Below are 57,671 nucleotides of genomic sequence, written 5' to 3'. Positions count from 1 at the left end.
GTCAGCTCTTCCATCGATGCAGCAGCTTCTTCCAGATTGGCGGCCTGCTGCTCGGTGCGGCGCGACAGGTCATTGTTGCCGGCGGCCAGCTCCTGTGCCGCGTTGTTGATGCTGTCGGCAGCCACCTGGATGCCACGCACGATACCGGTCAGCTGTGCGGTGGTGGTGTTGGCATCATCGCGCATGCGCGCAAACACGCCCTCGTAGTCGCCGTCCATGCGTGCGGTCAGGTCGCCATGCGAAATCGCGCGCAGCACGTCGGAGACATCGGCGATGCTGGCCTGCGAACTGGCCATCATGCCGTTGAGGTGCTCGACCATCGCCTTGAACTGGAACTGGAACGCAGCGGCATCGCCACGCATGCTGAAGTCGCCGGCACGTGCGGCGCGGGCCAGTTCATCGATCTGCGCGTTGATCGCCATCAGGCTCTGCTTCACCGCGGCCAGGGTGCGGGTCAGCGCGCCCTTCTCACCCGGGTACTCGGGCAGGTCACGACTGAGATCACCGATGGCGTAGCGCTGCATCACCTCGGCCATCAGCAGCTCCACCTGCACGTGCGATTCGACCAGGCTGTTGGTGGCCTGCACCATGCGCCCGAAGTCACCGGGGAAGGCGCTGGCATCCATGCGGTAGCGGATCGCGCCGGCCTCGTGCTGTTCGGCCATCTGCAGCTGCGCGCCGATTGCCGCCTGCACACTCTGCCGCACGCTGGCCATCGCCTCACCCAGCTGGGTCAGTTCGTCACGCCCACCCAGACGGAATTCCTGGTCCAGCTGGCCCTTGGACAGGCGTTCGGCCAGGTTCACCGCGCGTGCCAGCGGGCCGGTCAGGCTGCGCCCGATCATCACCGACGCCGCGATGCCGACCAGCAGTGCAACACCGCCCAGCACCAGCAGCTGCAGCAGGCTGCGCTCGCCCAGGCGGATCGCCTCGGCGGCGGCAGTACGGCTTTCCTTCTCTTCGAAGTCCACGCCATCGGACAGCGCCTTGTTCCAGCCGTTGGCCGCTTCCTGCACCGGGCCCAGGGTCAGCGCCACTGCGCCCGGATAGTCGCCATGCTCCATCAGGTCGCTGGTCTGCTTGTTCAGCGGGCGTGCGATGGCACGCTTGGCGGCAATGGTTTCAGCGAACGCCTTGCCTTCGGCATCGCTGGGCAACGCCTGGTAGGCACTCCAGCTGGCTTCGTAGCGCTTGACCAGGTCGGCGATGCGCTGCTCGTCGTGGCCACGGTCTTCGCCCTGGCGGATCAGCATCTCGCGGCGCACCACCATCATCTGGTTGTTGGCATCGAGCATCTGCGACAGCAGCCGCACTTTGGCCACACTGACATCGACCACCTGCTGCATCGCGCGCTTCTGCACCACGCTGGCGGTGGCCCCGGTGGCCACCACGGCGGCAACCAGCAGCAGCAACAGGCCAAAGCCCAGCCCAAGACGCCAGGCAACCCTGACATTCCTCAAGAAATTCATCGGTACATCCAAAACGGGGGGATGCGCCCGTATCGGCCGGCCCACCGGCATTCTTGATCGGCCACACGCACACCTGTCGGCAGCCGTTCACCTTGGTGAGGCCGCGCGACGCGCTTCTGCGACAAGGGCCTGCACCGCGCAGAGACGGACCCGCTCATGCCGGCATCAGGTTGCTTTCACGGGGGCTGCGCAGCCTCTGCGGGCAGGGTGGAGCGGCCATCTGCCGGAGACGCCCATGCCCGTACACCGCCCCGCCCTGCTCGCCCTTTCCCTGCTGGTGTCGCCCGCCTTCGCGCAGGTGCCGCCGCCGGCCCCGTTGCCGGAGCGCATTGCCGAGAAGGCCGGACCCGATATCGCGGCGCGCTCACCGCTGCACGCCCAGGTGCTGCTGGATCGCGCCAATTTCTCCCCAGGCGAGATCGACGGTGAAGTCGGCAGCAACCAGCGTCGCGCCGTGGCCGGCTTCCAGGCCGCCCACGGCCTGGCAGTGAGCGGAGAGCTGGACGACAGCACCTGGAAGGCCCTGCAGGCCGATACGGTCGTGCCACTGGCCAGCTACACGCTGACCGCCGAGGACGTGGCCGGGCCATTCGTCGCCGTTCCGAAGACGCCCGCTGCGCAGGCAAAGCTGAAGGCGCTGGGCTACAGCAGCGTGGAGGAATCACTGGGCGAGCGATTCCATGCCTCGCCCGAGCTGCTGAAGGCACTCAATCCTGGCGTCGATCTGGCCAGGGCCGGTAACCGCATCCAGGTGCCCAACATCGCAGCGGGGGCGTTGCCGAAGGCGGCGAAGATCGTGGTCGACAAATCCGATTCCACCCTGCAGTTGCTGGATGCGCAGGGCAAGGTGATCGCGCAGGTGCCGGTCTCGTCAGGCAGCCAGCACGATCCGCTGCCGATCGGCGAATGGAAGATTCTCGGCGTGTATCGTGACCCACCCTTCCACTACAACCCCAAGCTGTTCTGGGATGCGCGCAAGGGCGACAGGAAGGCCACGCTGCCGCCCGGCCCGAACAATCCGGTCGGCCGGGTCTGGATCGATCTGTCCAAGCCCCACTATGGCCTGCACGGAACGCCGGTGCCGGGCCATGTCGGCAAGACCGAATCGCATGGCTGCGTGCGCATGACCAACTGGGATGCGCTGCGAGTGGCCGATGCGGTGGACACCTCCGTACCCGTGCTGATGCAGGAGTGAGCCGATGCGTCTTTCGCAGCTGATCGTGCTGGGCGTGCTGCTGGGTGTGGGACTGGGCTGGTGGCTGCGCCGCGATGCCGCTGGACTCACGGCGGCGTCCTCGCCGGCAATGCCCCTCACCGTGGCGGCAACGCCGACGGCGGAAGCGACCACAGCGAGCGCGCCGCTGCCGGCCAGCCTGGATGCAGCACCGGGCGGCCTGCTGTTGCCGGTGCAGGGCGTACTGCCCTCGCAGCTGCGCGATACCTTCACCGATGCCCGCAGCGAAGGACGCGTGCATGATGCGATCGACATCATGGCCGATGCCGGAACGCCCGTGCTGGCCGCGGCCGACGGCACGGTGGAGAAACTGTTCGATAGCAAGCGCGGCGGGCTGACGATCTACCAGTTCGAGCCCAGCGGACGCTGGTGCTACTACTACGCGCATCTGCAGGGCTATGCCGATGGCCTTGCTGAAAAGCAGGTGATCAGGCGCGGCGAGGTGATCGGTTACGTGGGCAGCACCGGCAACGCCAGCGCCGAGGCCCCGCACCTGCATTTCGAAGTGCACGTACTGGGCCCTGAAAAACAGTGGTGGAAGGGCGAATCGATCAATCCGTATCCGCTGCTGAAGCCGGCAGCTTCGACGGCAGGCGCCGCCAGCGCCACAAGGTAAAAGTGAACACTGCCAACGCAGCCCCTGGAATCAGCAGGAACAGCGCCGCTACTTTCCAGAAGAAGAACGGCCACAACCAGATGTAATCCAGGTTGGTCAGCTTCAGCAGATCCAACGGTGGCTGCAGCTCGATGTCTGCCGCGCGCCCCGCGAGCGCAGGGTCCACCTCCAGCACGGTTGCCCGCAGCCATGAACGGCCGCGCGGCAATGCATCGCCGCGGCCATAGCCGAAGTAGGACGCCGTGAGGCCGCTGGATTCAACCGATGCCAGCCTGCGGTCGATGCCCTGCCCGGCCACACCCGAACGCTCTCCCGCGCGGAAGTCTCCATGATCGGTGGGAGTATCGATGCGCAGCAGCACCTCGGGGTCAGTCTCTGTACCGTCCGCGGCATAGCGCAGGCGCAGCCGCAGTTGGTCATCGATGAGGCGGTAGACGGTGATCTGGGCGGTTGCGCCAGGACTCAGCACCAGCGGCACCGTCTGCGTACGCGAGGCCAGGGCATTGGCAGCGGCGCCCAGCGCCAACACCATGCAGGCAATGCCCCACAGGCTCCACAACACCCACAGGGCGATGCGCACCACGGTCTCGCCTTTCACGCTGACATCCGGGTCATCACGGCGCTTCCCTGCTGGTCTTGTCGACACAGTAACGAAAAAGCCCCGCTTTCGCGGGGCTTCTTCTTTCAGCGACGCCGGGCAGCGCCCGGCACTACCGGATGGTCGCTTCGCCGGGCATGGCCCGGCGCTACCTCAGGCGAACGGGTCCTGCAGGACCATGGTGTGATCGCGGTCCGGGCCGGTGGAGACGATGCTGATCGGGCAGCCGGCCAGCTCTTCCAGCGAACGCAGGTAGGCGCGTGCGGCCGGCGGCAGCTCGTCCCACTGGGTGATGCCGTGGGTGTTCTCGCTCCAGCCCGGGAACTCCAGGTACACCGGGGTGCAGTCTTCCCAGCCCTGCGCGTCCAGCGGCGCGTACTCGGTGCGCTTGCCGTTGTATTCGTAGGCGATGCAGACCTTCAGCTTTTCCATGCCATCGAGCACGTCCAGCTTGGTGATGCACAGGCCGCTGATGCCGTTGATGGCCACGGCGCGCTTCAGCGCAACGATGTCCATCCAGCCGCAACGACGCGGGCGACCGGTCGAGGCACCGTACTCGGCGCCGCGGTCACGAATGCCTTGGCCGATTTCATCATCCAGCTCGGTCGGGAACGGGCCACCGCCAACGCGGGTGGCGTAGGCCTTGGCGATGCCCAGCACGTAGTCGATCGAATCGGCGCCGACGCCAGAACCGGCCAGCGCGCCACCGACGGTGGTGTTGGAGCTGGTGACGTACGGGTAGGTGCCGTGGTCGATGTCCAGCAGCGCACCCTGCGCGCCTTCGAACAGCACGCGCTTGCCCTGCTTGCGCAGGTCGTGCAGGATGCCGGCCACGTCGGACTTCATCGGCTGCACGTACTCACCGAAGGCCAGTGCTTCGTCGAAGGTCTTCTGGAAGTCGACCGCATCGGTGTTGAGGTACTTGGTCAGCACGAAGTTGTGGTAATCCAGCGCGGTGCGCAGGAGTTCTTCCAGCTGCTTGGGGTAGTGCAGGTCGGCGATGCGGATGCCGCGGCGCGCCACCTTGTCTTCGTAGGCCGGGCCGATGCCACGGCCGGTGGTGCCGATCGCCTTGCCGCCGGCAGCGCGCTCGCGCGCCTGGTCCAGGGCGATGTGGTACGGCATGATCAGCGGCGCGGCCGGGGAGATCTTCAGGCGCGAACGCACTTCCACGCCGGAGGCTTCCAGCTCGGCGATTTCCTTCTGCAGCGCGGCCGGCGAGATCACCACGCCGTTGCCGATCAGGCACAGCGCATCATCACGCAGGATGCCCGACGGGATCAGGTGCAGAACGGTCTTCTTGCCGTTGATGACCAGCGTGTGGCCGGCATTGTGGCCGCCCTGGAAGCGCACGACGGCGCCGATTTCCTCAGTGAGCAGATCGACGATCTTGCCCTTGCCCTCATCGCCCCACTGGGCACCCAACACTACGACAGACTGACCCATGACGGGCTCCTCGATTTGTTGCGGCCATCGGGGCCGCGGACGGGTAAACCGTGGCGGGGCTGGCCAGCACCTGCAAGGCGGCTCCAAACGGGGAGCGGCCGGCGATGGATGGCCCAGACACGGAAAAAGCCGAACGGGGGAGGCCCGTCCGGCTTTTGTGCATTATCCGGGTTTCCGGGGTCGGGTGCCACCTTTCCGACGGGCGGCTTCACCGGCCGGTCAGGCGCCCCGCCTGGTAGTGCCGGCCGCTGGCCGGCAACGCCAACCAAGGTTGGCATCTACCAGAGCCGGGCCACACATGTGAACGCAGGCCGCCGCCCCGGGGCGTCTAGTGGCGGGCCCACCACAGCAGGCTAAGGCCGGCCAGCAGCACCAGCCCACCGAAGCTGCGCAGGGCCGGGCTGGGCAGATCCAGCAGGCGCTCTGCCATGCGTTTCCAGGCGATCGGCGCAACGAACAGGAACAGGCCTTCCAGCACCGCCACCAGGCAGACGGCAGCGAACAGATCTTTCATGGGGGACTCCGGAAAAAGCACGGGGCCCGGCATCTGGCCGGGCCCCGTGGGGTAATGCCCTGCGACCTCAGCGGTCGTTCTTCAGGTACTGCAGGAACGGGTCGTTCTTGTCCAGCACGATCACCCCGTTGCCGTCGGTCATGGAGCCACGGTAGGCCTCCAGGCTGCGGTAGAACGCGTAGAACGACGGGTCGGCCGAGCCGGCCTTGCCGTAGATGCGGGCGGCATCGGCATCGCCTTCACCGCGCAGGCGCTGCGCATCACGCTCGGCTTCGGCGATCAGCACGGTGCTGTCACGGTCGGCCTGGGCGCGGATGGTCAGCGACTGCTCCTCGCCCTCCGCACGCAGCTTGGCGGCTTCCTGCTTGCGCTGGGCGCGCATGCGCTCGTACACGTCGTTGATCACCTGGCTGTCGGTCGGCAGGTCCACCTGCTTGATGCGCAGGTCGATCATCTGCATGCCCAGCCCGGCCACAGCTTCGTTGATTCCCTTCAGCTGCTCGGCGATCAGCTCGCTGCGGTCGCCGGAGACCAGCTGCTGCAGGGTGCGCGAGTTGATCTGGTTGCGCAGCGAGTCGGTGATGATCGGTGCCAGGCGGGCATTGGCGATGCGCGGATCGCCGCCGGTGGCACGGAAGTAGTCACCCACGTTGGAGATGTAACCGATCGCGAAGAAGTCGACGCTGACGTCCTTCTGCTCGGCGGTGAAGTAGCGCGCCGGGGCAGTATCGAGCACCTGGAAGCGGCGGTCGAAGACCTTCACCGTTTCCACCACCGGCACCTTGAAGTGCAGGCCTGGCTTGATGTCCGAACGCACCACCTTGCCCAGGTTCAGCACCATGGCGGTCTGGTCCTCACGGACCACGTACACCGAGCCGAGCAGGCCCAGCACCACCGCCACGATCACGGCGATCCAGATTGGACTCTTCATCGGCTGCCCTCCTCACGGCCGCTCGGTCGCCCGGTCGGGCGGCCCACCGGCCGACCCGGATCACGGGACTGTTCCACCGCCGTACCCGGCAGCGACGGCATCACCACCTCCGGGTTGGTGACCCCCGGCGGGGCCGAGGTGGTGGGACGGGTATCGCCGGTCATCGGCACGTAGATCAGCTGGCGGCCATCGCCACCGATCACCTTGCGGTTCTCGCTCAGCACCTGCTGCACCGTCTCCAGCCACAGGCGCTTGCGGGTCACTTCCGGGGCGTCCTTGTACTGGGCCTGCAACAGGCTGAAGCGCTGCGCGTCACCCTCGGCCTTGGACACCACGGCCTGCTTGTAGCCTTCGGCGGTGGTACGGGCACGCGAGGCCTGGCCACGGGCTTCCGGCACGACCTTGGCGGCGTAGGCCTGGGCTTCGTTGATCAGGCGTTCCTTGACCTGCTGGGCGCCGTTGACCTCGTCAAAGGCCGGCTTCACTTCTTCCGGCGGACGGGCGTCCTGCAGGGTCAGGCCGGTCACGGTCAGGCCGGTCTTGAACGCCTTCAGCAGCGCCTGCAGGCGCTCTTCGGCGGCCACGGCCAGCGGGCCACGGTTGTTCAGCACGGCGTTGAGGTCGGCGCGGCCGACTTCCTCACGCACCGCGCTCTGCGCCGACTGTTCCAGCACCTGGTTGGCATCCACGGTGCCGAACAGGTACTGCTGCGGGTCGTCGATGCGGTACTGGACGTTCAGCGAGACGTTGACGATGTTCTCGTCACGGGTCAGCACCGGCACCTGGATCGAGAAGGTCTTGATCTCGGTGGCGTTGACCTTGGTAACCGATTCGATCGGCCACGGCAGCTTGAAGTTCGGTCCGGGCTGCAGGATGCGCGAGAACTGGCCAAAGCGCAGCACCACGCCACGCTGCTGTTCGCCGATCAGCTGGAAGCTGGAGAACAGCACCAGCAGCACCACGGCCGCCACCACCCAACGCACGATGCCGCCGTCGAACAGGTCTTTCAGCGGCCCGGGCAGTCCGCCCCAGCCACCACCATTGCCACCGCCGCGGGAGCCGAACGGCCCGCGTCGATTGTCCTCGGGGCCTTGTCCGCCCTTGTTGCCGCCGGGTGTATTCCAGGCCATGCACGCTCCGTCAAGATTTGGGCTGCGGCGCGGGCCCTTCCCGCACCACCAGCCGTGAAACCATTACCGATCATACAAGATGGGGCGGATCGGCAGGATCGAAAGGGGCCCGGCGGGGTAAGGTGGCGTTTTCCTCGAAGTCAGGCAGCGCCGATGGCCCCCACCACCCCGTTCACCGCCTTCCGTATTGAAAACGACGACGCCGGCTACCGCAGCGGCCTGGCCCAGCTCAATGTCGACGATCTCAACCCGGGGCAGGTGCTGATCCGCGCGCAGTGGTCTTCGGTCAATTACAAGGACGCGCTGGCCGGTACCGGCAAGGGCCGGATCCTGCGCCGCTTTCCGCTGGTGGGGGGCATCGACGTGGCCGGTACCGTGGTTGCCAGCACCGACCCGGCCTGGCGTGAAGGCGACGCGGTGCTGGCCACCGGCTGCGGCCTCAGCGAGACCCGTGATGGCGGCTACAGCCAGTACGTGCGGCTGGAATCGAGCGCGGTGATCGCGCAGCCGGCCGGGCTGAGCCCGCGCGAAGCGATGGTGCTGGGTACCGCCGGCTTCACTGCGGCGCTGGCCCTGCTGCGCATGCAGGACAACCGGCAGACCCCGGAACTGGGCCCGCTGGCGGTCACCGGCGCCAGCGGCGGCGTCGGTGCGCTGGCACTGTCGATCTTCAGCCGTGCCGGCTACACGGTGCATGCAGTCAGCGGCAAGCCCGACCAGGCCGACTTCCTGCGCGCCATCGGTGCCACCGAGGTGCTGCCGCGCGAAGCGCTGGCCGATACCGGTCCGCTGCAGTCGGCGCGTTTCGGCGGTGGCCTGGACAATGCCGGCGGCGACATGCTGGCCAGCCTGCTGGCGCAGACCGTGCCCTACGGCAGCGTGGTCAGTGCGGGCCTGGCCGCCAGCCCGACGCTGGACATGACGGTGATGCCGTTCATCCTGCGCGGCGTGTCGCTGCTGGGTGTGTCCTCGGCCAATGCGCCGCGCGGACTGCGCGAAGAAGTCTGGGCGCGGTTGGGCAACCAATGGAAGCCGCAGCACCTGGACCGCATCTGCACCGCCGAAGTCGGCCTGGATGGCCTGCCGGCCGTCTTCGAGCGGATGCTGGCCGGCGGTTCGCTGGGCCGTACCGTGGTGCGGATCGACTGAACGTCGCAGGCAGGCGACGGACGGCACGCGTGCCCCTCCCGCCGGTAATGTGCCCGCACTACACTGCGGGCATTACCTGGGGAACAACATGGCACGCATTCTGATCGTCGACGACTCACCGTCGCAGCTGTTGGGGATACAGCGCATCGTCGAGAAGCTCGGGCACCAGATCCTGACCGCCACCGATGGCGCCGCCGGGGTCGAGACCGCCAAGGCCGAGCTGCCCGACCTGGTCCTGATGGACGTGGTGATGCCGAATCTCAACGGCTTCCAGGCCACCCGCACGCTGGCCCGCGATGAGGCGACCCGGCATATCCCGGTGATCCTGGTGACCACCAAGGACCAGGACACCGACCGCATGTGGGGCATGCGCCAGGGCGCCAAGGCCTACATCACCAAGCCGTTCTCGGAAGACGAGCTGTCCGAGGTGCTGGAGCGGGTGTTCGCCGGCCAGGGCTGAGGCTGCTCCGGTAGGTGCCAACCTTGGTTGGCACGCTTTTGTTCTGCCGGCCAGCGGCCGGCACTACCGGAAGGCGTGCGGACCCAGGTCTCAGATCGTCTCGCCGAACGCCTTGGCCAGATTGCGGTAGGCCTTCTTCTGCGCCTCGTCGGTCGCTGCCGGAGCCACGATCTCGAGTTCAACGATCTGATCGCCGTCCGGGCTGCCCGGCAGGCCGCGCCCGCGCAGGCGCAGCTTGCGGCCGGCATCGGAGTCGGCCGGGATCTTCAGCTCCACCGCCCCGCCCAGGGTCGGCACGCTGATGCTGGTGCCCAGCGCCGCCTGCCATGGAGTGACCGGCAGCGTGTAGAGGATGTTGCGGCCATCGACCTCGAACTGGGGGTGTGCGGCGTACTCCACTTCCAGCAGCAGGTTGCCGCCATGGTTGCCCTGCCCGGCCAGCCGGATCACCTGGCCCGGACGGATGCCCTTGGGCACGCGCACGTCCAGCTGCTTGCCGTTGACGGTGATGCGCAGGCTGTCGCCGCTGTAGGCCGCCTCCAGCGGTACCGACAGCTTGGCGCGGGTATCGCGATTGGGCGCATGGCCCTGGCTGCTGAAGCCCGGACCCGGGCCGGCACCGCCGCGCTGGCGGGCGAACAGGCTCTCGAAGAAGTCGCTGAAGCCGCCATTGGCGCCACCGCCGCCGAACACTTCCTCGAAGTTGAAGCCGCCGGCACCGCCGTAGTTCGGCGGCACGTTGAACTCCTCGCCCGGGCGGTAGCCCTGTGCGCGCAACTGGTCGTAGGCCGCGCGCTTCTCCGGGTCACGCAGTGCCTCGTAGGCCTCATTGACCGCCTTGAACTTGTCCTCGGCCCCGGCCTCCTTGCTGACGTCCGGGTGGTACTTGCGTGCCAGCCGGCGGTAGGCGGTCTTGATCTCCGCCTCGCCCGCGCTCGGTTCCACCCCCAGGGTGGCGTAGTAATCCTTGAATTCCATCCAGCTACCTCGATTCGCTTCGGCCGCGCCGGTGGCGCCGCCCCGGGTTCATTCTACGCGCCGGCGATGCTACGCCGCCCCTCGTGCGGCCCCGGTGAGGCCGACTGATCCTGCGCAATGCGGCGGCCATCGCCCTGCCCCAGACTGTGGCTGGATGCCTGCGCCGCGAAGCCTGAAGATGGGGCCTGCACACCGGGTTTCCAATGTCTTGACGCCCCTGTCCCATCCGGTCCCCTAGCCTGCCCCTGCAAGGAGTTCCCCATGACCATCCACGTCGGCGACCGCATTCCTGAAGTGACCCTCAAGCGCATCCGCGAGGGCATCGAAACGCTCGATACGCATTCGCTGTTCGATGCGCGCAAGGTGGTGCTGTTCGCCGTGCCCGGTGCGTTCACCCCCACCTGCTCGGCGCGCCATCTGCCCGGCTTCGTCGAAAAATTCCATGACTTCCGCGAGCGCGGCATCGACGTCTATTGCATGGCCGTCAACGATCCGTTCGTGATGAAGGCCTGGGCCGCCGAACAGAACGTGCCCGACGGCCTGCTGATGCTGTCCGACGGCAACGCCGAACTGACCCGCGCGCTCGGCCTGGAACTCGACGCCAGCGCCTCGGGCATGGGCATCCGCTCGCGCCGCTTCGCCCTGTACGTGGTCGATGGCGTGGTGCGCGCGGCGTGGGTCGAACAGCCCGGCCAGTTCGAAGTGTCTTCGGCCGAGTACGTGCTGGAGCACCTGCCCACCTGATTGTCCACCGCAAGAGGAAACGGCCCGCCATGTCCAGCAAGCCAGCCAAAGCCCCCAAACCCGTAGCGAAGATTCCCGGCATCAGCGACCGCAAGACCCTGCGCGAGCGTGCCCGGCGCAACATCGAGGACGGTGCGATCACCGACAGCTACAGCGCCGACCGCAAGGTGGTGATCAAGCTGCTCAACGACGCCCTGGCCACCGAGTACGTCTGCGTGCTGCGCTACTACCGGCACTACTTCATGGCCAAGGGCATGCTGGCCGACGCGGTGAAAGCCGAGTTCCTGGAGCATGCACAGCAGGAACAGGCGCACGCCGGCAAGCTGGCCGAGCGCATCGTGCAACTCGGTGGCGAACCCGACTTCAACCCCGATACGCTGACCGCGCGCTCGCATGCCGAATACAAGGAAGGCAGCGACCTGCGCGACATGGTCCGCGAGAACCTGGTGGCCGAGCGCATCGCCATCGACAGCTATCGCGAGATGATCAACGTCATCGGCGACCGCGATACCACCACCAAGCGCATCCTTGAGGAAATCCTGGCGCAGGAAGAGGAACACGCCGACGAGTTCGCCGACCTGCTGGATGGCTGGATCGGGGAGTGACGGTCTGACGCTCCCTGTAGAGCCGAGCCCATGCTCGGCTGAGCGCTGCACACGCGTCGCAAGAGCAGCCGAGCATGGGCTCGGCTCTACAACAGCGTGGCAAACATACGGGACGTGCCAACCAAGGTTGGCACCTACCGGAGGACGGTGAAGCGCACCTGCGTCCACGCGCCATCAGCGGCCAGCGCGGTCAGGGTGTGCGTGCCGGGATCGGCAAACTCGCGCTGCATCAGCTGCGCGCCATGGGTCTGCGCGATCCAGCGACCATCCAGCAACCAGTCCACGCGTTGCTCACTGCCCAGCGCGCGCAACTGCAGGCGTACGCCATGTTCGGCGTTGGGTGCACGCGCCAGTGCGGCGCCATCGTTGAGCCCATCGATGTGCAGTGCGACGCTGGCCTCGCGGCCATCGTCACGGCAGTCCGGCGACAGTGGCGGCAGCTGCGAGGCCTCGCGCGTGGCCTTGGGCAGCCACGGCGACAGCAACGCCGGCCAGCGCGCGATCTCGCGCGCCACTTCCTCATGCGGCGAGCGGCAATCGGCAGACACCCGCAATCCGCTGCTGGCATCGGCCAGATAGCGTTGCCGGCCCGGCTGCCAGCGCCGCGCTTCGCGCTCGGGGAAGGTCGGCGGTGCCGCGCCATCAAGCAGGTAGGCCGGCATCCTGCGCTGGCAGAGCGCAGCCGGCAGGCCCTCGGCACGCTCGCCGGTTGGCCAGCAGATGTCTTCCTGGCTGACGCTGGCCGGCATCGGCGCAGCCGCCGAGTCACCACGCTGGCGCGGCAGGCTGTCCACCACCTCGAACATCAGCGGCAGCGCGGTGACCGCGCCGTACTGCCCCGGTAACGGCGTGCCATCCGGGCGCCCCACCCACACCCCCACCGTGTAGTGGCGGGTGCTGCCGATCGCCCAGGCGTCGCGGTAGCCATAGCTGGTGCCGGTCTTCCAGGCCACGCGCGGTCGCCCGCCGACGTCGAAGGTGCCGATGCCGTAGCCCGGCCGCGGATTCGACTCCAGCATCTCGCGCACGATCCAGCTGGCACCGGGCGAGGCCAATCGCCGTTCGATCATCGGTTCGTCGCCGGTGTAACGCACGCGGCCGGCGATGCCGTTGCGGTTGAGCGCGGCGAACGCGCCGACCAGATCTTCCAGCCGCGCGCCGGTACCGCCCAGTATCAACGACAGGTTGGGCGTGCTGCCCGGCGGAAAGCGCAGCTGGATGCCGGCATGCGACAGGCGCGCGGCAAAGCGCGCCGCACCGACCCGCTGCAACAGGTCCACCGACGGCACGTTGAGTGACAGCCGCAGCGCACTGGAGGCGCCCACCGGTCCGTTGAACGCCATGTCGAAATTGCCGGGCCGGTAGCTGCCGAAACTCTGCGGCGCATCCACCAGCAGGCTTTCGGAATGGATCAGCCCATCATCGAGGGCCATGGCATACAGGAACGGCTTGAGCGTGGAGCCGGGTGAACGCCAGGCCTGCACCATGTCGACATGACCCAGCCGCTGGCGGTCGCCGAACGCCAGCGTGCCGACGTAGGCACGTGCCTGCAGGGTCTGGTTGTCGACCACCAGCAGCGCTGCCGAGGTACGCTCGGGCAGTGTGGAGAAGTAACTGGCCACGCGCTCTTCCAGCGTACGCTGCAGGCCGATGTCGATGCTGCTCTGGATGCGCACCTGGCCCGGATGCGCCGAATGCAGGCGCTGCGCCAGCAGCGCGGCATGCAGCGGCGGCCGCAGCGAGCGCGCCACTACGTTCTCGATGCGCGCGTCTTCCACTTCTTCTGGCGTCCACGCACCCAGTTCGGCCATGCGGGTCAGCACCTTGTCGCGCGCCTTCTGCGCCGCTTCCGGATGACGATCCGGGCGCAGCCGGCTCGGTGCCTGCGGCAGCACCGCCAGCAACGCGGCCTCGGCATGCGACAGCTGCGCCGCCGGCTTGCCCAGATAGGCCCAGCTGGCCGCTTCCACGCCTTCGATGGTGCCACCGTAGGGCGCGCGCTCCAGATACAGGGCCAGGATCTGCGGCTTGCTCAGGTGTACTTCCAGCTGCACCGCGCGCAGCATCTGTTTGAGCTTGCCCCACGGTGTGCGCGAGTGCGGATCGAGGATGCGCGCGACCTGCATGGTCAGGGTCGAGCCACCGGACACGATACGGCCGCCGCGCAGCAGCTGGCCGCTGGCCCGCAGGATCGCCAGCGGATTGATGCCTGGGTGGTTCCAGAACCAGCGGTCTTCGTAGGTCAGAAGCGCCTGCAGGTACAGCGGCGAGACGCTGTCGATCGAGGCCGGATAGCGCCACACGCCCTCGGCATCGGCAAACGCGCGCAGCGGCGTGCCGTCTGCAGCCACGACCAAGGTGCTGGTGTCACGCTGCTTCGGCAGCGGTGGCGGGAAGGCGAAATCCAGCACCAGCAGCAGCGCCAGCAGCGCTGCGGTGCCCCAGCGCAGCCACGGCCACAGCGGCCGCAGCCGGCGGCGCAGGGCCGCCAGCCGGTTTTTCATTACGTCATTCATTGCACATTGCCCGCAGGACGGGCCGCGCCGTCGCGGCCCATCCGTGCTATCACGGCTGCACCACCGTGATCGTGGTCGGGTTGCTGCGGCCGACGCCCCGCAGCTGCGGGCGGTACATGTCCTCCACCAGCGGCGGCGGTACCGAGTAGGTGCCCGGGGTCACCGCACGCACCAGGTAGAACACGTTGGCTTTGCTGCCGCGCGAGAGTTTGAGCGCGGCCACATAGCGGTCGTCGCGGAACTCCTCGTGCTTGGTGTCGGCCGCTTCACCCCGGTCGCTGATGGTGATGCCATCGACCACCACGTCGGCCCACTGCTTGGCATCGCCCAGGTTGAAGTTCTCAATCTCCAGGCCGGCCGGCAGCAGGTCGGTCAGCAGTGCATCGGGCATCGGGGTGTCGGCGGTGACGGTGACGCGCACGATCAGCGCCTCGCCTTCCTTCAGCGGACGCGGCGTCCACGGCTTGCCGTCGGTGCCGTAGTAGCTGCGTTCGACCCCGAGCACGCTGTTGTCCGGTGCCGGTGCGCTGCGCGGGATGCCGGCCACATCGATGCTGGCGAACATCGGCGGCTGGCCCTGCGGGGTGAAGCGCACGCCGCTGGCCAGTTCGCTGGCGCTGAAGTTGCGGCCGAACAGCTTGCGCTCGCCGATCGCTTCAGTGCTGCCACCGATCACCAGTTCACCGGACACCAGCGCCTTCTGGTTGGCGGCCAGTGCCTTGCCAAGGCGGGCGATGGCCACCTGCTCCTGCGTGCTCAGCCACATCCAGCCGGCATTGCGGCGCGCATCCAGGCCACGGCCGAGATCGACCGCGCGCGCGTCCCAGGCCGGCTTGGCCAGCTTGTTCTCATGGGTCAGCGCGATCATCAGCGCGTCATCGCGGATCGCGCTGCCGTAATCGCCAAAGTACGACGGGCGTTCACTGCTGGACTTGGCGAAGGCCGCTGCCAGCGCCGCCTGGCCACGCTTGGCATCGCCCTGCAGCGACAACGCCACACCCAGGTGGACCAGCGACAGGCCACCGACCGCCTTGCTGCGCTCGTTGTCGTACAGCGTGCGCAGGGTGCCCAGCGGTGCTCGGTTGACCCGCGCCAGCACGTAGCCGGAGTAGGCCTGGTTGGCGAACTTCAGCTTCTCGCGGTCATCCTGGCCGTAGAACTGATTGCCACCGGACAGCAAGTCCTCGCTGAGGCGGTTGAGCGCCTTCTGCAGCACATTGTCGGGCACTGCAAAACCAGCGTCCTTGGCATCAAGCAGGAACTCGGTGATGTACGGGGTCAGCCACGGGTTCACGTAGCCGTCGTCACCCCACATCGAGAAGTTGCCGTTGGCCACCTGCATCGACGCCAGGCGGCCGAACGCGCCTTCCATGCGTTCACGGCGGGTCTTGGCATCCAGGCCGTCGGCGCCGAGCATCGACGACGTCGCCTGGTCCAGGATCAGCGCGGCGTAGCCCTTGCTGGTGGTCTGCTCGGCACAGCCATACGGATAGTTCAACGCGCCCTGCAGTGCACTGGCGAACGGGATCGGCGGCAGCGGGCTGACCAGCAGCCGGGCATTCACCGACTCGGCCATCAGGCCCTCGGTGAGGCTGTTGTCGAGGCTGACCGCAGCCAGCGGGTCAAGCGTGCGCACCTGCGAACGCAGCACCTGCGGCCACGCCGCGCGCACCGGCAGATCATAGCGACGGTCGGCCTTGAAGCCGTTGCCGTCCACCCGCACCCGTACCTTGGCCACGCTGTGGCCCTCGCGCGCCGACAGCGGGAAGCTGAGCGTGCTCTTGGCATCGGCATTCAACTGCACGCTGCGCGTGCCTTCGGCCAGTGCCAGCGGGCCCTCGGTTTCCACCCGCACGTTGAACGCACCCGGCTTGCCGGTGAAGTTCTGCACGTCCAGGGTGACGGTGCTGCGGTCGCCAGGGGCGAGCACGCGCGGCATGCTGGCTTCGGCCAGGATCGGGGCGCGCACCACGGTTTCCACATCGCGCTTGCCGTACTGGTCATCGCTGTAGACCAGCGCCGACACGCGCAGGGTGCCGTTGAAGTCCGGCACCTTCAGGCGGATCCGGGCGATGCCCTTGGCATCGAGCTGCACCGGGCCGGAGAACAGGTCCACGGTCTGCACGCGCGCGGTCGGGCGCTTGGCCTGCGGCAGCGCCTGCAGGGCCATGTCGCCACCGAACTTGAGCTTGCCGGCGCCGCCGTCGAAGCTCTCGATCACCCGGCTGTAGATGTCGTAGGCATCGATGCCGAGACGACGCTGGGCGAAGAAGTGCGCGCCGGCATCGGGCACCGGGAAGCGGGTGATGTTGAGGATGCCCACGTCCACCGCCGAGACGGTGACGTGTGCCATCTTGCCGGCCAGCTGCGGCGCGCTGACCGTCACCGGCAGGTCCTGCTCGGGGCGCATCTGCTTGGGCGCCGCCAGGCCGACCGCCACGGTGCGGCCCTTGCGGTCCATCGGCACATGCACCACACCCACGGCACGGGCCGGGGTGATCTTGCTCGGCGCACTGCCGCCACGGAACACCAGCGCGGTGATGTAGACGTCGTGGCGTTCCCAGTCGGCGGTGACCGGGATCTTGAAGGTCGAACCCGGCTTGGCGTCGATGTCCTGCACGTACAGCATGCGGTCGGTCTCGACCATCAGGATGCCCTTGCCGGCGTGCGGCGGGGTCACCGTCACCTCAAGCGTGTCACCGGCCCTGTAGCCGGTCTTGTCCAGGCCCAGCTTGACCTTGTCCGGGCGTGCGTCCAGGCCGCGGTTGTCATCGCCCCAGCTCCAGCCGGCGCGGAACGGATAGCGGCTGGTCAGGCCGGTGGACGGATCGAACACGTCCACCCGGTACTCGCCCCACTCCACCGGCACATCGAAGGCCACCGCACTGCTGCCAGCATCGACCGTGCGGGTTTCCTTGTTCTCGAAGCGGCGGGTGAAATCGTAGTCCCAACGGTTGTCGTTGAAGGTCCAGTGGTAATCGCGCAGTTCGCGCACCAGGGTGATCTTCAGGCCCTTGGCCGGCTGCGGCTTGCCCGCCGCATCCACGCGCATCAGCTCGAAGCGCGCATTGCCGTTGGCATCGGCACCGTCTTCAGGGTTGAACAGCGGACGCACGCCCACCAATGCATTGGCCGGCCACATCACCCGCTTCAGGGTGCGGGTGACGGTGCGGCCACCGGTTTCGTACAGGCTGCCGGACAGCACCACGGCAATCGGTGCCTTGGCCTTGGCCGCCTCTTCCGGCAATGCCACGTCCTCGCGCAGCTGGCCGTTGGCCGGCAGCGTGGTATCGATCACGTCCTTGGCTTCGCGCGGCAGCTGCAGGGTCGGGTCACCGAAGAAGTAGCCCGGCAGGCCTTCCACCGGCTGCTGCTCGGCCGCCACTGCCATGCGCGCGGTAAAGCGGTTGCCATCGGCCGGCGCACCATACAGATAGGCGCCATTGGCCTGCAGGCGCAGTTCCTCGCCCGGCTTCAGCGTCTTCTGCGCACTGTCCAGGTCCAGCTTCATGCGCTCGGGCAGGAACTCTTCGATACGCAGGGTCATGCCCTGGATCGCTTCCTTGCTGGCCGGGTCGGTACGGAATTCCACCTGCCAGCGCCCGGTCGGCGCCTCGGCGGGGATGACCTGCTCGAAGTTGATGTAGCCCTGCTCGCCCGGTTGCAGGCGAGTCTCGCGGAAGGTCTTGCCGTCGGGCTGCTTCAGGCGCAGGAACACCGGCTGCGCCTTGACCGGCTTGCCATCGTTGTCGCGCAGCAGCGCGGACAGGCGCACGGTCTCGCCGGGGCGGTACAGGTCGCGGCCGGACCAGGCATAGACATCGAACCAGGCGTTGTCACGGCCGGCAACGGCGAATTCGCTCAGGTCCAGCGCCGGCTGGTTGAACGGCAGGAAGCTGGTGTCCTTGCCACTGCTGGCGACCAGCACGTGGGTGGCATCCAGGGTGTAGTTCAGCAGCGCATTGCCGTTGCCGTCGGTGCTGCCCTTCAGTACCACCTCGCCCTTGGCATCGAGCACGCGCAGGTCGATACCCTTCAGCGGCGCACCGTCCTTCAGGCCGGCGGTGTGCACGAACAGCTTGTCCTTGTACGCCCGGGTGTGCAGGCCGATGTCGCTGACCGAGAAGAACGCGGTATCGAACTCGCCCTCGTAGTCGCCGGTGCGCTTGAGCAGGGCGAAGTACAGGCCCGGCTCCTGCAGTTCCTTGATGTCCTGGGTCGGCAGGTAGGTCAGCACCCGCTCGTTCTGCTTGCCGCCGAGGATGAAGCGGTTGACGTAGACCGGCTCGGCCAGCTTGTTGATCGGGCTGCGCTCGTAATCGCTGCTCAGTTCCCAGCTGCCGCGGCGGCCGCCGCGCTGGTACTGGCTGAAGAAGGTCGGCAGGTCCTTCTCGCGCACGCGCAGGAACTCGACGTCGACCTCCGGCACGTTCACCGAGACCACCGGCAGGCCGCGGCTGTCCTTGGCCGGCAGCACACTGCCCTGCGAGGCGAAACCGACCACCGGCTTCAGCTCGCCGCTGAACACCTTCTGCTTCAGCTCCTTGCCCAGGCGGCTGCCATCGGCGGCCAGCAGGTCGGCCGAGACCACCAGGCTGAACTCCTTGCCGGCCTCGACGAACGGGTAGCGCAGGGTCAGGCCGTCATCGGACAGGGTCCAGCTGCTGTCGTCGGTACCGACCTTCTCTTCGAAGCGCACCAGTTTGTCGAAGTCCTGGGTGCCGACCAGCGGGCGCGAGAACTCCAGCGCCAGCGACAGGCCGTCATTCTTCTGGTCCGGGTAGGCGCGCAGCAGGGTGAACTCCTTCACCTGCTCGGCCTGGGTGGTGATGGCTTCACCGCTGGCCTTGGGCAGCTGCCCGCTGTCATTGCGGCAGCCGGCCAGGCCCAGCAACAGGCCTCCTGCCAGTACAGCCGCCGCCCATCCCCACCGCTTCCGCCGTGCCGGACCGCTCATGTCGTCACTCCTTGATCGAGGCGGCCATTATAGGCGCGCCGCGTCAAGGTGTTGACGCCCCGGCGGTCGGAAACCCGGTTCCGCCCGGGACCCGGTAGTGGCCAACCTTGGTTGGCGTCGGCCGTGCCAACCAAGGTTGGCACCCACCCAGGCGCGCCCTACCCCGGCAGGTACAGGTCCACGTAGTCGGTTACCGGCATTGCCGCCAGCGCCACCGGGTCCAGCGATGCGGCCAGGATGCGCTGCTGCTGCACGGTCGGGAAGCGATGGGCCAGGTGCCGGCGGAACTTGTCCATCAGCAGCGGAATGCCTTCGGCGCGGCGACGGGCGTGGCCGAGCGGATACTCCACCCGCACCTCGGGCAGTTCAGTGCCATCGGTGAAGCGCACGCTCAGGCCGTTGCCGATGCTGCGCTTGTCCGGGTCCAGGTAGTCGGCGCTGAGCTGCGGGTCTTCGTGGCAGGCCATCTTCGCGCGCAGTGCGTCGATGCGTGGATCGGCGGCCACGTCATCCTCGTAGTCCTCGGCCACCAGCCGCCCGTGCAGCAACGCGATGGCGACCATGTACTGCACGCAGTGGTCGCGGTCGGCCGGGTTATGCAGCGGCCCCTGCTTGTCGATGATGCGGATGCAGGCTTCCTGGGTGCGGATGGTGATATGCGCGATGTCCTCGACCCGCCGCCCCATCGCGCGCAGCTGCTGGTGCAGCGTGATCGCCGCCTCCACCGCGGTCTGGCCATGGAATTCGGCCGGATAGCTGATCTTGAACAGCACGTTCTCCATGACGTAGCTGCCCAGCGGACGCCCCAACGTCACACGCTCACCATGCATGGATACGGCTTCAAAACCCCAGGTGGGCGCACTCAACACGCTGGGGTAGCCCATTTCGCCGCTGGCCGCCATCAGCGCCAGGCGCACGCCCCGACTGGTCGCATCGCCCGCCGCCCAGCTCTTGCGCGAGCCGGTGTTGGGCGCGTGCCGGTAGGTGCGCAACGCCTGGCCATCGACCCAGGCCAGCGACAGTGCATTGAGCATGCGTTCGCGATCCAGCCCGAGCAGCTGCGCCACCACCGCCGTGGTGGCCACCTTGACCAGCAGCACATGGTCCAGCCCGACCCGGTTGAAGGCATTGCGCAGCGCCAGCACGCCCTGGATCTCGTGAGCCTTGATCATCGCCAGCAGCACCTCGTGCACGGTCGGGGGCGGGCGGCGCAGCGCCTGCGCGTTGCGCCCCAGCCAATCGCAGACGGCCAGGATGCCGCCGAGATTATCGGAAGGATGGCCCCACTCGGCGGCCAGCCAGGTGTCGTTGAAATCCAGCCAGCGCACCATCGCGCCCAGGTTGAAGGCAGCCTGCACCGGATCCAGCACGTAGTGCGTGCCCGGCACCCGCGCGCCGTTCACCACGCTGATGCCAGGGACCAGCGGCCCGAGCAGCTTGCTGCAGGCCGGGAAGGACAGTGCCTCCAGCCCGCACCCGAGCGTGTCGAGCAGGCAGTGGTGTGCGGTCTGGAACGCCAGCGGCGAGTCGATGCGGGCATCACGCACGTAATCGACGATGTCCACCAGCAGCGCATCCCACGCTGCACGCTCGTTGGATGGGGTGTGGCTGTCGGACATCATCGATCTCCTCGTTGCGGTGCACGGTTGCCCGTGCGCCCTGCCAACCAAGGTTGGCATCTACCAAAGCAATCGGTCTCTGCGGCCAGGTAGTCGCCAACCTTGGTTGGCGTTTACCAATGCATCATTCGGCCGGCACCCGCACCTTGCCTTCCATCAGCACACGGGCGCTGCGGCTCATGATCGCCTTGGTCACCGTCCACTGGCCGTCAACGAGCCCGGCCTGCGCACCTACGCGCAGCGTGCCGGAGGGATGGCCGAAGGTGACTGCTTCGCGTTCGCCGCCACCGGCCGCGCGATTGACCAGCGTGCCCGGAATCGCTGCTGCGGTGCCGATCGCCACGGCGGCGGTACCCATCATCGCGTGGTGCAGCTTGCCCATCGACAGCGCACGCGCATGCAGGTCGATGGCCGAGGCCGGGATGGCCTTGCCGCTGGACGATACGTAGTCCTGTGCCGGTGCCACGAAGGCCACTTTCGGCGTGTGCTGGCGGGTCGCCGCGTCTTCCAGGTTCTTGATCAGGCCCATGCGCAAGGCGCCGTAGGCGCGGATCGTCTCGAAGCGCTCCAGCGCTGCCTTGTCCTCGTTGATCGCCGGCTGCAGCTCGGTACCGGTGTAGCCCAGGTCGGCGGCATTGAGGAAGATGGTCGGGATGCCGGCGGTGATCATGGTCACTTCGAAGTTGCCGACGCCGGGCACCTCCAGGGTGTCCACCAGATTGCCCGTCGGGAACATCGCGCCAGCGTCGCCATCATCGGACGGATCGATGAACTCGAGCTGGATCTCGGCGGCCGGGAAGGTCACGCCGTCCAGCTCGAAATCGCCGATCTCCTGCACTTCGCCATCGCGCATCGGCACGTGGGCGATGATGGTCTTGCCGATGTTGGCCTGCCAGATGCGTACGGTGCACAGGCCATCGCGCGGCACGCGCGCGGGATCGATCAGACCATTGGCGATGGCGAACGGGCCGACCGCAGTGCTGAGGTTGCCACAGTTGCCGCTCCAGTCGACGAAGGCGGTATCGATCGAGACCTGGCCGTACAGGTAGTCCACATCGTGGTCCGGCACAGAAGCGGTGGAGATGATCACGCACTTGCTGGTGCTGGACGTTGCACCACCCATGCCGTCGGTGTGCTTGCCATACGGATCGGGCGAACCGATCACGCGCATCAGCAGCGCATCGCGAGCAGCGCCCGGCACCTGCGCGGCTTCGGGCAGGTCCTGCAGGCGGAAGAACACGCCCTTGCTGGTGCCACCACGCATGTAGGTTGCGGGAATACGGAGTTGCGGGAGGAAGGTCATGGATCGGGTTCCTGTGTACAGTGAAACAATTCCTGGGGAGCCGTGCACCGACTTGCGGTGGGCCGGATGTACTGGCTTCATTCTCGATTCGATGCGCGTTCAAGCAGATTCTGGAAGTGCCCCGGGGGCAGAGGGGCAGGAAGCCCCGAAGCGACGCCTTCCGCGATCAACTGGCGCAGCAGGTCTTCAGCCTTGCTTCGCCGCCGCTGATGGACAAGGTCACGAACGTACTCGGAAGCGCTGGCATAGTCGCCTTCACGAACTTCCTGGTCCACGAATTGTCTGAGCTCATCTGTCAGTACCACTTTGATATTGACCATGCAAACATCCACTGCGGAACTGTCACGCGACAGTCTGCGAGGCACCAAAGGCAACGACAAGTACAGAAAGCGCGAGCCTTTGCATGAAGAAGTCTTTGCCATCAGGCAGGCGCCTCAGCATGACTTCGCCGCGCCCGCGCTGACGTCCCTTGCTGCCAACGGAACAGATACAGGATGGCCAGTTTGGTACTTCCGCTCACCACGGCCAGCAGCAGCAAAGGCCATCCCATCCGCAGGCCCATGGCGAAGGCAAATACGATCGTGGACAGGTCCATCAGCAGAATCAACTGACTCATCCGCAGCGACACGGCACCGGTGTGGCCATTGCGCAGGATCAGCAGAATCTGGTGCACGTAGCCCTGCGCCAGCAAGGCGGTGATCACCACAATCATCGCGCCGGCCACTACCCTGCCCTCATCCACGTGACGGTTGCCCCAAGCCAGACCGGCCAGCGCGCAGATCAACAGCAGCACGGCTGCCAGCAGGCTGATCGTGGCGGAGCCACTTCGGCGGTCACGCCAGATCTCCACCAGGATGCTCATGACCAGTATCGATGCGAGCAAGCGCGGCCAGACAATGAAGTGATTGAATGGTGTGACGCTGTAGCCGTAGATGAAGAACGAAAGGTACGCCAGGAAGCTGACCGTGAACTGGTTCAGCGACAGCACTGAAGTGGCGCTGTCATTCGCGCCCGCACGTTCCCGGCGGCTGCGCACCAGTCGCAACTGCGCGCCCACACCCAACAGGCTCAGAAAAATGAAGGCCGTGTTGACCGTGCCTGCGATGTTGTAGAACGCCGTTCCCATGCAGATGGGGCAACGCCCCTCTCCTCTGTGACCACCGCCATGCGGGCCGAAGCCAGCATGGCGGCAACTCGACACAAGGTAGACACCAGCTGCCTTACGCCACCTTGGCGCCTTCCAGGAAGTCCTGGGCGAAGCGCTGCAGCACGCCGCCGGCTTCGTAGATCGCTACTTCCTCGTCGCTGTCCAGGCGGCAGGTGACCGGCACGATCACGTCCTGGCCGTCGCGGCGGTGGATGACCAGGGTCAGGTCGGCGCGCGGGGTACGCTCGCCGACCACGTCGAAGGTCTCGGTGCCGTCGATGCCCAGAGTCAGGCGGGTGGTGCCCGGCTTGAACTCCAGCGGCAGCACGCCCATGCCGATCAGGTTGGTGCGGTGGATGCGTTCGAAGCCCTCGGCCACGATCGCTTCCACGCCGGCCAGGCGCACGCCCTTGGCGGCCCAGTCACGCGAGCTGCCCTGACCGTAGTCGGCACCGGCGATGATGATCAGCGGCTGCTTGCGCTCCATGTAGGTCTCGATCGCCTCCCACATGCGCATCACCTTGCCTTCCGGCTCCACGCGCGCCAGCGAGCCCTGCTTCACACTGCCGTCGTCGTTGCGCACCATCTCGTTGAACAGTTTCGGATTGGCGAAGGTGGCGCGCTGCGCAGTCAGGTGGTCACCGCGGTGGGTGGCGTAGGAATTGAAGTCTTCTTCCGGCAGGCCCATCTTCGCCAGGTATTCGCCGGCGGCGCTGGAAGCCAGGATCGCGTTGGACGGCGACAGGTGATCGGTGGTGATGTTGTCCGGCAGTACCGCCAGCGCGCGCATGCCGGCCAACGTGCGTTCACCGGCCAGTGCTCCCTCCCAGTACGGCGGGCGGCGGATGTAGGTGCTCTGCGGGCGCCAGTCGTACAGCGGGCTGACCGCCGCGCCATGCTCCACGCGCACGTTGAACATCGGGTTGTAGACCTTGCGGAACTGCTCCGGCTTCACCGCCGCCTTGACCACGGCGTCGATCTCCGCATCGCTCGGCCAGATGTCCTTCAGGCGCACCTCGTTGCCATCGACGTCCACACCCAGCACGTCCTTCTCGATGTCGAAACGCACGGTGCCGGCAATGGCGTAGGCGATCACCAGCGGCGGCGAGGCCAGGAAGGCCTGCTTCGCGTACGGGTGGATGCGGCCGTCGAAGTTGCGGTTGCCCGACAGCACGGCCGTCGAATACAGATCGCGGTCGATGATCTCCTGCTGGATTGCCGGGTCCAGCGCGCCGCTCATGCCGTTGCAGGTGGTGCAGGCGAAGGCGACGATGCCGAAGCCGAGCTTCTCCAGGTCCGGCAGCAGGCCGGCCTCTTCCAGGTACAGCTGCACTGCCTTCGAGCCCGGTGCCAGCGACGACTTCACCCACGGCTTGCGCAGCAGGCCGCGTTCATTGGCCTTGCGCGCCAGCAGGCCGGCAGCGATCACGTTGCGCGGGTTGGAGGTGTTGGTGCAGCTGGTGATGGCGGCGATGATCACCGCGCCATCGGGCATCAGGCCCTGGGCCTGTTCGGCCTTGCCGGCTTCCAGCTTGGCTTCATCGGCAATGCCGCGCTCGGCCAGCTCGGACACCGGCAGACGGCGATGCGGATTGCTCGGCCCGGCCATGTTGCGCACCACGCTGGACAGGTCGAAGCGCAGCACGCGCTCGTACTGCGCGGTGGCCAGCGCATCGGCCCACAGGCCGGTGCTGCGCGCGTATTTCTCCACCAGCGCCACCTGCGACTCTTCGCGGCCGGTCAGGCGCAGATAGTCGATGGTCTGCTGATCGATGTAGAACATCGCCGCAGTGGCACCGTATTCCGGACACATGTTGGAGATGGTGGCGCGGTCACCGATGGTCAGTGCCGCGGCACCCTCGCCGAAGAATTCAAGGTACGCACCGACCACGCGTTCCTTGCGCAGGAACTCGGTCAGCGCCAGCACCACGTCGGTGGCCGTGATGCCCGGCTGCGGCCGGCCGCTCAGCTCGACACCGATGATGTCCGGAAGGCGCATCCACGAGGCGCGGCCGAGCATCACGTTCTCCGCTTCCAGGCCGCCCACGCCAATGGCGATCACGCCCAGCGCGTCCACGTGCGGGGTATGGCTGTCGGTACCGACGCAGGTATCCGGGAACGCCACGCCGTCCTGCACGTAGACCACCGGCGACATCTTCTCCAGGTTGATCTGGTGCATGATACCGTTGCCCGGCGGAATCACATCCACGTTCTGGAACGCCAGCTTGGTCCAGTCGATGAAGTGGAAGCGGTCTTCGTTGCGGCGGTCTTCAATGGCGCGGTTCTTCTCGAACGCCTGCGGATCGAAACCACCGCACTCCACCGCCAGCGAGTGATCGACGATCAGCTGTACCGGCACCACCGGATTGACCTTGGCCGGGTCGCCGCCCTTGTCGGCGATCGCATCACGCAGGCCGGCCAGGTCCACCAGCGCAGTCTGGCCCAGGATGTCGTGGCAGACCACGCGTGCCGGGAACCACGGGAAATCGAGGTCGCGACGGCGCTCGATCAGCTGCGTCAGCGAAGCGGCCAACGTGGCCGGATCGCAGCGGCGTACCAGGTTCTCGGCCAGCACGCGCGAGGTGTACGGCAGCGCGGCATAGGCGCCGGGCTGGATCGCATCGACGGCGGCACGCGCATCGAAATAGTCCAGCGTGCTGCCGGGGAGGTTCTTGCGGTAATCGGTATTCATGGGCTGGCGGAGTACTTGGGGCGGGCCGGGTGCCGGCAATGCGGCGGCGAATGCATCCGGCCGGCGCAGAGCCGGCCGGATGGGTACAGCGGGTGGATCAGACGCGCTTGTCGATGGCGACGAAGTCGCGGTCTTCCGGGCCGATGTAGTTGGCGCTCGGGCGGATGATCTTGCCGTCGATGCGCTGCTCGACGATGTGCGCGCTCCAGCCGGCGGTGCGTGCGATCACGAACAGCGGGGTGAACATCGCGGTCGGCACGCCCATCATGTGGTAGCTGACGGCGCTGAACCAGTCCAGGTTCGGGAACATCTTCTTGATGTCCCACATCACCGACTCCAGGCGCTCGGCAATGTCGTACATCTTCATGCTGGACTGTTCTTCGGACAGCTCGCGGGCCACGTCCTTGATCACCTTGTTGCGCGGGTCAGAGACGGTGTAGACCGGGTGACCGAAACCGATCACCACTTCCTTGCGCTCGACGCGGGCCTTGATGTCTTCCTCGGCCTCATCCGGGTTGTCGTAGCGCTTCTGCACTTCGAACGCCACTTCGTTGGCGCCGCCGTGCTTCGGGCCACGCAGTGCGCCGATGCCACCGCAGATCGCGCTGTACATGTCGCTGCCGGTGCCGGCGATGACGCGGCAGGTGAAGGTGGAGGCGTTGAACTCGTGCTCGGCGTACAGGATCAGCGAGGTGTGCATCGCCTTCACCCACGAATCCTGCGGCTTTTCGCCGTGCAGCAGGTGCAGGAAGTGGCCACCGATCGAGTCGTCGTCGGTTTCCACGTCGATGGCGCGGCCGTTGTGGCTCCAGTGGTACCAGTACAGCAGCATCGAGCCGAGGCAGGCCATCAGCTTGTCGGCGATGTCGCGCGCGCCCGGATGGTTGTGGTCATCCTTCTCCGGTGCCACGCAGCCGAGCACGGATACGCCGGTGCGCATCACGTCCATCGGGTGCGCCGACGGCGGCAGTTCTTCCAGTGCGGCCTTCACTGCGGCCGGAATGCCACGCAGCGACTTCAGCTTGGCCTTGTACGAGACCAGCTCGGCTCGGGTCGGCAGCTTGCCGTGCACCAGCAGGTAGGCGATTTCCTCGAATTCGCTGGTGTTGGCCAGGTCCAGGATGTCATAGCCGCGGTAGTGCAGGTCGTTGCCACTGCGGCCCACGCTGCACAGCGCGGTGTTGCCGGCAGCGGTGCCGGACAGGGCGACGGACTTCTTCGGCTTGAAGGTCGGGGTTGCGGTCGTATCGTTCATGTTTCCCTCCGAAAACTTGATGGTGCAGGGTACTGCTTATTTCTTGGCGGCGAACAGTGCATCAAGCTGCTGCTCGAAGGCGTGGTAGCCGATGCGGTCGTAGAGTTCTTCGCGGGTCTGCATGGTCTCCACCACGTTGCGCTGGTGGCCATCGCGGCGCACCGCCTGGTAGACGTTCTCTGCGGCCTTGTTGGCGGCGCGGAACGCCGACAGCGGGAACAGCTGGATGGCGACGCCGGCCGAGGCCAGTTCATCGCGGCTGAACAGCGGGGTGGCACCGAATTCGGTGATGTTCGCCAGCACCGGCACCTTCACCGCGTCGACAAAGCGACGGTAGGTGTCCAGGTCGTAGGCGGCCTCGGCGAAGATGCCGTCGGCGCCGGCCTCGACGCAGGCGATGGCACGCTCGATGGCCTTGTCCACGCCGTCCACCTGGATGGCGTCGGTGCGCGCGATCAGGAAGAAGTCCGGATCGGTCTTGGCATCGGCAGCGGCCTTCACGCGATCGACCATTTCACCCTGCGAGACGATTTCCTTGCCCGGGCGGTGACCGCAGCGCTTGGCGCCGACCTGGTCTTCGATGTGGCAGGCGGCCGCGCCGGCCTTGATCAGCGACTTCACGGTGCGCGTGATGTTGAACGCGCTCGGGCCGAAGCCGGTGTCGATGTCCACCATCAGCGGCAGGTCGCAGACATCGGTGATGCGGCGCACGTCGATCAGCACGTCTTCCAGGGTGTTGATGCCCAGGTCCGGCAGGCCCAGCGAACCGGCAGCGACACCGCCGCCGGACAGGTAGATGGCGCGGAACCCGGCGCGCTTGGCCAGCAGCGCGTGGTTGGCGTTGATCGCGCCGATCACCTGCAGCGGCGATTCGGCAGCCAGCGCCTCACGGAAGCGGGCACCGGCAGAGAATGGAGTGGAAGCAGTCATGCGGCAATCCAGTTTGGAGAACGGGTAGGTGGGTGCAAACACCATGCCAAGCTGCAAGCCGTTGATTTCACGGGGATGACCGGACTACAGCACTGAAACGAATGAAACATTGAAACAGATGTATCATGAAACATCGCTCCCGCCCCCCCTCCCCGCCGCCATGTACCTGCCCCGCTCCCCGCTGCGCCACGCCGATGCCGACCCGGGCCGTCCGGTGATCTGGACGGTCAGCGTCTCGCGCCTGACCGGTCTGCTCGGCGATGTCATTCCCGAATTCGACCGCCGCGCGCGCATCGAGCAGATCAATCTCGGATTCGAGGACGCGGTGTCGGTGATCGGCCAGCGCCTGCGCCGCGAGCATTGCGACGTGGTGATTGCCGGTGGCTCCAACGCCGCCTGGCTGCGCAGCCGGCTGGAACTGCCACTTGTGCCGATCCAGGCCAACGGCTTCGACCTGATGGAGGCGCTGGCGCGGGCACGGCGCATCGCCAGCCGTATCGGCCTGGTCACCCACGCCAGCGACGTGCCGGTGTTCAGCAACTTCCAGCAGAGCTTCGGGCTGGACATCGAGCATCGCCGCTTCGTCACCCGCGAGGATGCGCGCGACTGCATCGCCGACCTGCGCGCCAACGGTATCGAGGTGATCGTCGGCACCGGCATGGCCATCGACCACGCCGAACAAGCCGGCCTGCCGGGCGTGCTGCTGTACTCGGCCGATTCGGTACGGCAGGCGTTCGAGCACGCACTGGAACTGACCCAGACCCTGGCCCGCTCTGGCGGCAGCCGGCCCGCGCCGCGCCGCCGCGCCACACCAGGCAACGATGCCCACGCCCTGCTCGGCGACAGCGAGGCGATGGCGCAGGTGCGCGCGCAGATCGCGCTGTATGCACCGCATGACAGCACCGTGCTGGTCACCGGCGAAACCGGCACCGGCAAGGAGCTGGTCGCACGCCAGCTGCATGCGGGCAGTGGCCGACGCGGCCGCTTCGTCGCGCTGAACTGCGGTGCGATCAGTGAATCGCTGCTGGAGGCCGAGCTGTTCGGCTACAGCGATGGCGCGTTCACAGGCGCACGTCGCGGCGGTCGTGTCGGCCTGGTTGAGGCCGCCGACGGCGGCACGCTGTTCCTGGATGAGATCGGCGAACTGCCGCTGCCGCTGCAGACCCGCCTGCTGCGGGTGCTGGAAGAGCGCGAAGTGCTGCGCGTGGGCGCCACCGAACCCACCCCGGTCGACCTGCGCGTGGTGGCAGCCACGCTGCAATCACTGGAGCAGCGCGCGGCAGCGGGCAGCTTCCGTCGCGACCTGTATTACCGGCTGGCGGCACTGCGCATCGCCCTGCCGCCGCTGCGTGCACGGCGCTGTGACATCCCGCTGCTGGCCCAGCATTTCTTCCGCCAGCTGCGTGGCGTCGATGCGCCGCTGGATGAAGATGCCCTAGCGGTGCTGACCGCCGCCGAGTGGCCGGGCAATGTGCGTGAGCTGCGCAACCTGATGGATCGCCTGCGCATCCATTGGCAGCCCGGTGAAGGGCAGATCGACGCGGCGCGACTGCGGCAGCTTGCGCCCGAGCTGACAAGCGAAGGCGCGACGGCACTGCCGCTGGAAAGCAACGGCAAGCGCCCGCCGCGTGCACAGCTGGAAGCACTGCTGCAGGAACACCGCAATGACCGCGAGGGCATGGCCCAAGCGCTGGGCGTATCACGCACCACGCTGTGGCGTTGGCTGCGCGCGGAGGGCCTGTAGCGTCGAGCTTGCTCGACTTATGTAGAGTCGAGCCATGCTCGACTGGGGAAAATCAGCCGAGCATGGCGCGGCTCTACAGGAGGAGCAGTCGAGCAAGCTCGACGCTACAGAAGCTGCGCGCGACGGCGCGCGTCGAAGGCGAAGCGGCCACTGCCCACCGCTGCAATCCACAGCAACAGCACGCCCAGCGGCACTTCGCTCAGATAGAAGAACCAGCTCAGCCAATCCAGCACGCCCAGCCCGGCCGGAATGCGCGCGATGCCGTCGGTCAGCGCCGCCACCGCGCAGATCGCCGCCAGCAGCAGGGCCGACGGGCGGCTCAACAGGCCCAGCACCAACAGGCCACCGGCAATCCATTCAATGGCCCCGAGCACCGGCGCACTGAACACCGGAAACGGGATGCCCGCCTCGACCAGCGTATGCACCATGCGCTCGCGCCCCGCATCGGTGAACACCTTGTTCCAGCCGGAGACGCAGAACATCACCCCGGCCACGATGCGGGCCAGCAACAACAGCAACGCTTCCACGCCGCGGCGCGGCGGCGGCACGGCAAACAGGCAACGCCAGGCAGGCATGGCAACTCCGCAGATCGAGGGCATCGGCCGGAGTGTGCCTGCCAGCGACCTGCTCGCAGATGAAGCAGGCCGGTCCGTTCACGACACCCCACTCCGTAGCGTCGAGCTTGCTCGACGGCGGTCGCTCTGCCGCCAAGAGCAGCCGAGCATGGGCTCGGCTCTACAGCAGCCCCAGCATCACCATCCCGCCTTACGGGTACAGCAGGCGCTTGCTCCAGCGCCCTTCGGCACCGGCTTCATAGCACCAGCGCTCGTGCAGGCGGAACTGCGCGCCGTACCAGAACTCGATGCGGTCGGGCACCACGCGCAGACCACTCCAGCCGTCCGGACGCGGCACCTCCTTGCCCTCGAAACGTGCCTCGACCTCCGCCACGCGCGCATCGAACTCTTCGCGCGTCGCCAGCGTCTTCGACTGCTGCGAGGCCCACGCACCGATCTGGCTCATGCGCGGGCGGCTGGCGAAATAGGCATCGGCTTCGGCATCGGCGACCTGCTCGACACGGCCTTCGATGCGCACCTGGATGCCGGCCTCGCGCAGGCTGCGCCACAGGAACAGCAGCGCGGCCTGCGGATTGGCCTGCAGTTCCCGCCCCTTGTGGCTGTCCAGGTGGGTGTAGAACACGAAGCCGCGCTCGTCGAACGCCTTCAGCAACACGGTGCGCGCCGAGGGGCGGCCATGCGTATCGGCGGTGGCCACGGTCATCGCGTTCGGCTCGACCTCGCGGCTCTGTTTGGCCTCTTCGAACAGGCCGGCAAACGTGGACAGGGCTTCGGCGTACAGGTCGCTCATGATTGCGTTCTTCTCACACGGATTGGGCTATTGTGGCTGCATGGCCGCTGCTGCGTATATGCCCCAGGTGAAAGGATTCCCCGAAACATTGGCCGAACAGGCGCTGGACGATGCGCTGGGCAGCGGCGCAGCGGTTCCAGTATTGGCGATCAGCGGCCTGCAGGGGAGCGGCAAATCGACGCTGGCCGCACAGGTGGTGGCGCGCGCACAGGCGCGCGGCCTCAACGCGGCGACGCTGTCCATCGATGACGTCTACCTGACCCGCGCCCAGCGCCAGCGGCTGGCCCGCCAGGTGCATCCGCTGCTGATCACCCGTGGCCCACCCGGCACCCATGACCTGCCACTGGCCCACGCCGTGCTCGACGCAGTGGCCGCGCGGCACCCCTTCGCCCTGCCCCGCTTCGACAAGCTGGCCGACGAGCGCCTGCCCCAGGCGCAGTGGCCGCGAATTGAACGGCCGCTCGATCTGCTGGTGTTCGAAGGCTGGTTCCTGGGCACGCCGGCGCAGGCCGACGACGCGCTGCACAGCCCGCTGAACGCACTGGAACGCGAAGCCGACGCCGACGGCCGCTGGCGTCGCTGGTGCAACCAGGCGCTGGCCCGCGACTACCCGGCGCTGTGGCAGCGCTGCGACCGCCTGTGGTTCCTGCAGCCGCCGGATTTTTCGGTGGTGCCGCGCTGGCGCTGGCAGCAGGAGCAGAACCTGCAGGCCGCACAGCCGGGCCGGCACGGCATGAGCCGGCCACAGCTGGAGCGCTTCGTGCAGTACTACGAGCGGGTCAGCCGGCAGGCGCTGCAGGCCTTGCCGGCGCTGGCCGACCACGTGGTGGTGCTGGACGGCCAGCGCCAGGTGCAGGCACTGCGCTGAACGCACTTATTCGACCAGGAAGGTCACCCGCAGGTTGACCCGCCATTCGGTGATCTCGCCGCTGCCGTTGGTCACCACCTTGGTCTCGTTCACCCAGGCGCCCTGGATGCCCTTGACCGTCTCGGAGACCTTCTTCAAACCGCTGCGTACGGCGTCCTCGACACTTTTCGGCGAGGAGGCGGTGATTTCGATGACCTTGGCGACCGACATGGGCTGTACTCCGGCTGGCGCGGGAACCCCCGCAGGAACCACCACCCTGACGTGAAGAACGTAAAGGCCGGGGCATGGAGGTGTTAGCATCAGAGGGCATGAATCCTGCTCCGAACCTGATCCTGATCGGCCCGATGGGCGCCGGCAAAACCTGCATCGGCCGCCGCCTCGCCGAGCGCTTCACGCTGGACTTCGTCGATGTCGACCAGGCCATCGTCGACGCCGCCGGCGCCAGCATTCCGACCATTTTCGAGCACTCCGGGGAAACCGGCTTCCGCGCCCACGAACGCGAGGCGCTGGCCCACGTGCTGGCAGGCCGCGGCCAGCTGGTTTCCACCGGTGGCGGCGCGGTGCTCGATCCGGGCAACCGTGCCCTGATCGCCCAGCGCGGCTTCGTGGTCTACCTGCGGGTCAGCGTGACCGCACAACTGGAACGGCTGGCCCGCGACAAGGGCCGGCCGCTGCTGCAACGCCCGGACCGCGAGCAGGTGCTGCATGACCTGGCCGCGCACCGCGACCCGCTCTACCGCGAGCTGGCCGACCTCACTCTCGATACCGACCCCTACACCGCTGCCGATGCGACCGCCCAGCTGGTGGTCAAGCTGGCCACGCAATGGCAGCGCCAGGACCTGACCGCATGACCTCCCCCGCTCTGCTGCAGGTCGCCGTTGGCGGCGACCGCCCCTACTCCATCACCATCGGCGCCGGTGCACAGGCCGACGGCACTGCGCTGGCCTCGCATGTGCGCGGCCGTCACGTGCTGCTGCTCAGCGACAGCGAAGTGGCGCCGCGCTACCTGGCGGCGGTGAAGCAGACGCTGCTGGCCGCACGCCCGGACCTGATCATCGGCGAGCACGTGCTGGCTGCCGGTGAAGCCTCCAAGACCCTGGCCGAATTCGGCCACGCGATCGAAGCGCTGGCCGCGCTCGGCGCCACCCGCGATGCCTGCGTGTTCGCCCTCGGCGGCGGCGTGGTCGGCGATCTGGCCGGTTTCGCTGCGGCCTGCTGGATGCGCGGCGTGGACTGCGTGCAGCTGCCGACCACGCTGCTGGCGATGGTCGATTCGTCGGTGGGCGGCAAGACCGCCGTCGACATCCCGGCCGGCAAGAACCTGGTCGGCGCTTTCCATCCGCCGCGCGCGGTGATCGCTGACACCCGCGTGCTGGCCACCCTGCCGCCGCGCGAGCTGCGTGCCGGCCTGGCCGAAGTGGTGAAGTACGGCGCGCTGGGCGATGCGGTGTTCTTCGAGTGGCTGCAGCAGCATGCCGATGCGCTGCTGGCCGGTGAGGATGCGGTGCTTTCCGAAGCCATCGCGCGCAGCTGCCGGCACAAGGCCGCCATCGTCGAGCGTGACCCGTTCGAGAAGGGCGAGCGTGCCCTGCTCAACCTCGGCCACACCTTCGGCCACGCCATCGAGACCGAACAGGGTTACTCGGCCCCCGGCCGCGATGCGCTGAACCATGGTGAGGCGGTGGCGGTGGGCATGGTGCTGGCCGCGCAGCTGTCGACCGACCTGGGCCTGGCCGACGATGCCGACCGCGCGCGCCTGCAGGCACTGCTGGAACGCCTCGGTTTGCCGGTGACGATCCCGGCCGGGCTGGACCCGCAGGCCCTGCTCGGCCGCATGCGGCTGGACAAGAAGAACGTGGCCGGCCGCCTGCGCCTGGTGCTGTGGCGGGGCATGGGCCGCGCCGAAGTGGTGCCGGACGTGGATGAGGCGGCGGTGCTGAAGGTGCTGTCGGTGCGGTAGTGCCGGCCGCTGGCCGGCAACTTCAGCAACGGGGAAGCCGGCCAGCGGCCGGCACTACCGGGCTGCGCGGCAGGATTGCCGGCCAGCGGCCGGCACGACCGCGTTGCGGCCGGGGTCACCCTGGCCCCGCTACAATCGGCGCCATGCACGTCTACCTGCAACATCCCGACGCCGGTGCGCAGGCACCGCGCTTCCTGCGCCTGAACCTGCAGCCGGACCTGTTCGGCGGCTGGGAGCTGCTGCGCGAGAGCGGCCGCGTCGGTGGCCGCTCGCAGCTGCGGCGTGAGCTGTTCCTGCAGGCCGACGATGCCCGACATGCCTTCGAGAAGGCCCGCGATGCCGAACTGCATCGCGGCTTCCAGATCCTTTCGCACGGCGACTGACGCCGCTGCCCACTTTCGTCCAAGGAATGCCCATCGTGACCAGCCCTCTCCGCAACGATCGCCTGCTGCGCGCCCTGCGCCGCGAACCGGTGGATTGCACGCCCGTCTGGCTGATGCGCCAGGCCGGCCGCTACCTGCCGGAATACCGCGCGACCCGGGCCAAGGCCGGCAGCTTCCTGGCAATGGCCAAGACCCCGGAGATCGCCTGCGAAGTCACCCTGCAACCGCTGCGCCGCTTCCCGCTGGACGCGGCCATCCTGTTCTCGGACATCCTCACCATTCCCGACGCAATGGGCCTGGAGCTGTACTTCGTCGAAGGCGAAGGCCCCAAGTTCCGCCACCCGGTGCGCGATGAAGCGGCCATCGCCAGGCTGGCGGTGCCGGACATGGAGCAGGACCTGGGCTATGTGATGGACGCGGTGCGGCTGATCCGCCGCGAACTGGACGGCCAGGTGCCGCTGATCGGTTTCTCCGGCAGCCCGTGGACGCTGGCCTGCTACATGGTCGAAGGCGGTGGCAGCAAGGACTTCGCGCGCATCAAGGCGATGGCGCTGAACCACCCGCAGGCGTTGCACCGCCTGCTGGAGGTCACCACCGAGGCGGTGATCGCCTACCTCAGCGCGCAGCGTGCGGCCGGTGCGCAGGCGCTGCAGGTGTTCGACACCTGGGGCGGTGTGCTGTCGCCGGCGATGTACCGCGAGTTCTCGCTGCGCTACCTGCAGCGCATCGCCGAAGGCCTGGAGCGTGGCCAAGGCAGCGAACGCACGCCGCTGATCCTGTTCGGCAAGGGCACCGGCCTGCACCTGGAAGCACTGTCGCAGACCGGCGCCGATGCCCTGGGCCTGGACTGGACGTTGGACCTGGATGAAGCGATGCGCCGCACCGGCGGCCGCGTCGCTCTGCAGGGCAACCTCGACCCGACCACCCTGTACGCCTCGCCGGATGCGATCGCCGCCGCCGCCGCGCGCGTGCTCGATACCTATGCCGCCGGCAACGGGGGTTCGCGCGAGGGCCATGTGTTCAACCTCGGCCATGGCATGTCGCCGGACATGGACCCGGCCCACGTGCAGGTCCTGGTCGACGCGGTGCACGCACACAGCCAGCGCTGAAACAAGCGCCGCAAGCGTCACGGTGCGACGTTGATCGCACCGTGACCCGGTTTGCGCGATCATGGCGCCCCCACGCTGCACCGGCCACACGCCATGCCCACATCGTCATCGACCTACAACCGCCACCGTCCCCTGCTGTGGCTGGTGTCCTTGGCGATCTTCATGCAGATGCTGGACTCGACCATCGTCAACACGGCATTGCCGGCGATGGCGGCCAGCCTGGGCGAAAGCCCGCTGCAGATGCAGTCGGTGGTGTTCAGCTATGCGTTGGCGGTGGCAACCTTCATCCCCGCTTCCGGCTGGATCGCCGACCGCTACGGCACCCGCCGCACCTTCCTGCTGGCCATCATCCTGTTCACCCTCGGCTCGCTCGCCTGCGCGCTGGCCCAGCACCTGCACCAGCTGGTCGGCGCGCGCGTGCTGCAGGGCATCGGCGGCGCGATGCTGCTGCCGGTCGGCCGGCTGGCGGTGATGCGCTCGGTGCCACGCGAGGATTTCCTGCGTGCCATGAGCTTCATCGCCATCCCGGCGCTGGTCGGCCCGCTGATCGGCCCGACCCTGGGCGGCTGGCTGGTCGAGATTGCCTCATGGCACTGGGTGTTCCTGATCAACCTGCCGATCGGCGTGATCGGTTTCATCGCCGCGATGAAAATCATGCCCGACCACTACGCCAGCCATCGCACCCGCTTCGACCTGCGCGGCTACATCATGCTGGCCTTTGCGATGGTGGTGCTGTCACTGGCGCTGGACGGCATTTCCGGGCTGGGAACGCCGCACGCGCTGGTGATGCTGATGACCGTGGCCGGCCTGGCAGCACTGGTCGGCTACTGGCTGCATGCGGCCAATTCAACCGCGCCGTTGTTCTCGCTGGCGCTGTTCCGCGTGCCCAGCTACCGCATCGGCATTCTCGGCAACCTGTTCTCGCGCATCGGCAGCAGCGCCATGCCGATGCTGATCCCGCTGCTGCTCCAGGTCGGCCTGGGCCTGGGCCCGATGAATGCAGGCCTGATGATGGTACCGGTGGCGGCCGCCGGCATGGTCTCCAAGCAGCTGGCGGTGAAGCTGGTCGAACGTTTCGGCTACCGCCGCGTATTGATGGTCAACACGGTGCTGGTCGGGCTGGCGATGGCCAGCTTCATCCTGATGACACCGGGCCAGCACCTGGCGCTGCGGCTGCTGCAGCTGGCGTTCTTCGGCGCGGTCAATTCGCTGCAGTTCACCGTGATGAACACCGTGACCCTGCGTGACCTGGACCGCGAGTTCGCCAGTTCCGGCAACAGCCTGCTGTCGATGGTGATGATGCTGGCGGCCGGTTTCGGCGCCGCCGCAGCCGGCAGCCTGCTGGCCGCGTTCGGCAATCACCTGGACAGCACCGATGCCACGGCGGCGTTGCATGCCACCTTCCTGTGCGTGGGCGCGATCACGCTGACCTCGACGATGATCTTCTGGCAGCTGCCCGACACCAAGCCGGAACCACGGCAGGTCGAGCACGTCGCGGAGTGAGGGTGGTTCGGCAGGGCCTGCGGCCCTGCACCTGCTACAAGCCAGAGCAACAGCCGGCTCTGTGAATGCCGTGCGCTGGGCGGTAGGGTGTGGGGCTGCAGGACACGCCGTAAACCCATCCCTGGGGACTCGATGGCGCCATCCATGGCGCCAACGGTCCTGCAGCCCCACACCGCACCGCCCCCGACAGTTTCCCGGTGACGGCTGGTAGATCGCAGAATCCTGTCAAGGGCGGGGTGGGTCCGGTTGCGGGAGTGTCCGCCGCATGGATGCCGCGGCCAAGCCCCCATCGATGGGTTTACGGCGTCTCCCGCAACCGGATCCACCCCGCCATCCCACAGGAAGCCAGCTTTTGCTTCGGCTGTTGCTCTTGTTCCGGCTTGCAGCAGGTGCAGGGCCGCAGGCCCTGCCGAACTCCCTACCGCCCCATGACCCTGGCAATCGCTTCCACCAGCAACTCACCGGTCACCGGCTTGCGCAGGAAACCGCCGATGCCGGCCGCCTCCACCTGCTGCTGCAGGTCCGGATCGGTGCGCGCGGTCACCGCCAGCAGCGGCAGCATGTAGCCCTGGTTGCGCAGATGCTGGGCCAGCTCGAAACCACTCAGACCCGGCAGGTCCAGGTCGAGCAGACCGACGTCGAAGTCACCGGCACTGATCTCACGCAGCGCCGCCAGCGCGTGCCCCGCATGCACCACCTCATGGCCACGCGCACTCAACAATCCGCGCATGACGTCGGCCACGGTGGCATCGTCTTCCACCAGCAGTACCCGCAACGGCGGCAGGCGCGTGGCTTCATCGCGATCCGCTGCAGCGCCCGTCTCGGAATCGGTATCTACCACCAGCGGCAACGGCAGCGTCACCCCGAAACAGGTGCCGCGCCCCAACTGGCTCTCCACCTGGATGCGGCCCTGCATCGCCTGCGCCAGCTCACGGCAGATCGCCAGTCCCAGGCCACTGCCACCGTACTGTGCGGCGGTGCGCGCGCCATCGGCCTGTTCGAAACGACGGAACAGGCGCTGCTGTTGTTCCTGGCTGATACCCGGTCCGGTATCGCGCACTTCGAAGTGCAGCGCGCGCAGGTCGCCGTCGCTGCGTGCGTGCAGGGTAATGGTGCCGCGGCTGGTGAACTTGACCGCGTTGGACAGCAGGTTCAGCAGGATCTGCCGCACCCGCATGGCATCGCCGGTGGCATGCAGACCTGCCGGCAGCTGGTTGTCCAGGTTGAAGTGCAACCCCTTCTGTGCCGCCAGCGGGCCCATCAGCGCGGCCAGATCCTGCAGCAGGCAGCTCAGCGCGAACGGCTTGGACTGCAGCTCCAGCCGCCCGGATTCGATCCGTGCCAGATCCAGCGCATCGTTGACCAGATGCAGCAGGTGCTCACCGGCATGCCGGATCGACTGGGTGTAGCCACGCTGCTGTGGGTCCAGCGGCGAGGCCAGCAGCAGTTCGCTCATGCCCAGCACGCCGGTCATCGGGGTGCGGATCTCATGGCCCAGATTGGCCAGGAAACGGGTCTTGGCGGCCGACGCCTGTTCGGCCAGCTCCTGCTTGTGCAACGCCAGCTGATAGGCGTGGCGGCGTTGCAGGCGGCGGCGATAGAGCCACGCAAACCAGCTGGTCAGCAGCAGGGCGATCGACGCCAGCACCAGCAGCCCGGACAGGCTGCGCCACCAGGGCGGTTGCACGCGGAACTCCAGGCTCTGCACCCGCGACCAGACGTGGTCGGCCGAGCGCGCCTGGACTTCCAGCCGGTAGCTGCCCGGTGCCAGGCGCGAGAACAGGCGCTCGCCGGCCGGCCCGACTTCGACCCAGTCCGGGTCGTAGCCGGCCAAGCGGTAGCGATAGGTATTGGACGCCGAATCGGCAAAGGACAACAGCCGCGCGACGATGCGCAGGTCGCGGTCGCCGTCGGCGATCTGCAACGGTGCATCGTGGGTCATGTCCAGCACCTGCTCATTGCGGCGCACTTCCACCCGCTCGATCACCAGCGGCGCGCGCCGCACCGAAGGCCGCACCTGCGCCGGATCGAACACCACCGCACCGGCCGGGGTACCGGCCACCAGATGGCCGTCCGCCGCCGCGATCAACGTGTGTTCGCGGAACTCCTGGCTGGGCAGACCATCGTGCACGCCGTACAGACGCACGCTCTGGCCATCGGCACTCACCCGCACCAGGCCGCGCGCACTGGTCGCCCAGGCCACGCCCTGGCCATCAACCACCAGGCCGGAGGCGGAAATGGCCGGGTATCCCTGTTCCGCGCCGATCACCGCCTGCCGTTCCAGGCGGCCCTGGCTCCAGCGATAGCGCGACAGGCGGCCATCCTCGGACAGCCAGACCTGGCCATCACGACCGACATGCAGCGCATGGATGGCCGTTGCCGGCGCGCCCGGCACCGGCTGGAAGCGCCCGCTGTCGGGCAGCCACTGCAGCAGTCCGCGGCTGCTGGCCAGCCAGATATGGTCCTGCGGCCCGCATTCGACATCGAGGTTGAGCTGGCCCTGCTGCAATCCGCGTTCACCGTTGTCCAGCTGGTGCTGCACGTGTCCGTCGAGGTCACGCTGCTGCAGGCCCGAAGGCAGCATCAGCCAGAGACTGTCGCCGTCACAGGTCATCAGGGCCTCGACCACCCCTTCCATGGCGGCATCGGCGCCGGCCTCGCGCCCCCATCGGCGCAGCTCGCGCCGTTGCGGGTCGTAGCGGATCAAGGCATCGGTGGAACCGACCCAGACCTGGCCGTGGCGGTCTTCGCGCACCGAGGTCAACCAATGCATGCCATTGACCCAGGTCCGGTGCTGTTCGACCTTGCCGGTCCTGGGATCGAAGCGGTCCAGCGCGCCGTGCCCGCCGACCGTCCATACGCCGCCATTGCGCGAAGCGCTGGTACCCAGCACCAGCGCGTTGCGCAGCGAGCTGGGGTCATCCTCCAGGCGCGACAGCACGGAGAACTGCCACCAGCGCGGCAGCAGGTGCCACAGCCCGGCATTGGTGCTCGCCAGCCAGATGCCGCCTTCCCGATCCTCGTAGGTGCCGGTCCAGTTGGGCCGGACCGGACCGCGTGCGATCGCGCTGTACAGCGGCACGGTCTGGTACTGGCCATCGACCGCGCGGCCCAGGCCGGTGCGGGTATCCAGCCAGTGCCCTCCCTGCTCGTCGCGCAGCATCATGCCCAGCACCTGCTCGCCCGGCGGCAGTTTCCACGGCGGTGCTTCGAAGCGACCGTCCGGACGGCGCACCGTGGCACCGGCCATGGTGCTGATCCACAGGCTGCCATCGGGCTCGGTGGTCAGCCCGTTGATCAGCGGACTGGGAATGACGTCAGCGCCGACGCGTTCGAAATCGGTACCGGTCCAGCGCGCGACACCATGCTTGGTGCCGATCCAGAGGCTGCCATCGGCCAGCGTGGCCAGGTACGGCACCGACGATGAGGGCAGGCTGCGCGGGTTGTTCGGCTCGGGCAGGAAACGCTGCAGGCGGTCGTGGCTGTCCAGCCGGTACAGGCCGCCCTCATGGGTGCCGAACCAGATCGAGCCATCCGGCGTGCTGGCCAGGCTCCAGACCGTGTTGGTCCCCATCAAAGGCTGGCTGCTGCGGTCGTAGAAGTGCAGCTGGCGGCGGTCGGCCGACATCCGTACCAGGCCCGCATTCTCGGTACCAATCCACAACTGGTTGCGGGCATCGACCAGCACCGTCCAGATGCGGTTGTCGCGCAGGCCATCTTCCGAGCGCCAGACCCGGTAGGTACGCCCATCGTAACGGGCCAGGCCGTCGTTGGTGGCGATCCACAGGTAGCCGTAACGGTCTTCGGCCATGCGGTTGACCGTGTTGGACGGCAGGCCATCGAACACCGTCACCTGTCGCGGACTCGGCGGCACCGGCTGTGCAGCAACCGGCGACACGCAGCACAGCAGGACCAGCAGCAGCATCGCCGCCCGCAGATACACCACCGATGGCCTCCTCACGCTGGATCTGATGATGCCCGCACAGCGGGCGTCGGCATGGTAAACCGAAAGTCGCACCCTTCACGCCCGGCAACGCCGCAGTCACGCCATGGCTTGTCGTTTTGCACGCGCCTGAACAATCGCAGCCACCAGCAGGTCACCGGTCACCGGCTTGCGCAGGAAGCCGTCGAATCCGGCGGCCAGCACCTGCGTCTCGGCGTAGGCATCGGAGCGTGCGGTCACCGCCACCAGCGGCAGCTCGTAGCCCATCGTGCGCAGCTGGCGGGCGATGGCGGTGCCATCCAGCGCCGGCAGGTCGAGGTCGAGCAGGCCGACATCGAAGCGATGGGTGGCAATCTCGGACAATGCGCCCAGGCCATGCAGCACGTGGACCACGTCGTGTCCGCGTCCACGCAGCAGGCCAGCGATGACCTCGGCAACGGTCGCATCATCCTCCACCAGCAGGATGTGCAGCGGTGGCAGCTCCGGCGACGCCGCCGGCTCACCGCTGGCACGCGCCGCCTGCCGGGTCCACGGCAGCGGCAGCTGCACGCGGAACCGGGCGCCCTTGCCGGGCTGGCTGTCCACCTCGATATGCCCGCCCATCGCCACCGCCAGCTCCTGGCAGATCGCCAGGCCCAGCCCACTGCCGCCATAGCGCGACGCCGTGCGCGGCCCCTCGGCCTGTTCGAATCGATGGAACAGGCGCTGCTGCTGCTCGGCATTGATGCCCGGGCCGCTGTCATGCACCTCGAAACACACACCGCCTCGTTCTTCCAGCTGCACCGACAGGCCCACGTGCCCGCGCTCGGTGAACTTGATGGCGTTGCCCAGCAGGTTCAGCAGGATCTGGCGGACACGCATTTCATCGCCGCTGACGCTGATCGGGCCAGGCGGATCCTCGCCGCGCTGGAAGGCCAGCTGGCGCTGCTGCGCCATCGGCTGCATCAGGCCCTGCACCTGGTCGAGCAGCTCCTTGAGATCGAACGGGTGCAGGTCCAGTTCCAGCCGGCCTGCCTCGATGCGGGCCAGGTCCAATGCATCGTTGACCAGCCGCAGCAGGTGGCTGCCGGCCTGCTGGATCGAACCGGCGTAGCTGCGCTGCATCGGGTCCAGCGGCGTGGCCAGCAGCAGCTCGCTCATGCCCAGCACGCCGGTCATCGGCGTACGCACCTCGTGGCCGAGCGTGGCCAGGAAGCGGCTCTTGGCCTGCGAGGCCTGCTCGGCCAGCTGCTGCTTGTGCAAGGTCAGCTGCCATTGCTGGCGCCGGCGCAGCCGCGCACGGATCGCCCAGGCCAGCGTCAGCAGCAACAGCGACCCCAGCAGCACATAGCCGAAGATCGCCATGCCGCTGCGCCACCATGGCGGCAGCACCTTCACCTGCAGCCGCTGCGAAGCAGTCCACGCCCCGTTGGAGGACGCCGCCTGCACTTCGATGACGTAGTGGCCGGTCGGCAGCCGCGACAGCGTGCGCTGGCCGTCGCCGCCCTGCTCCACCCAGTCCTGGTCGTAGCCCTGCACGCGGAAACGGTAACGGTTGCCCTGCGGGCTGGCGTAGGACAACAGCCGCGCGTCGATCTGCAGGTCACGGTCATCCGGCCCCAACAGCAGCGTGCCGGTGACCGGCAACGGCTGCCAGCCACGCGCATCGTCGCGGCGCACGCGCACTTCGGCGATCACCAGCGACGAAGGCGGCCGCGCACTGTCAGCAGCATTCACGTCAAAGGCCACCAGGCCGGTCTGGGTCACCGCCAGCACACGGCCATCGGCGTTCACCGCCGGTGGCCGCCCGGTGAATTCGGCGTCGGACAGGCCATCGCGCTCGTTGAACTGCTGCAGGCGGCGTGCCTGGGGATCCCAGCGCAGCAGGCCGCGCGGCGTCGTGGCCCACAGCTGGCCATTGTCGGCCAGGGCCAACCCGCCCATGCTGACCGGCGGCACGCCCGCAGCCCCGTCGATGCGCTGGATCAGCCGCAGGCTCATGCCATCCCACTGGTAACGCTCGAAGGCGCCCTGGCGCGCCAGCCACATCTGCTGCGGATCGATCCACACCAGGTCGTAGATCGGCCCACGCGAAACGCCCGGCACCGCTTCGAAGCGTCCAGCCTGCGCGCGCCAGATCCCCATCTCTCCCATGATCCAGGGGCGGCCGTGGTCATCGAAACGGATCTGTTCGATGGGCGCATCGGCGCTGCCCTGGAACTGCTGCAACGGATAGCTGTGCAGCAGCCGCCCCTCGGCGCTGCGCTGCTGCAGGTCCAGGCCCATTACCGATACCCAGACCGTGCCATCCGGCGCCTGCCGCATCAGGTCGATGCGCTGGCGCAGGTCGGCACTGCCATCGATGCGCCAATCCTGCAGTGCACCGCTGGCCGGGTCGTACACGGTGATGCGTCCACCGCGTCCCAGCCAGAGGCGCCCGTCCGGGCGCGGCAGCACCGACCACACCACACCGCTGCCGAGCTGGCGGTCGCTGGCAAGCAGGCGCAGGGTGCCCTGCGCATCGAGCCGGTAAACGCCACGGGCCGAGCCGACGTAGTAGTTCTGCCCGTCGCTGGCCGCGCTCAGCAGGTACTGGCTGTCCAGCGGCTTGCCATCGAGCTGGTTCCAGATCGAGAAGCGCCGCCAGTCCGGCGGCAGGTAGGCCAGGCCCTGGGTGAGCAGTGCCACCCACAACCCGCCCTCGTGGTCCTGCAACAGATCCAGCACACCGCTGTGTGCGGTCAGGAAGCCGCTGCCACGGTCACCTTCGAGCCGGCGCAGCATTGCCGCATCCCCACGCAGCAGCCCATCGGAGGTGCCGGCCCAGTAGCCGCCCTGGCGATCGGCCAGCACAAGCGCAGAACGCAGACGGGCACTGTCGGCCCAGCGTGGCCGACTGACCCGGTCCTGTGCGTCGATGCGGTACAGGCCATCGTTCTGGCTGCCCACCCAGATCGAACCGTCAGCATCGCGACTGAGCCGGAGCACGCTCAGCGTGCCCAGTTCGCGTGCGCCCACCGGCTCGAAGCCGGTCCCGTTCCAACGCGCCACCCCGGCTTCTGTGCCCACCCACAGCCGGCCCTGTGCATCGACCAGGCTGGTGAAGATGCTGTTGCTGGGCAGCCCGCCGGGATGCGCCGGATCATGGGTGTAGAGGCGCACGCTGCCATCTTCGCCGAGGCGGCACACACCATGGTTGTTGGTGCCGATCCACAAGGCGTCTTCTGCGTAGGCCAGCGCCCAGAATTGTCCCTCGCAGAGGGAGTTGACCGTGTCGAAGGTCCTGAAGCGCGCACGATCGGCGTCCAGCCGGGCCACGCCCTTGCCGTTCATGCCCACCCACACCCGGTCCAGCGGATCGATCAGCAGCGTCTCGATCTCATTGCCGGGCAACGAACCCGGCTGGTCCGGATCGTGCTCCCAGACCCGCAGGCTGTTGCCGTCGTAGCGGGCAAGGCCGCCGTCGGTGGCCGCCCAGATGTGCCCCTGGCGATCCTCGGCCAGCGCCACCACCATGCGCGAGGGCAATCCTTCGGCGGCCCCGAAGCGGCGCAGGCGTGGTGTTTCCGCCATGTCCGGGGTCGCCGCGGCGGCGGTGATCGCGCCCAGCAGCAGTCCCAACCCCGCAATGCCACGGCACCACTGCCGCCAGCGACTCTTCATCCTGAACCCCCTGTCCTGGGCCGATTGTCACACAGGGCCGGGTTCATGGCTGCAACAGCCTGTTTCCAGCGGCGGCGCCACCACGAACTGTTGCAGTCATGCACGCAACGTTGGCAGGGGGCTGTGCGTATGATCGCAACGTCCCCTTCCCGGAGCCCGCCATCGATGCGTCCCTGCCTGGCCCTGCTGCCGATGCTGCTCGCCACCGCCCCCGCCTGGGCGGCCGCTGACACCTATCGGCTCGATCCGGTGCACACGCGGGTGTTGTTCTCCATCGACCACGCCGGCTACTCGCAGGCCATGGGCACGGTCTCCGGCAGCGAGGGCCGCCTGCAGTTCGATCCCGACAACTGGCGCGACGCCACGCTGGACGTCGAGGTGCCCGTGTCGCGGTTGGACCTCGGTGACACCAAATGGAACCAGGCTACCCTGGCCCGCAGCCTGCTCGACGGCGAACGTTTCCCGAACGCGCGCTTTGTCTCCAGCCGGGTCGAACCGATCGATCCCAAGCGCGCCCACGTGATCGGCACGCTGACCCTGCGCGGGGTCAGCCAGGAGGTCACCCTGGAGGTGACCCTCAACGCCCTCAAACGCTACCCGCTACCGCCGTTCCGGCGTACCGCCGGCTTTTCCGCCACCACCACGCTGAGCCGGCGCGCGTTCGGCATCACCGCCTGGCCGGGCGTGATCGGTGATGCGGTGCAGGTACGTATCGAGGCCGAAGCCACCCTCGACCGCAGCGACACGCCGGGAACTCCCGCCGCCGTTCCGCACTCCGACCCCAAGACGGCCCCCAAGGACCCTTCATGACCGCCAAGAACACCCCCGCCGCCTGGGGAAGTGTCAGCCAGATCCTGCACTGGTTGATCGCCCTGCTGATTCTCGCCTTGGGCGTGGTCGGCCTGACCATGGGCGAACTGCCCAAGACCCCGAAATACTTCTGGGTCTACACCGCCCACAAGTCGATCGGCATCACCGTGCTGGCGCTGGTGCTGTTCCGTCTCGGCTGGCGCCTGTACGCCGGTGCGCCGAAGCCGGTGCCGGGCGTGCCCAGCTGGCAGGAACGCATCGCCAGCGCCACCCACGTGCTGCTGTATGTACTGATGTTCGCCATCCCGCTGTCAGGCTGGCTGTACGACTCGGCCAGCGGCCTGCGCCCGTTCCGCTGGTTCGGCCTGGTCGACGTGCCCAAGCTGAGCGGCCCCGACCCGCAGGTGGTCGCGGTGTCCCATGCCATCCACGAATACGGCTTCTGGCTGTTGATCGCGGTGGTGCTGGCCCACGCCGGCGCTGCCTTCTACCACCACCTGTTCCAGCGCGATGCGACCTTGTCCCGCATGTTGCCGCGCGGCTGGCTTGCCTCCCCTCAGAAGGACTGACCGATGAACCTGAAACTGACCACCCCGGCCGCCGTGGCCGCCGCCCTGGCCGGCATGCTGACCACTGCCCCGGCGCTTGCCGCCGACTACGCACAGGCGCCCGGTGCCGGTTCGATCCTGGTGTTTGCCAGCAAGTACGACGGCGAAGTGTTCACCGGCAGCTTCCCCGGCTTTGCCACCAAGCTCAGCTTCGACCCGGCCAATCCGGCCGCCGGTTCGCTGGACGTGGTGATCCCGCTGGCGGGCGCCAAGAGCGGCAACAGCGACCGTGACTCGACCCTGCAGGGCGCCGACTTCTTCAACGTCGGCAAGTTCGCCACCGCGCGCTACACCGCCAAGGGCTTCCGTGCCGTCGGCAATGATCAGTTCGCCGCCGACGGCACGCTGGAACTGCGTGGCGTCAGCAAGCCGGTCACACTCACCTTCACCTGGAAGCCGGGTGCGCAGCCAGTGCTGACCGGCAAGGCCACGGTCAAGCGCCTGGACTTCGCTGTGGGTGCCGGTGATTGGGCCGACACCAAGACCATCCCCGACGAAACCGCGATCAGCACGATCGTGAAGTTCGACGCGAAGTAAAGCGCGTCTGCCGCCGGGCATGGCCCGGCGCTACCGCAGAACGGCGACACAGGGTGGCGCCGGGCCATGCCCGGCGGATTCAACCCGCGGCCAGCCAGGCCTGCACTCCGGCCGCATCGAACGGCCAGTCCAGCTCGCGATCGCCCGCCTCGTCGCGCAGCACCGGCACGCGGGCGCCATAACGTGCTTCCAGCGCCGGCTGGTCATCCAGGAACACCGAGTCGAACTCCGGCGCCCGCGCCTTGGCCAGCTCGGCCAGGGCCAGGTCGCACAGGTGGCAGTCGTCACGCTGGATCAGGGTCAACACCGGTTCGGCTCCCATGGCGGAAATGCTGCGCCGCAGCCATCGAATGGCCCGGCAAGCCGTTAGAATAGCGGCTTGTCCGGTACCCGCAGTTTGGCATCCATGGCTGTCAGCACGTTCGACGTTTTCAAGATCGGCATTGGTCCGAGTTCCTCGCACACCGTCGGGCCGATGAAGGCCGCCGAGCGATTCATTCACCGCTGGCTGCTCGATCCGGGCCGCCTGCACGAGGTCGCGCGCATCCGCGCCGATGTCTACGGCTCGCTGGCGCTGACCGGTCGCGGCCATGGTACCGACAAGGCGATCCTGCTCGGCCTGGAAGGCCAGCGCCCGAACCTGATCGATCCGGACATCATCCCGGCCACGCTGGAGCGCATCCGCAGCAGCAAGCGCATCCAGCTGATGGGCCAGCACGAGATCGCCTTCGACGAGAAGCGCGACCTGGGCATGAACAAGCGCCAGAAGCTGCCGTACCACACCAATGGCATGCGCTTCACCGCGTACAACGCCGAGGACGAAGTCATCGCCACCCGCGATTACTACTCCGTCGGTGGTGGCTTCGTGGTCAACCAGGACGATGCGGCCGATGACCGCATCGTGCCCGACGAAACCCCGCTGCCCTACCCGTTCAAGAGCGGCGACGAGCTGTTGGCGCAGACCGCACGCAGCGGCCTGAGCATCGCCCAGCTGATGTTCGAGAACGAGAAGTGCTGGCGCAGCGAAGACGAGATCCGCGCCAACCTGCGCGAGATCTGGAGCGCCATGCAGTCGTGCGTGGCACGCGGCATCCGCGAGGAAGGCGTGCTGCCGGGTGGCCTGAAGGTGGGCCGTCGTGCGCCGGCGCTGTACCGCGAGCTGTCATCGAAGCCGGAAGCGGCGATGCGCGATCCGCTGACCACGCTGGACTGGGTCAATCTGTACGCGCTGGCGGTGAACGAGGAAAACGCGGCCGGTGGCCGTGTGGTCACCGCGCCGACCAACGGCGCGGCCGGCGTGCTGCCAGCGGTGCTGCACTACTTCGATCGTTTCTGCCCGGGTGCGAACGAACAGCGCGTGTTCGATTTCCTGCTGACCTCGGCGGCGATCGGCATCCTGTACAAGGAGAACGCCTCGATCTCCGGCGCCGAAGTCGGCTGCCAGGGCGAAGTGGGCGTGGCCTGCTCGATGGCCGCCGGCGGCCTGGTCGCGGCACTGGGTGGCAACCCGAGCCAGATCGAGAACGCCGCGGAAATCGGCATGGAACACAACCTCGGCCTGACCTGCGACCCGATCGGTGGCCTGGTGCAGATTCCGTGCATCGAGCGCAACGCGATGGGCGCGGTGAAGGCGATCAACGCCTCGCGCATGGCGATGCGCGGCGACGGCAAGCACAAGGTGTCGCTGGACAAGGTGATCAAGACCATGCGCGATACCGGCCGCGACATGCAGGACAAGTACAAGGAAACCAGCCGCGGTGGCCTGGCGGTGAATGTCATCGAGTGTTGAATTGTAGAGCCGAGCCCATGCTCGGCTGATGGGGCAGTGGGTAGAGTCGACCGCTGGTCGACTATCGCGCGCAGCGCGGGATTTTCGCGGTCTGATGGCAGAGCCGTCGAGCAAGCTCGACGCTAGGCGGAGCGACATCATCACTGCGTTCCGGTTAGGCTCGAGGCTCCCCTGCCCCGGATTGCCCCATGCGCGTGATCGCTGCTGCCCTGCTTGCCTGCCTTCCGCTGCCTGCCCTGGCCGCGCCCACCTACGGCCCGCGGCTGGAAGGCTTCGACTACGGCTATCCGGTGAAGACCTTCGCGCTGGAATCGCAGCGGCAGCCGCTGGAGATGGCCTACCTGGATATCGCGCCGAAGCAGGCGCCGATCGGTGTGGTGGTGCTGCTGCACGGCAAGAACTTCTGCGCGGCGACCTGGAAGGAATCCATCACACCCCTGCTGGCCGCCGGTTACCGGGTGATCGCACCGGACCAGGTCGGCTTCTGCAAATCGAGCAAGCCCGAGCGTTACCAGTACTCGTTCGCGCAGCTGGCGGCCAATACCCATGCGCTGCTGCTGCAGCTGCAACTGGGTGATGCCCCGGTGCATCTGGTCGGGCACTCGATGGGCGGCATGCTCGCGGTGCGCTACGCGCTGATGTACCCGCAGGACCTGCGCAGCCTGTCGCTGGTCAATCCAATCGGGCTGGAAGACTGGAAGGCACTGGGCGTGCCGTGGCGCAGCGTGGATGCCTGGTATGCCGGTGAACTGAAGACCAGTTATGACAGCATCCGCCGTTACCAGCTGGACGTGTACTACGACGGCCAATGGAAGCCGGCCTACGAAACCTGGGCGCGGATGCAGTCGGGCATGTACGAAGGCCCGGGCAAGCAGGCCGTTGCGTGGAGCCAGGCATTGGCCTCGGACATGGTGTTCAACCAGCCGGTGGTGTACGAGCTGAAGAACGTGCGGGTACCGACCACGCTGTTCATCGGGCAGAAAGACCGCACCGCGATCGGCCGCGATCTGGCGGCGCCGGACCTGAAGGCGACGCTGGGCAACTATCCGGCACTGGGCAGGGCTGCGGCGGCGGCGATTCCCGGCGCGACACTGGTCGAGTTCGCCGAGCTGGGCCATTCGCCGCAGGTGCAGGATCCGAAGCAGTTCAATGCGGCGTTGCTGAAGGCATTGAAGGCGCATTGAACGGCAGCCATTCTGTAGAGCCGAGCCCATGCTCGGCTCATCCGGCAGGAGGGGATCTCGCCAGCAGCAGCCGAGCGTAGGCTCGGCTCTACAGAAGCGGTGCGTTCAGCCCACGATCCGCAACACATCGTCCAGCAGCGCGGCGGCGGTGACTTCCGCGCCCGCACCCGGGCCCTGGATCAACAACGGCTGGCGCTGATAGCGGTCGCTGTGGATGGCCACGCGATTGTCGGTACCTGCGCCCTGCGCCAACGGGTGATCGGCGGGCAGTTCGCGCAGCCCTACCTGCGCACCTTCGCCATCGACGCGACCGACAAAGCGCAGCACACAGCCATTGTCGCGCGCCTGCCGCCAGCGCGCCTGCAGCGGCGCATCCAACTGCTCCAACGCGGCGACGGCCGCTTCCAGCGGCAGCGCCGCCAGTGCGTCAGGCACCAGCGAATCCACCTGCACCTGCGCGGCATCCAGCGCCAGCCCGCTGCTGCGAGCGAGGATCAGCAGCTTGCGACGCACGTCTTCGCCGGACAGGTCCAGGCGCGGATCGGGCTCGGTGTAGCCGGCGGCCAGCGCCTCGCGCACCGCCGCCGAGAATGGCGACTGGCCGTCATAGCGATTGAACAGCCACGCCAACGAACCGGACAGCACGCCCTCGATGGCATGGATGTGATCGCCACCGGCCACCAGCGCGCGCAGGCTGCTCAGCAACGGCAGGCCCGCACCCACCGTGGCACTGTCGCCATAGCGCGCGCCACTGTCGGCGCAGCTTTCAGCAATCGCCTGCGCGCGGGCCAGCTGCGCGCCACGGCCCAGCTTGTTGGCCGTCACCACGTGCACGCCGCGCGCCAGCCACTGCGCGTGGCGGGCCGCCACGTCTTCGCTGGCCGTGGCATCGACCACCACGTCCCCCCGTTCCAGGCCTTCGGCGCTGGACCAGGGTGGCGAACGCAGGCCGTCACGCGGCGCGCGCCGCGCCAGCTCCAACGGCAGCGCCAGGTCGCGATCAATCGCCAGTGCGGTGCGCGAATTGGCCAGCCACTGCACATTGGGCAGTTCCACCCCCCGTGCCTGCAAGGCCTGGTAACGCTGCACGAAGGCCGAGCCCACAGTGCCGGTGCCGAGCAGCGCCAGGCGTCCCGTGCCCAGCGCGGGGATGTCAGCGGCCAGCGCGTTCATGCGTCCACCACCTGTTTGCGGCGCGCGGCCGCATCGATCACCGCTTCGGCGCGCTGCAGCGCGGCGCCGAGATCGGCCAGCAGGTCACGCTCGGCCTCGATACCGACCGACAACCGCAGCAGGCCCTCGCTGATGCCGGCGGCGGCGCGCGCTTCGGCGGTCATCGCCGCATGGGTCATGGTGGCCGGGTGCGCGATCAGGCTTTCCACACCGCCCAGCGATTCGGCCAGGGTGAAGCAGCGCAGGCCGTCGACGAACGCACGCACGGCGGCATGCGGATCGTCACCTTCGCAGTCGGCCAGCTCGAACGACAGCATTGCGCCGAAGCCACTCTGCTGACGGGCGGCGATGGCGTGACCAGGGTGATCGGCCAGCCCGGGGTAATAGACGCGGCCCACCGCAGGATGCTGGTCCAGCAGGGCGACGATCGACGCGGTGTTCTCCTGGTGCACGCGCAGGCGCGCATCCAGCGTGCGCAGGCCGCGCAGGGTCAGGAACGCATCGAACGGCGAACCGGTCAGGCCCAGCGCATTGCCCCACCACACCAGCTGCTCATGCAGCGCCGGATCACGTGCCACCACCGCACCACCGACCACGTCGCTGTGGCCATTGATGTACTTGGTGGTGGAATGCAGCACCAGATCGGCGCCGAAGGCCAGCGGCTGCTGCAGTGCCGGCGACAGGAAGGTGTTGTCGACCACCACCAGCGCACCGGCCTTGTGCGCGGCTTCGATCACGAAGCGCAGGTCGGTGATGCGCAGCAGCGGGTTGGACGGGGTTTCCACCAGCACCAGCTTCGGCTGGGTGGCCAGCGCCTGCGCCAGCGCGCGCGGATCGGTGAGGTCGGCGGTGACCAGTTCGAAGTGGCCCTTTTTTGCCAGCGCGTTGAACAGGCGCCAGCTGCCGCCGTACGCATCATGTGGCACCACCAGCGTATCGCCGGGCTGCAGCAGTGCGTTCAGCACCAGGTTGATCGCGCCCATGCCGGTGGCGGTGACCACACCACCGACGCCGCCTTCCAGTTCGGCCAGCGCCTCACCCAGCAGGTCGCGGGTGGGGTTGCCACTGCGCGTGTAGTCGTACTGGCGCTTGTTGCCGAAGCCTTCAAAGCTGAAGTTTGACGACAGCACGATCGGCGGGGTGACCGCACCATGGGCGGTATCGCGATCGATGCCGGCACGGACGGCGGCAGTGGTGCGACTACAGGACGGCTCGTTGGCGTGCAGGCTCATGCGGACTCTCCAGAGGTGCGGAAGGCGGTGGCAAGGATCGCGTCGATGCGATCGGTTTCTTTGAGGAAGGCGTCGTGGCCGTAGGGTGAGCGCAGCACGCGCAGGCTGCCGCGCGGGCCCAGCCCTTCGACCAGGCCGACCAGGTCGGCCAGCGGCACCAGGCGGTCGCCCTCCACGGCCACCACCACGGTCGGCGGCAGGATCGCGGCGGGGTCGACACGGTGCAGATCGATCGATTCGGACAGGCGCAGGTAGGCGGTCACCGGCGTGCGCGCGACGTACTGCGCGCCGGCGGCGTCGAGGTAGTCTTCGGCGGCCACGCGCACGCGCCCGTTGATGACTTCCGGCGCAGCGTCGAAGCGCTCGCCGAATTCTTCCGGGGTGCGGTAGCTGAGCATGGCGAACTGCCGGGCCAGGGCCAGGCCGTGGTCCTCGCCACATTGCAGCTGACCGAGGGCGACGGCACGACGCTGCAGCGCGCGCCACGCGGCGGCATAGGGATGCGGGCGATGCGCGCCGCTGGCCAGCACCAGCTGGCGGACGCGGGCGCGGTGACGGATCGCGAACTGCTGGCCGACCAGCGCGCCATACGAATAGCCAACGAAGGCCTTCAGCGTGCGGATACCGAGATGGTCCAGCAGCAGGGCCAGCGCATCGGCCTGGTCGGCGGTATCGATCGGTACGTCCAGCGCCCCATCGGCACCGATGAAGTCGAACGCCAGTACGCGCAGCTGCTGCGGATCCAGCGTGCGGCCGTTGCCGACCAGATCTTCAGCCCAGCCCTTCTCGCTGAACTGCGCGTTGGAGGCCACATGGCGGTGCGCGGAAATGCCACCAGCCAGCACCACCACCGGCGCGTTGGCCGGGCCGACCCACTCATAGCGCAGGCGCACCGGGCTTGGGCCGGCATGGCGCATCGACAGCACCGCGGCGAACTCGCCGCGTTCGGCGTGCACGCGGTCTTCGACCGGCACGCTGACGGGGACAAAGGGTTCGGGGCGAACGGCGGTACTGGCAGCGAAGCTCATGGCGGGATCCGGTTGGGGAATCGGCCATCGAGCCTTCGCGGGGCTCGCGTTCGAGATGCACGTGCGGTGCATGGTTCGAACCATCTTTCGGTGGACGCCACGGTCCCCGCAGGATTTGGCACCTACGCAGATGCTTGCGCGTCTGCGGGCTGCCCCGGCTTCAAAGGGCCTGTCCCTCTGCCGGTCTCGATGGTGGAGCCACGATGCCAGCCCTTTGCAGCACTGTCAATCCCTTCATGCGGATAAAGCGATGAATATTTCCCCGACTCCACTATGCGAGCGCCGTCGCGGTCGCTCCGTTCAGGATCGGGTACAGTCCCGGCGGTCCATTTTCCTGAATCGCCGATGCCACGCCTGCTCCTGACCTGCCTGCTCCTGCCGCTGCTGGCCAGTGCCTCCGCCGGGGCCAGCGACTGGCGCCAGGGTTGGGGGATGCTGCCGAAGCCGCCCACCCGCGCCAGCACGGCCAGCAACGGCGCGGGCTCCGCAAAGGAGGCCGTTCCGATGGCCCAGCTGCGCCTGCAGCCGATCGGCGAACAGTGGCAGGCTCGGATCGACAACGCATTGGCAGGCCCGCTGCAGATCGAGCTGCGCGCCGCGCCTGGCCGCGCCGTTGAAGGCCTGCCGGTGCAGTCACTCATCCAGGGCGACAGCAGCCTGGTGGTCGGTCGCCTGCCTGCCCCCGCCAACGGCCGCACCCTGGACCTGCGCCTGCAGTCGGTGCCGGGCAACCCCGCCGCACAGGCCGAGGACGTGGCCTACCGGTTGCCCTTCGATGCCGCGCGCCTGCGCGTGGACCAGGCGCCGCAGGGCCACTTCAGCCATGGTGATGAGGAAAACCGCGACGCGGTCGATTTCGCCCTGCCTGAGGGCACGCGGGTGCTGGCTGCGCGCGAGGGCACGGTGATGCAGATCCAGGATGGCTACCAGGGCAACGGCCTGGACCGCGAACGCGATGGCGGCCGCGCCAACTTCGTCCGCGTCCTGCACCGCGATGGCAGCATGGCCCTGTATGGCCACCTGCAGGCCGGGGGCATGCGCGTGCGCCGTGGCCAGGCGGTGCAGGCCGGGCAGCCGCTCGGCCTGTCCGGCAACAGCGGCTTCAGCAGTGCCCCGCATCTGCACTTCGTGGTGCAGGTCAACCGTGGCATGGGCCTGCGCTCGGTGCCGGTGCGCATCTTCGCCGAACAGGGCCAGCTGCAGTTCGCCCGCCAGGGCGAGGCCGAGGGCGGCACCGGGCGCTGAGCGGCCCCGGCCGGTATAATCGGGCGCTTATCTCTTTGAAAAGCGCCCCGGGCGGGCGCCACTGCCATGTCCGAAGTCGCCAACGAAGCGTCGCGTCGCCGCACCTTCGCCATCATCTCCCACCCTGACGCCGGCAAGACCACGCTGACCGAAAAGCTGCTGCTGTTCGGAGGCGCGATCCAGATGGCCGGTTCGGTCAAGGGCCGCAAGGCGGCCCGCCACGCCACCTCCGACTGGATGGCACTGGAAAAGGAGCGCGGCATCTCCGTCACCTCTTCGGTGATGCAGTTCCCGTACGAAGGCAAGATCGTCAACCTGCTCGACACCCCCGGCCACGCCGACTTCGGCGAGGACACCTACCGCGTGCTGACCGCGGTGGACTCGGCGCTGATGGTGATCGACGTGGCCAAGGGCGTGGAAGAGCGCACCATCAAGCTGATGGAAGTGTGCCGCCTGCGCGACACCCCGATCATGACCTTCATCAACAAGCTCGACCGCGAGGGCAAGGACCCGATCGAGCTGCTGGATGAAGTGGAAACCGTGCTGGGCATCCAGTGCGCCCCGGTCACCTGGCCGATCGGCATGGGCCAGCGCCTGAAGGGCGTGGTGCACCTGCTGACCGGCGAAGTGCATCTGTACGAGCCGGGCCGCAATTTCACCCGCCAGGATTCGACCATCTTCCCGTCCATCGATGCGCCCGGCCTGGCCGAGAAGATCGGTGCACAGATGCTGGCCGAGCTGCGCGATGAGCTGGAACTGGTGCAGGGCGCCAGCCACCCGTTCGACCTGCAGGCCTACCGCGACGGCAAGCAGACCCCGGTGTTCTTCGGCTCGGGTGTGAACAACTTCGGCGTGCAGCCGCTGCTGGACTTCTTCGTCGAGCATGCACCGTCGCCGCAGGCACGTTCCACCACCGGCCGCGAGATCGCCCCGGAAGAGAACAAGCTGACCGGCTTCGTGTTCAAGATCCAGGCCAACATGGACCCGCAGCATCGCGACCGCGTCGCGTTCATGCGCGTCTGCTCGGGCCGCTTCAGCGCCGGCATGAAGACCTTCCACGTGCGCACCGGCAAGGAAATGAAGCTGGCCAACGCACTGACCTTCATGGCCAGCGACCGCGAGATCGCCGCCGAAGCGTGGCCGGGCGATGTGATCGGCATCCACAACCACGGCACCATTTCCATCGGCGATACCTTCACCGAAGGCGAAGCGGTCACCTTCACCGGCATTCCGAACTTCGCCCCGGAACTGTTCCGCCGTGCACGCCTGCGCGATCCGCTCAAGCTCAAGCAGCTGCAGAAGGGCCTGGCGCAGCTGTCCGAAGAGGGCGCGACCCAGTTCTTCCGCCCGTTGACCAGCAACGACCTGATCCTGGGCGCGGTCGGCGTGCTGCAGTTCGACGTGGCCGCCTACCGTCTGAAGGACGAGTACGGCGTGGAAGCGACCTTCGAACCGGTCAGCGTGACCACCGCACGCTGGGTCCATTGCAGCAACGAAAAGAAGCTGGAAGAGTTCCGCGAGAAGAACGCGCTGAACCTGGCGCTGGACGCGGCCGGCCACCTGGTCTACCTGGCGCCGACCCGGGTCAACCTGCAGCTGGCGCAGGAACGCGCGCCGGACGTGCGCTTCTCGGCCACCCGCGAAGCGGCGCACACCGTGTCGGTGGCCTGATCCCCGGGGTCGGATCCCTTTCCGCAGAATAGGGCTCTGACCCCGGCACCCAGGGATTCATCGACCATACGGTGACCGGCGTGCACGCGCCGGCCATCGCGGCGATGATAGGGGGGTGCGGGTCCCCCTCCCCGCGAACGATGCCTACGCCATGTCCACGACTTCCGTTGCTTCGATCCGCGAAGAAATCGCCAGCGCCCTGACCCACGGCCTCGGTGCCGTGCTGGCCCTGGGCGCCGGCGCGGTACTGATCACCCTGGCCGCCATCTACAGCGATGGCTGGCAGCTGGCCGGCGCGATCGTGTTCGGCATCGCGCTGTTGCTGCTGTACACCGCCTCCACCCTGTACCACGCCATCCAGCACCCGGTCGCCAAGGGCCGCCTGAAGGTGTTCGACCACTGCGCGATCTACGTACTGATCGCCGGCACCTATACCCCGTTTACCCTGATCGGCCTGCGCGGCCCCTGGGGCTGGGGCCTGTTCGCCGCGATCTGGACCCTGGCCCTGGCCGGGGTGGTGTTCAAGCTGTTCTACACCGGCCGCTTCAAGGCGCTTTCCACCGGCATCTACATCGCCATGGGCTGGCTGGTGATCGTAGCGATCAAGCCGATGCTGGCCTCGATCGACGGCTGGACCCTGGGCTGGCTGCTGGCCGGCGGCCTGTCCTACACGCTGGGCACCTACTTCTACCACCGCGAATCGATCCCCTATTCGCATGCGATCTGGCACCTGTTCGTGATCGGCGGCAGTGTCTGCCACTTCGTCGCGGTGACCATGCAGGTGCTGTAACCACAGCCCGCCGCGCGGCCCTGCACGCCGCGCACATGGACGCTTCGCGCCCCGTCCACGATCGGGGCGCAACCATGGCAGTGTGAATGCTGCCGCCTCCCCTGCTGCACGGCGCCCTTCCCGCTGGCGCCTCCGGCGCCCTGGCCCGCGGGGCCAGCGCGTGTGGGCTGCGTTGCTGTTCCTGCTGGCCGCGCTGCTGGTGCTGATCGCGTTGTGGGACTGGAACTGGTTCAAGGGGCCGGTCGAACGCGCAGTGCAGGCGCGTACCGGCCGTGCGCTGCACATCGGCCAGCTGGATGTCGATCTGGGCCGCACCACCACGATCCGCGCCGATGCGATCACCTTTGCCAATGCCCGCTGGGCCAGGCAACCGCAGATGGCCAGCGCCGACCGGGTCGAGATCGACGTGCGGGTCTGGCCGCTGCTGCGCGGCAGCGTGCAGCTGCCCGAAGTGCGCCTGACCCGGCCCGACGTGCTGCTGGAAACCGCCCCGCGCAAGGGCGAACCAGGCAACTGGGATTTCCTCGGTGACAGCGCCGGCGGAACCAGCCCCCAACTCAAGCGACTGCGCATCGACGACGGTCGCCTGCAGTTCCTCGATGCGCTCGGCCGCACCGATATCCGCGTGGATGTGCGCAGCGGCCAGCCGAAGCAGGCCGATGCCGCACCGCCGCTGCTGGTGCAGGGCAAGGGCCACTGGCAAGGCAACGCGTTCACCCTGCGGGGTGGCACCGAATCCCCGCTGGAACTGACCGACAGCGATCACCCGTTCCGCATCCATCTGGACGGCCGTG

At 67.7% G+C, this 57,671-nt stretch carries 47 protein-coding genes and 1 riboswitch (2 of these 48 running past the window's edge); of the genes, 22 read left to right on the top strand and 25 right to left on the bottom strand.

All coding sequences use genetic code 11. The features are described 5' to 3' along the window. Positions 1-1,469, bottom strand: the 5' portion of a protein-coding gene (locus tag LZ605_RS21125) for a methyl-accepting chemotaxis protein (RefSeq protein ID WP_249843208.1). 658 nt of this gene lie to the left of the window's left edge; only the first 1,469 of its 2,127 coding nucleotides appear in the window; its start codon is at positions 1,467-1,469; the stop codon falls past the left edge of the window. 235 nt (positions 1,470-1,704) lie between these two features. On the opposite strand from LZ605_RS21125, the gene LZ605_RS21120 reads away from it, so the two are divergent. Further along, positions 1,705-2,664, top strand: coding sequence for a L,D-transpeptidase family protein (locus LZ605_RS21120; protein WP_249843207.1), 960 nt, complete (start codon positions 1,705-1,707; stop codon positions 2,662-2,664). 4 nt (positions 2,665-2,668) lie between these two features. Next, positions 2,669-3,319, top strand: a complete 651-nt coding sequence (locus tag LZ605_RS21115; protein WP_249843206.1) for a M23 family metallopeptidase — start codon at positions 2,669-2,671, stop codon at positions 3,317-3,319. Here the strand turns inward: LZ605_RS21115 and LZ605_RS21110 are convergent. From LZ605_RS21110 to hflK, 5 genes are all read right to left on the bottom strand, one after another. Next, positions 3,255-3,917, bottom strand: a complete 663-nt coding sequence (locus LZ605_RS21110) for a hypothetical protein (protein WP_249843205.1) — start codon at positions 3,915-3,917, stop codon at positions 3,255-3,257. The two genes, LZ605_RS21115 and LZ605_RS21110, sit on opposite strands and share 65 nt — an antisense overlap. Before the next feature lie 153 nt (positions 3,918-4,070). Continuing rightward, a complete protein-coding gene (locus LZ605_RS21105) occupies positions 4,071-5,363 on the bottom strand; it encodes an adenylosuccinate synthase (protein ID WP_107231208.1) in 1,293 nt (430 codons plus the stop codon). A 328-nt stretch (positions 5,364-5,691) separates the two neighbouring features. Next, positions 5,692-5,877 (bottom strand): DUF2065 domain-containing protein, encoded by a 186-nt coding sequence (locus LZ605_RS21100; protein ID WP_106468837.1) that lies wholly within the window; start codon positions 5,875-5,877, stop codon positions 5,692-5,694. Positions 5,878-5,944: 67 nt separating this feature from the next. Further along, positions 5,945-6,808 carry a protease modulator HflC gene (gene hflC, locus LZ605_RS21095; protein ID WP_010482785.1) on the bottom strand — a complete coding sequence of 288 codons (864 nt, stop codon included), beginning with the start codon at positions 6,806-6,808 and terminating at the stop codon, positions 5,945-5,947. Continuing rightward, on the bottom strand, positions 6,805-7,938 hold the full coding sequence (gene hflK / locus LZ605_RS21090) for an FtsH protease activity modulator HflK (protein WP_106550318.1): 1,134 nt from the start codon (positions 7,936-7,938) through the stop codon (positions 6,805-6,807). The genes hflC and hflK overlap by 4 nt, the downstream gene beginning before the upstream one ends. 153 nt (positions 7,939-8,091) lie before the next feature. On the opposite strand from hflK, the gene LZ605_RS21085 reads away from it, so the two are divergent. Both LZ605_RS21085 and pilH read left to right on the top strand, forming a co-directional pair. Continuing rightward, the gene (locus LZ605_RS21085; protein WP_249843204.1) at positions 8,092-9,087 is read left to right on the top strand and encodes a YhdH/YhfP family quinone oxidoreductase; all 996 of its coding nucleotides are present in this window, start codon (positions 8,092-8,094) and stop codon (positions 9,085-9,087) included. Between the two features lie 88 nt (positions 9,088-9,175). Next, entirely contained in the window at positions 9,176-9,547 is a 372-nt protein-coding gene (gene pilH, locus LZ605_RS21080) for a twitching motility response regulator PilH (protein ID WP_005410644.1), read from the top strand. 90 nt (positions 9,548-9,637) lie between these two features. On the opposite strand, the gene LZ605_RS21075 is transcribed toward pilH, so the two are convergent. Then, positions 9,638-10,525 (bottom strand): DnaJ C-terminal domain-containing protein, encoded by an 888-nt coding sequence (locus tag LZ605_RS21075; protein ID WP_249843203.1) that lies wholly within the window; start codon positions 10,523-10,525, stop codon positions 9,638-9,640. Positions 10,526-10,786: 261 nt separating this feature from the next. Between LZ605_RS21075 and LZ605_RS21070 the strand changes: the two genes are divergently transcribed. Both LZ605_RS21070 and LZ605_RS21065 read left to right on the top strand, forming a co-directional pair. Next, positions 10,787-11,269, top strand: a complete 483-nt coding sequence (locus LZ605_RS21070; protein WP_249843202.1) for a peroxiredoxin — start codon at positions 10,787-10,789, stop codon at positions 11,267-11,269. Between the two features lie 29 nt (positions 11,270-11,298). Then, on the top strand, positions 11,299-11,874 hold the full coding sequence (locus LZ605_RS21065) for a ferritin-like domain-containing protein (RefSeq protein WP_249843201.1): 576 nt from the start codon (positions 11,299-11,301) through the stop codon (positions 11,872-11,874). A gap of 134 nt (positions 11,875-12,008) precedes the next feature. On the opposite strand, the gene pbpC is transcribed toward LZ605_RS21065, so the two are convergent. The 9 genes from pbpC to prpB form a co-directional block, all read right to left on the bottom strand. After that, complete coding sequence (gene pbpC, locus LZ605_RS21060) at positions 12,009-14,378, bottom strand: penicillin-binding protein 1C (protein WP_249843200.1); 2,370 nt, start codon at positions 14,376-14,378, stop codon at positions 12,009-12,011. A gap of 61 nt (positions 14,379-14,439) precedes the next feature. After that, positions 14,440-19,347, bottom strand: a complete 4,908-nt coding sequence (locus tag LZ605_RS21055; RefSeq protein WP_249843199.1) for an alpha-2-macroglobulin family protein — start codon at positions 19,345-19,347, stop codon at positions 14,440-14,442. 158 nt (positions 19,348-19,505) lie between these two features. After that, complete coding sequence (locus LZ605_RS21050) at positions 19,506-20,966, bottom strand: bifunctional 2-methylcitrate dehydratase/aconitate hydratase (protein ID WP_249843198.1); 1,461 nt, start codon at positions 20,964-20,966, stop codon at positions 19,506-19,508. Between the two features lie 124 nt (positions 20,967-21,090). Beyond that, entirely contained in the window at positions 21,091-22,269 is a 1,179-nt protein-coding gene (gene prpF / locus LZ605_RS21045; protein ID WP_249843197.1) for a 2-methylaconitate cis-trans isomerase PrpF, read from the bottom strand. A gap of 77 nt (positions 22,270-22,346) precedes the next feature. Then, positions 22,347-22,589, bottom strand: a complete 243-nt coding sequence (locus tag LZ605_RS21040; RefSeq protein ID WP_249843196.1) for a type II toxin-antitoxin system ParD family antitoxin — start codon at positions 22,587-22,589, stop codon at positions 22,347-22,349. A 101-nt stretch (positions 22,590-22,690) separates the two neighbouring features. After that, on the bottom strand, positions 22,691-23,395 hold the full coding sequence (locus tag LZ605_RS21035) for a hypothetical protein (protein WP_249843195.1): 705 nt from the start codon (positions 23,393-23,395) through the stop codon (positions 22,691-22,693). Between the two features lie 94 nt (positions 23,396-23,489). Then, positions 23,490-26,108: a Fe/S-dependent 2-methylisocitrate dehydratase AcnD gene (gene acnD / locus LZ605_RS21030; protein ID WP_249843194.1), complete on the bottom strand. Its 2,619-nt coding sequence runs from the start codon at positions 26,106-26,108 to the stop codon at positions 23,490-23,492. 97 nt (positions 26,109-26,205) lie between these two features. Next, the gene (gene prpC / locus LZ605_RS21025; protein WP_008265338.1) at positions 26,206-27,363 is read right to left on the bottom strand and encodes a bifunctional 2-methylcitrate synthase/citrate synthase; all 1,158 of its coding nucleotides are present in this window, start codon (positions 27,361-27,363) and stop codon (positions 26,206-26,208) included. Positions 27,364-27,399: 36 nt separating this feature from the next. Beyond that, on the bottom strand, positions 27,400-28,293 hold the full coding sequence (prpB, locus tag LZ605_RS21020; RefSeq protein WP_249843193.1) for a methylisocitrate lyase: 894 nt from the start codon (positions 28,291-28,293) through the stop codon (positions 27,400-27,402). A gap of 160 nt (positions 28,294-28,453) precedes the next feature. Between prpB and prpR the strand changes: the two genes are divergently transcribed. After that, complete coding sequence (gene prpR, locus LZ605_RS21015; RefSeq protein WP_249843192.1) at positions 28,454-30,037, top strand: propionate catabolism operon regulatory protein PrpR; 1,584 nt, start codon at positions 28,454-28,456, stop codon at positions 30,035-30,037. Between the two features lie 104 nt (positions 30,038-30,141). On the opposite strand, the gene LZ605_RS21010 is transcribed toward prpR, so the two are convergent. Together LZ605_RS21010 and pdxH are read right to left on the bottom strand one after the other, a co-directional pair. Next, positions 30,142-30,612 carry a DoxX family protein gene (locus LZ605_RS21010; RefSeq protein WP_107231222.1) on the bottom strand — a complete coding sequence of 157 codons (471 nt, stop codon included), beginning with the start codon at positions 30,610-30,612 and terminating at the stop codon, positions 30,142-30,144. A 190-nt stretch (positions 30,613-30,802) separates the two neighbouring features. Further along, entirely contained in the window at positions 30,803-31,402 is a 600-nt protein-coding gene (pdxH, locus tag LZ605_RS21005) for a pyridoxamine 5'-phosphate oxidase (protein WP_249843191.1), read from the bottom strand. 40 nt (positions 31,403-31,442) lie between these two features. Here pdxH and LZ605_RS21000 point away from each other — a divergent pair, with 40 nt between their 5' ends. Next, positions 31,443-32,270: a kinase gene (locus tag LZ605_RS21000; protein ID WP_249843190.1), complete on the top strand. Its 828-nt coding sequence runs from the start codon at positions 31,443-31,445 to the stop codon at positions 32,268-32,270. Between the two features lie 6 nt (positions 32,271-32,276). On the opposite strand, the gene LZ605_RS20995 is transcribed toward LZ605_RS21000, so the two are convergent. Further along, positions 32,277-32,480: a dodecin family protein gene (locus tag LZ605_RS20995; protein ID WP_107231225.1), complete on the bottom strand. Its 204-nt coding sequence runs from the start codon at positions 32,478-32,480 to the stop codon at positions 32,277-32,279. 98 nt (positions 32,481-32,578) lie between these two features. Between LZ605_RS20995 and LZ605_RS20990 the strand changes: the two genes are divergently transcribed. The 5 genes from LZ605_RS20990 to mdtD all read left to right on the top strand — a co-directional run bounded on the left by LZ605_RS20990 (position 32,579) and on the right by mdtD (position 37,225). Continuing rightward, entirely contained in the window at positions 32,579-33,121 is a 543-nt protein-coding gene (locus tag LZ605_RS20990; protein WP_249843189.1) for a shikimate kinase, read from the top strand. Continuing rightward, positions 33,118-34,230, top strand: coding sequence for a 3-dehydroquinate synthase (gene aroB, locus LZ605_RS20985; RefSeq protein ID WP_249843188.1), 1,113 nt, complete (start codon positions 33,118-33,120; stop codon positions 34,228-34,230). Before LZ605_RS20990 ends, aroB begins: the two co-directional genes overlap by 4 nt. Before the next feature lie 143 nt (positions 34,231-34,373). Beyond that, entirely contained in the window at positions 34,374-34,613 is a 240-nt protein-coding gene (locus LZ605_RS20980; protein WP_107231228.1) for a WGR domain-containing protein, read from the top strand. 26 nt (positions 34,614-34,639) lie between these two features. Beyond that, on the top strand, positions 34,640-35,722 hold the full coding sequence (gene hemE / locus LZ605_RS20975; protein ID WP_249843187.1) for a uroporphyrinogen decarboxylase: 1,083 nt from the start codon (positions 34,640-34,642) through the stop codon (positions 35,720-35,722). 93 nt (positions 35,723-35,815) lie between these two features. Then, complete coding sequence (gene mdtD / locus LZ605_RS20970) at positions 35,816-37,225, top strand: multidrug transporter subunit MdtD (protein ID WP_107231230.1); 1,410 nt, start codon at positions 35,816-35,818, stop codon at positions 37,223-37,225. Between the two features lie 418 nt (positions 37,226-37,643). Here mdtD and LZ605_RS20965 read toward each other — a convergent pair whose 3' ends face one another. Further along, positions 37,644-41,171, bottom strand: coding sequence for a hybrid sensor histidine kinase/response regulator (locus tag LZ605_RS20965; RefSeq protein WP_249843186.1), 3,528 nt, complete (start codon positions 41,169-41,171; stop codon positions 37,644-37,646). A 96-nt stretch (positions 41,172-41,267) separates the two neighbouring features. After that, complete coding sequence (locus tag LZ605_RS20960) at positions 41,268-44,810, bottom strand: sensor histidine kinase (protein WP_249843185.1); 3,543 nt, start codon at positions 44,808-44,810, stop codon at positions 41,268-41,270. A 165-nt stretch (positions 44,811-44,975) separates the two neighbouring features. Between LZ605_RS20960 and LZ605_RS20955 the strand changes: the two genes are divergently transcribed. Genes LZ605_RS20955 through LZ605_RS20945 form a run of 3 tightly spaced genes read left to right on the top strand, consistent with a single transcriptional unit; the run spans position 44,976 to position 46,765 of the window. Next, positions 44,976-45,620, top strand: a complete 645-nt coding sequence (locus tag LZ605_RS20955) for a YceI family protein (RefSeq protein WP_249843184.1) — start codon at positions 44,976-44,978, stop codon at positions 45,618-45,620. Beyond that, a complete protein-coding gene (locus LZ605_RS20950; protein WP_005410672.1) occupies positions 45,617-46,189 on the top strand; it encodes a cytochrome b in 573 nt (190 codons plus the stop codon). Before LZ605_RS20955 ends, LZ605_RS20950 begins: the two co-directional genes overlap by 4 nt. Positions 46,190-46,192: 3 nt before the next feature. Next, positions 46,193-46,765 carry a YceI family protein gene (locus LZ605_RS20945; RefSeq protein ID WP_249843183.1) on the top strand — a complete coding sequence of 191 codons (573 nt, stop codon included), beginning with the start codon at positions 46,193-46,195 and terminating at the stop codon, positions 46,763-46,765. A 79-nt stretch (positions 46,766-46,844) separates the two neighbouring features. Here LZ605_RS20945 and LZ605_RS20940 read toward each other — a convergent pair whose 3' ends face one another. Then, a complete protein-coding gene (locus LZ605_RS20940) occupies positions 46,845-47,072 on the bottom strand; it encodes a glutaredoxin family protein (RefSeq protein WP_249844963.1) in 228 nt (75 codons plus the stop codon). A gap of 99 nt (positions 47,073-47,171) precedes the next feature. Between LZ605_RS20940 and LZ605_RS20935 the strand changes: the two genes are divergently transcribed. Together LZ605_RS20935 and LZ605_RS20930 are read left to right on the top strand one after the other, a co-directional pair. Then, entirely contained in the window at positions 47,172-48,554 is a 1,383-nt protein-coding gene (locus LZ605_RS20935) for an L-serine ammonia-lyase (RefSeq protein ID WP_024956918.1), read from the top strand. Positions 48,555-48,742: 188 nt separating this feature from the next. After that, entirely contained in the window at positions 48,743-49,738 is a 996-nt protein-coding gene (locus LZ605_RS20930; protein WP_249843182.1) for an alpha/beta fold hydrolase, read from the top strand. A 105-nt stretch (positions 49,739-49,843) separates the two neighbouring features. Here the strand turns inward: LZ605_RS20930 and LZ605_RS20925 are convergent, their stop codons facing one another. Genes LZ605_RS20925 through metX form a run of 3 tightly spaced genes read right to left on the bottom strand, consistent with a single transcriptional unit; the run spans position 49,844 to position 53,171 of the window. Next, positions 49,844-50,911 carry a homoserine dehydrogenase gene (locus LZ605_RS20925; RefSeq protein WP_249843181.1) on the bottom strand — a complete coding sequence of 356 codons (1,068 nt, stop codon included), beginning with the start codon at positions 50,909-50,911 and terminating at the stop codon, positions 49,844-49,846. Then, positions 50,908-52,143 (bottom strand): O-succinylhomoserine (thiol)-lyase, encoded by a 1,236-nt coding sequence (locus LZ605_RS20920; protein WP_249843180.1) that lies wholly within the window; start codon positions 52,141-52,143, stop codon positions 50,908-50,910. Before LZ605_RS20920 ends, LZ605_RS20925 begins: the two co-directional genes overlap by 4 nt. Further along, complete coding sequence (metX, locus tag LZ605_RS20915) at positions 52,140-53,171, bottom strand: homoserine O-succinyltransferase MetX (protein WP_249843179.1); 1,032 nt, start codon at positions 53,169-53,171, stop codon at positions 52,140-52,142. The genes LZ605_RS20920 and metX overlap by 4 nt, the downstream gene beginning before the upstream one ends. Positions 53,172-53,248: 77 nt before the next feature. Then, positions 53,249-53,367, bottom strand: a riboswitch (SAM riboswitch). A gap of 149 nt (positions 53,368-53,516) precedes the next feature. Here metX and LZ605_RS20910 point away from each other — a divergent pair. From LZ605_RS20910 to LZ605_RS20895, 4 genes are all read left to right on the top strand, one after another. Continuing rightward, on the top strand, positions 53,517-54,416 hold the full coding sequence (locus LZ605_RS20910) for a M23 family metallopeptidase (RefSeq protein WP_249843178.1): 900 nt from the start codon (positions 53,517-53,519) through the stop codon (positions 54,414-54,416). Between the two features lie 66 nt (positions 54,417-54,482). Next, positions 54,483-56,087 carry a peptide chain release factor 3 gene (locus LZ605_RS20905; protein ID WP_107231240.1) on the top strand — a complete coding sequence of 535 codons (1,605 nt, stop codon included), beginning with the start codon at positions 54,483-54,485 and terminating at the stop codon, positions 56,085-56,087. A 151-nt stretch (positions 56,088-56,238) separates the two neighbouring features. Then, complete coding sequence (gene trhA, locus LZ605_RS20900; protein WP_010482744.1) at positions 56,239-56,877, top strand: PAQR family membrane homeostasis protein TrhA; 639 nt, start codon at positions 56,239-56,241, stop codon at positions 56,875-56,877. Positions 56,878-56,959: 82 nt separating this feature from the next. Next, positions 56,960-57,671: the start of an AsmA family protein gene (locus LZ605_RS20895; protein WP_249843177.1), read on the top strand. It continues 1,262 nt past the right edge of the window; the window shows 712 of its 1,974 coding nt (coding positions 1-712); it begins with the start codon at positions 56,960-56,962; its stop codon lies beyond the right edge, outside the window.

Source organism: Stenotrophomonas maltophilia (assembly GCF_023518235.1).
GTDB lineage: Bacteria > Pseudomonadota > Gammaproteobacteria > Xanthomonadales > Xanthomonadaceae > Stenotrophomonas.
The sequence above is the reverse complement of the archived record's forward strand: the minus strand, read 5'-3'. Positions and strand labels throughout refer to the sequence as shown.

Bases quoted from the DNA above. Each gene is read 5' to 3' on its own strand.
- LZ605_RS21040 (WP_249843196.1), bottom strand. From the start codon at position 22,589: ATGGTCAATATCAAAGTGGTACTGACAGATGAGCTCAGACAATTCGTG.
- LZ605_RS21035 (WP_249843195.1), bottom strand. From the start codon at position 23,395: ATGGGAACGGCGTTCTACAACATCGCAGGCACGGTCAACACGGCCTTC.
- LZ605_RS21115 (WP_249843206.1), top strand. From the start codon at position 2,669: ATGCGTCTTTCGCAGCTGATCGTGCTGGGCGTGCTGCTGGGTGTGGGA.
- LZ605_RS21070 (WP_249843202.1), top strand. From the start codon at position 10,787: ATGACCATCCACGTCGGCGACCGCATTCCTGAAGTGACCCTCAAGCGC.
- aroB (WP_249843188.1), top strand. From the start codon at position 33,118: ATGACCTCCCCCGCTCTGCTGCAGGTCGCCGTTGGCGGCGACCGCCCC.
- prpB (WP_249843193.1), bottom strand. From the start codon at position 28,293: ATGACTGCTTCCACTCCATTCTCTGCCGGTGCCCGCTTCCGTGAGGCG.
- pdxH (WP_249843191.1), bottom strand. From the start codon at position 31,402: ATGAGCGACCTGTACGCCGAAGCCCTGTCCACGTTTGCCGGCCTGTTC.
- hflK (WP_106550318.1), bottom strand. From the start codon at position 7,938: ATGGCCTGGAATACACCCGGCGGCAACAAGGGCGGACAAGGCCCCGAG.
- pbpC (WP_249843200.1), bottom strand. From the start codon at position 14,378: ATGAAAAACCGGCTGGCGGCCCTGCGCCGCCGGCTGCGGCCGCTGTGG.
- metX (WP_249843179.1), bottom strand. From the start codon at position 53,171: ATGAGCTTCGCTGCCAGTACCGCCGTTCGCCCCGAACCCTTTGTCCCC.
- LZ605_RS21065 (WP_249843201.1), top strand. From the start codon at position 11,299: ATGTCCAGCAAGCCAGCCAAAGCCCCCAAACCCGTAGCGAAGATTCCC.
- LZ605_RS21000 (WP_249843190.1), top strand. From the start codon at position 31,443: ATGGCCGCTGCTGCGTATATGCCCCAGGTGAAAGGATTCCCCGAAACA.
- LZ605_RS21010 (WP_107231222.1), bottom strand. From the start codon at position 30,612: ATGCCTGCCTGGCGTTGCCTGTTTGCCGTGCCGCCGCCGCGCCGCGGC.
- pilH (WP_005410644.1), top strand. From the start codon at position 9,176: ATGGCACGCATTCTGATCGTCGACGACTCACCGTCGCAGCTGTTGGGG.
- trhA (WP_010482744.1), top strand. From the start codon at position 56,239: ATGTCCACGACTTCCGTTGCTTCGATCCGCGAAGAAATCGCCAGCGCC.
- LZ605_RS20960 (WP_249843185.1), bottom strand. From the start codon at position 44,810: ATGAAGAGTCGCTGGCGGCAGTGGTGCCGTGGCATTGCGGGGTTGGGA.
- hemE (WP_249843187.1), top strand. From the start codon at position 34,640: ATGCCCATCGTGACCAGCCCTCTCCGCAACGATCGCCTGCTGCGCGCC.
- LZ605_RS20995 (WP_107231225.1), bottom strand. From the start codon at position 32,480: ATGTCGGTCGCCAAGGTCATCGAAATCACCGCCTCCTCGCCGAAAAGT.
- LZ605_RS20980 (WP_107231228.1), top strand. From the start codon at position 34,374: ATGCACGTCTACCTGCAACATCCCGACGCCGGTGCGCAGGCACCGCGC.
- prpF (WP_249843197.1), bottom strand. From the start codon at position 22,269: ATGACCTTCCTCCCGCAACTCCGTATTCCCGCAACCTACATGCGTGGT.
- LZ605_RS21105 (WP_107231208.1), bottom strand. From the start codon at position 5,363: ATGGGTCAGTCTGTCGTAGTGTTGGGTGCCCAGTGGGGCGATGAGGGC.
- LZ605_RS20935 (WP_024956918.1), top strand. From the start codon at position 47,172: ATGGCTGTCAGCACGTTCGACGTTTTCAAGATCGGCATTGGTCCGAGT.
- LZ605_RS20925 (WP_249843181.1), bottom strand. From the start codon at position 50,911: ATGAACGCGCTGGCCGCTGACATCCCCGCGCTGGGCACGGGACGCCTG.
- prpC (WP_008265338.1), bottom strand. From the start codon at position 27,363: ATGAACGATACGACCGCAACCCCGACCTTCAAGCCGAAGAAGTCCGTC.
- hflC (WP_010482785.1), bottom strand. From the start codon at position 6,808: ATGAAGAGTCCAATCTGGATCGCCGTGATCGTGGCGGTGGTGCTGGGC.
- LZ605_RS20910 (WP_249843178.1), top strand. From the start codon at position 53,517: ATGCCACGCCTGCTCCTGACCTGCCTGCTCCTGCCGCTGCTGGCCAGT.
- LZ605_RS21085 (WP_249843204.1), top strand. From the start codon at position 8,092: ATGGCCCCCACCACCCCGTTCACCGCCTTCCGTATTGAAAACGACGAC.
- LZ605_RS20955 (WP_249843184.1), top strand. From the start codon at position 44,976: ATGCGTCCCTGCCTGGCCCTGCTGCCGATGCTGCTCGCCACCGCCCCC.
- LZ605_RS20920 (WP_249843180.1), bottom strand. From the start codon at position 52,143: ATGAGCCTGCACGCCAACGAGCCGTCCTGTAGTCGCACCACTGCCGCC.
- acnD (WP_249843194.1), bottom strand. From the start codon at position 26,108: ATGAATACCGATTACCGCAAGAACCTCCCCGGCAGCACGCTGGACTAT.
- LZ605_RS21075 (WP_249843203.1), bottom strand. From the start codon at position 10,525: ATGGAATTCAAGGATTACTACGCCACCCTGGGGGTGGAACCGAGCGCG.
- LZ605_RS20950 (WP_005410672.1), top strand. From the start codon at position 45,617: ATGACCGCCAAGAACACCCCCGCCGCCTGGGGAAGTGTCAGCCAGATC.
- mdtD (WP_107231230.1), top strand. From the start codon at position 35,816: ATGCCCACATCGTCATCGACCTACAACCGCCACCGTCCCCTGCTGTGG.
- LZ605_RS21120 (WP_249843207.1), top strand. From the start codon at position 1,705: ATGCCCGTACACCGCCCCGCCCTGCTCGCCCTTTCCCTGCTGGTGTCG.
- LZ605_RS20990 (WP_249843189.1), top strand. From the start codon at position 32,579: ATGAATCCTGCTCCGAACCTGATCCTGATCGGCCCGATGGGCGCCGGC.
- prpR (WP_249843192.1), top strand. From the start codon at position 28,454: ATGTACCTGCCCCGCTCCCCGCTGCGCCACGCCGATGCCGACCCGGGC.
- LZ605_RS20945 (WP_249843183.1), top strand. From the start codon at position 46,193: ATGAACCTGAAACTGACCACCCCGGCCGCCGTGGCCGCCGCCCTGGCC.
- LZ605_RS20905 (WP_107231240.1), top strand. From the start codon at position 54,483: ATGTCCGAAGTCGCCAACGAAGCGTCGCGTCGCCGCACCTTCGCCATC.
- LZ605_RS21100 (WP_106468837.1), bottom strand. From the start codon at position 5,877: ATGAAAGATCTGTTCGCTGCCGTCTGCCTGGTGGCGGTGCTGGAAGGC.
- LZ605_RS20930 (WP_249843182.1), top strand. From the start codon at position 48,743: ATGCGCGTGATCGCTGCTGCCCTGCTTGCCTGCCTTCCGCTGCCTGCC.
- LZ605_RS21050 (WP_249843198.1), bottom strand. From the start codon at position 20,966: ATGTCCGACAGCCACACCCCATCCAACGAGCGTGCAGCGTGGGATGCG.
- LZ605_RS21055 (WP_249843199.1), bottom strand. From the start codon at position 19,347: ATGAGCGGTCCGGCACGGCGGAAGCGGTGGGGATGGGCGGCGGCTGTA.